We start from the raw sequence: 57,671 nt of genomic DNA, 5'->3' as shown, positions 1-57,671 counted from the left end.
CCTTTTTGGGCATATACCCAAAGCTCATGCGATCTTGATAAATACACATTGGTTTGGTCCAAGGCTACGGATTTTTATGAGAATAATGGATCGAATCAGGTAAACAAGCAACTGACTGCCAATTTCGATTCGAAAAAAATGCAACCAAGGATGGCCGTTGCTCTTGGCTGGCTTCAACGGAAAACACAAGGACTAACAGGGTCTAAAAGCGCAGTATCTTATCAGAATTTTATTCCCGGAAATTCTCACCCTGAGGCACTTTATACCAATGCGTGGTATCATGCTACCGGGAGATTGGGGTATTATTTTTTGAGAACGAGCAGTCATTATTTGGCCTGTGAAGACAATAAACCTATCGAAATCCCAGGTCCTGCCTGGATAGACATCCAGTTTAATTATTTCAATCAATTTGCAAAGCCTGTACAAAACACCGACAAAGAAGGGGTGATTGTTCCCGTGCTGATGGATGAACGAGCTGTCTTTTCGATTCCAGAGAAACATTCATCAAACGGCAGGATCGACTATTATGAGTTTCCGGGAGAAGTTCCTGATTATGTAGTCGATTATTCAAGGTGGTGGTTTTATCATGCCTTTGTAGTTAGAAACAGCGACAAGCCACTTTTCATACCAGTCACCCAGCGTGACTATTTGAATTATTACTTGGTTCAAATGGAGCAGTTTTATCTGGAATTCAAAAAGATACTTGGGCAAAGTTCTCCCGCAAACAATGTTCAGGATATTTTGGCGGAAAAAGATGAAAGAATTGCCGAAATCAAGCGGCTGACTGAGGAGGGAGCTTATGGCTATTCTAAAGAAAATCTGGCTAATCGACTTCAGAAGGCAGAGGAATTTTTTCAAACTAAACTCGAGGAAGAGAAAAGTAAAACTTCCAGCGATAATTCTGAAGCGGATAAGGAATATCAGGAAAGTGTGCGTCTGATTAAAGATTACCTTAATTCAGAACCGGAATCAATTCTATCCAAACCTATCAGTGAAATAGAAACCAATCCAACTCATGAAATCAGTTTAACTGCGTCTGTATTGGAGAAGCTTAAAGCTCCGAAACCAAAACGTGGATGGAGCAAAAACACCCAATTCGCCTTCATCAATCTGGAGTATTTTGACAAACCTTTAGCTCCTGATGTACCGCAGTTTATCATATTGGAGATTACCAATAATGAAAACCGGCACAAGCATCTCAATGAACTAGCATACCGATTGAGAAAGGATTGGGACTTTGCTGAGCTGCTGCAACTTTTTTGAAATCCCAACTCTCAGGCATTTCTGTTCCAACTTGAGTCAAAAGCTAAACCCCAAACGTTGAGTCAATCCTCGAAAAAGGATTTTTACTATAAAAACTCCACTTTTTTTATTCAGGATAAAAACGGAAACAAAACCAAGAAAACCTATTCCGAACTTACTGAAAATGAAAAATCCGAATTACGTGAACCGCCAACAGTTCCCATTAAAGCAAGTCCTTCTGCTGAGACTTTTTTGGGATGGAAGGATTTGAAGAAATTCGCTTTATGGCTAGGCGGATTAAATATTCCAAATACAAAATTGGATGGAATGAAAGCTACCCAAATTGTACATGTATTTTCGAGCAGAGTGCACGACAATGCCCGTTCAGAACGGTTTCCCCAACCCTATCAAGTCCATTTGTATACAGAGGCCGGATTTGAAAAAACTTTTGGACCGGATTCTGATTTCGTGACAAAACCATTGAGTGGGACAATAACTTTGAGATCAAAGGATTGAAAGACATTTTGCGCCTTTTTTCAATTTCATGATCAATTCATCTGAATACAACACTTTTTATTTTTGATTTGGCCAGTTTCATCTACTTAGTTGATTCAACTTTTTTTGTGCCATACCTTAGGATTTAAGCCTCAATCTAAATCATTGAAGAGATTTTTTTTCCAAGGAAAAACTTAAAAACAGGCTTGATTTGTTTCGGTAATAGGTTTTATAATATCATTGATTTTGTCTATAATCAATAGAAAATTGCGATCCTAGACTCGCTTTATTCTGTTGTATCTTTATACAATTAAATGATTCGTCTAAAATATAAATCCCAAATTATATGAGAAAATTAAGCTTGCTATTTTCCATTCTGATCAGTGCAACACTGACAGTAATGGCTCAGGAAACAAAACCTTCGGTCGATGCCTGGTCGGGGGCCACCAAGAAAAGTTCTAGTAACGCGATTGCAACCCAAAATGCGGAATGGTGGCCAAACCAGTTGAACCTAAGCATTCTTCGTCAAAATTCATCTTTGTCCACACCCATGGATCCAGACTTTGACTACATCAAAGCCTTCAATAGCCTGGACTATGAAGCGATCAAAAATGACATCCGTGCCGTTATGACTGAATCTCAGGACTGGTGGCCCGCAGACTATGGTCATTATGGAGGATTATTTATCCGCATGGCTTGGCACAGTGCCGGAACATACCGATCAGGAGATGGTCGGGGTGGTTCACGCTCCGGTCAGCAACGTTTTGCGCCGCTCAACAGTTGGCCAGACAATGGCAACCTTGATAAGGCAAGAAGGTTGATTTGGCCCATCAAACAAAAGTATGGCAACAAGATTTCATGGGCAGATCTGATGGTGCTTACAGGCAATGTAGCTTTGGAATCTATGGGCTTCGAAACTTACGGATTTGCGGGAGGCAGAGAAGATGTCTATGAACCGGAGCTTGATGTCTATTGGGGATCAGAAGGAAAATGGCTGGATGATAAAAATCGTTATTCAGGTGATCGCAAATTGGAAAACCCTTTGGCAGCCGTTCAGATGGGTCTTATCTATGTCAACCCTGAGGGACCAAAAGGCAACCCGGATCCGTTGCTTGCCGCACATGATATCCGCGAGACATTTGGAAGAATGGGAATGAATGATGAAGAGACAGTAGCTTTGATAGCGGGTGGGCATACATTGGGAAAAACCCACGGAGCAGGTCCCGCCGAAAATGTAGGTCCTGAACCTGAGGCAGCACCCATAGAAGATCAGGGATTTGGCTGGAAAAGTTCCTACAAATCCGGAAAAGGAGTTGATGCCATTACTTCGGGTGTGGAGGTAATCTGGACCGCTACGCCTGTGGAGTGGAGTCAGGGATATTTCAAGAGTTTATTTGAAAATGAGTGGGAACTGACCAAAAGCCCTGCAGGTGCATATCAGTGGGTAGCTAAAGATCCTAAGATACTGTTTCCTGATGCTTTTGATCCAAACAAAAAACACAAGCCTACCATGTTGACCACGGACCTTTCGATGAGAATGGATCCGATATATGAGATAATATCCCGAAGGTTTTATGAGAATCCCGACGAGTTTGACAAAGTATTTGCAAAAGCTTGGTTCAAACTGACTCATAGGGATATGGGACCAAACACAACCTATTTGGGACCTGAGGCTCCAAAAGAAGACCTGATCTGGCAAGATCCTATTCCTGCTGTAAACCACAAGTTGATCGGCGCTCAGGATATTGAGATCCTCAAAAAAGAGATTTCGAACTCAGGTTTATCAGTTTCTGAAATGGTTTCTACTGCCTGGGCTTCGGCTTCGACATACAGGGAATCGGATAGAAGGGGAGGCGCAAACGGTGCCAGAATCAGATTGGCTCCGCAGAGAACATGGGAAGTGAACAATCCTAAGCAACTTGATAAAGTATTGTCTGCTTTGGAAAAAATTCAGCAGAATTTCAATTCCAAATCTACAGACAAGAAGGTTTCACTTGCGGACCTTATTGTATTGGCAGGAAATACCGGCGTAGAAAAAGCCGCCGCCAATGCCGGACAAAAAATCAAGATTCCATTCACCCCTGGACGTATGGACGCACCTGCTGAGCAGACTGATATCGAATCTTTTGGGTTGCTAGAACCTATGGCCGATGGCTTCCGAAATTATTTGAAGATCCAATACACCATTTCAACAGAGGAATTATTGATAGACAAAGCGCAACTGTTGACCTTGACGGCCCCAGAGATGACGGTGTTGGTAGGAGGAATGCGTGCGATGAATGTCAACTATGATGGTTCTAAAAACGGGATTTTCACTGAAAAGAAGGACATGCTGACCAATGATTTCTTTGTAAATCTATTGGATATGAGTACTGAGTGGAAAGCTGCGGACGATACCAAAGAGAAGTTTGAAGGCAAGAACAGAAAAACCGGTGAATTAAAATATACAGGTACCCGGGTCGATCTGATTTTCGGTTCCCACTCTGAATTAAGAGCACTTGCAGAAGTGTATGCGCAGCAGGATTCAGAAGAAAAGTTTGTGAAGGACTTTGCGGCAGCATGGAATAAAGTGATGAATCTGGACAGGTTTGATATAGTGTATAAAAAACAATCTGACACTTTAGTTAAAAAGTAATGAAAAAAAAATCAGCCATTAGTGGCTGGTTTTTTTTGTTTTTTTGCCCAAGATTTATTGCTGAAATATAAATTCCCCTTTTGAAACCGATGAGTGAGTAAGCTGTTTTTTGGCCATTTGAATATTTGCTGAAAGCCATCTGTTTCGGTGATAATTTATTTTTGTAGAATCAGTTCGAATCAGAAAGATTTCTGAACAAATGGGAAAGGTCCGCTTAACTTCCCTTATTCAATTTCATAATCAATTCATCTGAATACCCCACTTCCACCTCTTCTATTTTGCCTGACTCATCGATCAGAAAAAAGGTGGGGTATCCGCTCACGCCGTATGCTTCTCCTACCGATTTGGCGTCGATGAGGACAGGAAATGGAACAGTCACTCTTGAAACGTATTTCTCCATTTTTTCCTTTGGATCTACGGGATTGACATACAAGGGCACCATGTCAGTTGCAAACTCAAAATCCGGTTTGCTGAATTCTTCCAATGCGATTTTGCACCAACCGCAATTGATCATTGAGAAGTCAAGCAAAACCTTTTTGCCTCTGAAATCTGAAAGTTTGACCGTATTCCCTTCAAGGTCTTTGAGTTCAAAATCAGGAGCAATTTCACCTTTTGCGAGTATTTTGGGGGATTCTTTGTCGGTTTGTCCGTCGATTTTTGACAGGTAGCCCTTGGGTGGATGGATACTCAAAGAGTCTTTAATTTCGGAGAATTCATATTCCTCAAAAACATTTTCAATCAATTGGCTTCTTTTTCCATCGTGGTATAACCTCCGTGAAACCAAATTCACCGTAAGATTGGCGGGATTGATAAACATGTGGTTTTCAAGGTAAATCTTCTTTTCGCTGATCACGGTATCCATTTGGACCCAATAGAAGTTCAAGTGGTTTTTTCCATTGATGGCCGTGTCCTGTTTATAAATCCATAGTGACTTTTTGAAAAGATTTACGGCAGAAAAATCCAAATACATATTTTCACTTGCCAGATTTATAAATACCATTTTGTTTTCTTCCGATTGAACTGTAACCGTACTGTCCTTGTGGTTGATGGAAGACAATACATCATTCAGATAGGATAATTCTGAATCTTTATTTGTGCCAATGTAATTGTATTCAAAGTATTTATTCGGATGTTTTTGAAGCCTCAGTTGATAAAAAAATGTATCGACTTCTCCTAATGAAGGATTTTCCCACAGCATCACCTGCTTAAAACTGACTTGCTCTGCAGCATAGAATTTTTCTTTGGCCGCCTGAAAAACCTCTTCAGGAGTTTTTTCTTTGGCACATCCAAATATCGCAAGAGCCAAAAATAGAATAAGGTAATTCTTCATTTTACCAAGGGTTTGTTGTTACTAAAATCCAAAGTAATAAAAAAATTAGTTTGAAAAATAAAAATTTCAAATGCAAAGGTTCTTATACTTGAATGTTTGAAAATTGTAATCTTTGCTTTGAAAAAAGTTAAAAATACCTTCTTTGATTTGGTAATATTGTATTTGCTAAGAAAAGCATCCATAATCAGGCTTATGACGGAATATTTCCAAGATATTAGAGAGGAATCATCGCCAAACCAACGGGAAGGGCACTTTTTGATTTTTGACTGCCTCCACAAATTTCACCAAATATCTTTTGGTTGCAAAAAGTCAACTAGGATGATTGGCGTGACCCTTTTTGCATTTTTTTTCTCCATAAGTCCTGGTGTTTTTGCGCAGGATAACTCTGGAAAAGGTCCGAATTACTTCCGAGGCAATATCAGCGTGACCAACAATGGACTTTCGCTAATCCCGGCTTTTTCCTTGGGAAGACCTGCGGCAATATTTGAACTTTCTATGGGCGGTGAAAGGCTGAGTTTCGATCCCGAACTGCGTTTTGCATTGGATGGGAAGCCTTGGTCTTTCATTTTTTGGTGGCGGTATAAAGTCGTCAAATCTGATAAATTCACGCTGCATGTCGGTGCACATCCGGCTTTTATTTTTACGACTACCATGGAGCCCGATGCCAATGGTCAGATGGTGGAAAAAACAGAAGTTCAGCGGTTTTTTGCAGCAGAAATCTCACCCACCTACACCATCAGTCCAAAGACAAAATTGAGTTTCCTCTACCTTGCCGGTAGAAGTTTGGGTAAAGTCCCCTATGCTCTCAACCAATTTGTGGCCTTGGGTCCGTCATTTACAGATATTTCTTTATCGGAGAAAATATTCTTCAATGCCCGGCCAAATGTCTTCTACCTGAAGATGAATGAAAAAGACGGGTATTTTGCAAGTTCCTCTTTGGTCATTGGTAGAAAAGATTTCCCGATTTCTCTTGGAGGCATTGTCAGCAAAACGATTGTGTCAGAAATCGAGGTGGATAACTGGATCTGGAACATCAGTCTGATCTATTCCTTCAACAATGAATTTGTCAAAAGAGCAAATCCGATACTTTAAAAAGATATTAATGGATACTGGATATTAATTGATATTGGTTTAGTAGAAATAAAGTAGAAATACATTTGATATATGGTAGAAATAGTGTCCAGAAATCAAGCCCCAATTCTGACAATCAGGCCTGATGCTTAAAAATTATATCGCCGAAGGCATATATCAAAGTATATCGCGCAGCATATATCTTTTCAATATCGTCGCAGGCATATATCCATTTATATCGCGCAGCTTATATCTTTTCAATATTGAAATAAAGTAGAAATATGGTTGAAATGTTACGGTTTAGATATTAGTGGATATTGGATGCTAATTAAAATTGGATAAGTAGAAATATAGTTGGTATATTGTAGAAATAGGTTGCAGAGATCAAGCCCCAATTATGTCATTTAGGCTTGATGCTTAAAAAATATATCGCCGTAGGCATATATCAAAGTATATCGCGAAGCATATATCCTTTAAATATCGCCGTAGGCATATATCCATTTATATCGCGAAGCATATATCCTTTAAATATCGCGAAGCTTATATCCTTTTAAATATCGCAAAGCTTATATCTTTTCAGTTTAAAAAATCAAATAGAAATAGTCATGGAAACAACGATTGTAAAAGCCTATGGGGCGGCGGCTTCAGATGCAGATTTGAACCAGATGGATATCCAACGTCGAGTAGTGACGGCCAAAGATGTAGAAATTGAAATTCTCTATTGTGGTGTTTGCCATTCAGATCTACACACTGCCAGAAATGACTGGGGTGGGACGGTCTATCCGGCTGTCCCCGGACACGAAATCGTCGGAAAGGTGACTAAAGTAGGTAGCGAAGTAAAGAGATTCAAAGTGGGTGAGTTGGTAGGTGTTGGCTGTTTGGTGGATAGCTGCCGGACATGCGACAGTTGCAAAAAGGACTTGGAGCAATATTGTTTGACTGGATTTACCGGTACGTATAACGGTAAAGAAAAATATTTGGGTACGCAGACTTTTGGGGGATATTCCGAGAAAATCGTAGTAGACGACCACTTTGTACTGAAGGTTCCCGGCAACCTTGACGCAGCAGGAGTTGCGCCTTTGCTCTGTGCAGGGATTACTACTTGGTCTCCTTTGAAACATTGGGGAGTAAAAAAAGGAAGCAAAGTAGCTGTCGTCGGATTGGGTGGTTTGGGCCATATGGCCATCAAATTGGCAAAGGGATTGGGAGCTTCAGTTACATTATTTTCCAGGTCTGAGGGCAAAACCGAGGATGCAAAGAAATTGGGAGCAGATGCAGTTGTGATCTCCACTGATCCCGGACAGATGAAATCAGTCAGGGGCAAATTCGACCTGATCATTGATACTGTACCTTATGTACATGATGTCAATCCTTATGTCGGCACCTTGACCATCAACGGAACATTGGTCTTGGTTGGGTATCTAGGCGAATTGGATCCCATGCTCAATTCTGTGCCCATGATAATGGGGAGAAAATCCGTGTCTGGCTCTCTCATCGGAGGGATTGCCGAAACTCAGGAAATGCTTGACTTCTGTGGAAAACACAACATCGTTTCGGATATTGAAATCATCAAGATGCAGGATATCAACCAAGCTTATGAAAGGATGATCAAAAGCGATGTCAAATACCGATTTGTCATCGATATGGCATCTCTTTGATGTTGATCTACACTGATAGAGAGGAGATTAGATCTTTGAGAGCTTTTTATAAACCCCAAAAGTTCGATTAAGGGCGGGGGAAAATTGCCTAAATGGGAATTGGAAAAGGTTATTTGAATTCTGACTTTGTATTCATCCTTTTGGAGCGTAGGGTCTGCGTTTTTGATTCATAAAAAGCATATCCTTTTTCTGAAAGGAATGATTATATTTATGTAAGTCAATCCAACCCATATGGCCACTTACGACATAGAAATTATCCTCAACCGGCAACTAGCAGATTGTCTCTCCATTCCGGTTTTTATTACAGACACGGAGGGTAACCTGATTTTCTACAATGAGCCTGCTGAAAGCATCCTTGGATCCCGTTTTGGAGAAACAGGCGAAATGCCCGTTGCAGTTTGGGGTACCGTTTTCAAACCCTTGGACGAAAAAGGAAAACCTTTGCCACCTGAGGGATTGCCGTTGGTAAAAACCCTAGGAGACCATCTTCCCCATCATAAGGTGTTTTGGATAGAAAGTCTCAAAGGTAAGATTGAAAAGATTTCTGTTACCTCTTACCCGATCATAGGTAGGATGGGTAAATTTCTTGGTGGCGTCGCAATTTTTTGGGAAAGTAAGGATATATGAAAGTTTCTATCCAAGGAGTAAGGGGCTCCATTCCAACCTCAGGTTCTGAGACCGCATATTTTGGGGGAAATACATCCTGCGTCACAGTCATGGAAGAAGAGTGGATGATCATTCTTGATGCCGGTTCAGGATTGCAGAAGGTAAAACTTCCTGATCCATCAACCAAACGGGTGGATATTTTATTGACACACTTTCACATGGATCATATCCAGGGACTTGGATTTTTCAGCCCCTTATTTGACCCTGACAAGGAAGTTCATATCTGGGCACCTTCCAGCCTTACCCAAGGTCTGCTTTCGAGGCTTAACAAATTTCTTTCTCCGCCACTTTTTCCGGTTTTGATGCGTGACCTTCCATGTAAACTTGTTCTCCATGATATATCCAACAGCAGTTTTGAAATAGGCCCTTTCAGTTTAAATTCTGAATTTGTTATCCATCCCGGGGCGACAGTGGGATTTAGGATCAAAGGGAAAAGCGGTGTTTTTGCATTTATTCCCGACCATGAACCAGCCCTTGGCCTTAAGGGAATGATTCCTGACAAAAAGTGGGTTTCGGGCTATGAACTCATCGAAAAAGCAGATTTATTGGTACACGATGGACAATTTACCATTGATGAATACGTCAAGAAAATAGGGTGGGGACATTCCAGTATGGAGGACACCATCCAATTGGCTGAATTTGCAGGAGTTAAAAAATTATTGATGACCCATCATGATCCTGCACACACTGACAGCAAGCTCCAAGAAATGTTCACTGAACTAAAATCAAAAAATACTGGAAATCTTGATTTTGGATTTGCAGTCGAAGGAATGGAAATTGAAGTGGGCTATTAAATTTAAGTCGCTGCAAGTTCAACTGCTACCTAAAGACTATATACCACCGAAAAGATTTGGATACAGATTTTGTTTTCAATGCCTTCAGTTGAAACCTGAATTCAAAACTGAGTATTGTTTTAATCCTTTTTCTTTAAATCACCCCTTTTGATGGATTGGATAAATTTGGACCAAGCAAAAGGATCCATCAATGTAAACGGTCTAGGTCCATATCGGTCCTGAATTTGCATGATTTGTCCCTGTTGGAAATACCTCATGTTTTCATTTCCTGAAGCCGGCATCGCTTCTGCATATCTCAGAAGGGTTTCAGAGCTTAGGTTACCACTTCTGTCTATGGTCATCGGAGCTTCATAATTCATCGCAAGGACCTGCCTCTTAAATTCATCTTCTGTTGGATAAGGCATGACTTCGATCTCCGCCAAAGCTATCTCATCGACCTGCATGGTGAGAATCAAGCTGATCTTGTCGTCATCCACCTTCTCGGGAACTTTGAAAGACTGCTTTCTCAAACCAATAAAACTAAATATCACACTGTCACCTTCCAATACTGGCATAGAAAAATAGCCGTACCTTCCTGAACTTGTTCCCCGACCTTTTTTTGGAACATAGACATTGACTCCCGGAACGGCATCAGTACTATCAGCATTGAGGATAATACCTGAAAGCTGGATTACTTTTCTTTCTCTATCTTGGGCAAAACTGTCCTTAATCCCTATAATAAAAAGGGTGAAAAAAAGGAAAACAGCTATCGGGTGTACTTTAAATTTCAAGGTAATACGGTTTATCTTATTGATCAGCTGAACCGAATTCAGTCTAATTAGGTTTTCTAATTTCGCTATAATATTAGCCTATTTTGGTTTCATTTGCTTAATTTCAACCGGGTTTTATTCGTTAATTTTACTAAATGCGACTTAAAAATATTAGCTTAAGTTATGGAATGAGGATTTTCAAGGCACTCTCCGAGGAGCCCAGGGTCCGAATTCTACATCTTTTATTGCAAAACAAGGAGCTTTCGATTTCAGATTTAGAGCATATTCTTGACTTTACCCAGACCAAAACCAGCCGGCATCTGATCTACCTCAAAAACTCCGGTTTGTTAGGTAGCAAAAGAGTGGACCAATGGATTTTTTACTATATCTTGGACGAAGCCCAAGAAATCATCCAACAGATTTTTAAGTTTATTCAAAAGGACCCCAATTTCAAAAGGGACCAGGATCTTTACAACATCCTGCTTACCAATCGTGAATTGGCCATTAATAAGATCGAAAATAATCCCTACCGCAAATAGCCTTTCGCAATTGAAAAAGTACCGCCATATTTTCTTTGACTTGGACCATACACTTTGGGATTATGATACCAATGTGCAGGAATCACTTTCTGAGCTGTTTGACATTTATCAATTAATCAACGTCGGCATTCCAGATTTTCAGACTTTCATCGATGCCTTTTATCAGGTCAATTTCAAGCTTTGGGCATTGTATGACTTGGGCAAAATTGACAAACGCAGCCTAAGGGAAACGCGGTTCAAGCTTATCTTTGAAAAAGCAGGTGTTTTGGCTAGGAATGTCCCTAAGGAATTGGAGGATGATTTTATGCAAAGGACTTCTTCCAAACCCCATTTGCTTCCCTATTCCAAAGAGATTTTGGATTATTTGAGTCCAAATTATAAAATGCATATCATCACCAATGGCTTCAATGAAAGTCAGGCCAATAAAATGCATTCTTCGGGTTTGACTCCATATTTTGATCTGGTGGTGACTTCGGAGACAACCGGTCACAAAAAGCCTGACCCAAGGATCTTCCAATATGCGATGGATAAATTGTCGGTGAAGTCAGCCGATTGCATCATGATCGGCGATAATCCCAATTCGGATATCCTTGGGGCCATCCGTTCTAATATTGATCAGATCTATTTTGATCCCCACGAAAAAGGCATCGAGCATCAGCCGACGCATACTATTCGGCATTTGAAGGAATTGGAAGAGCTTTTATAGAAGCGAGAAGCGAGAACCGGAGAAAAAAATCAAGAATCACGTAATATGATGCTTCTCATCAACCTGAGAACTCGGCAACGCGAAGCTGATAACAATTACAACAAATACAACAATTACAACTTTTGAAATTCGGCAGGTTTTCAGGATGGTAGTTCCTATCTTTGCCCCTTCAGAAATTATAAACTCAAATTGATATGCTCAAAGGTTTTTTTAATGTTCCCAAGCCAGTCAACGAACCGGTAAAAAGTTATGCTCCGGGTTCTCCCGAAAGGATCGAACTGCAGCAGACCCTGAAGGAATTCAGGTCGCAGCTTGTAGATGTGCCCATGTATATTGGTGGTGAGGAAGTGAGGACAGGAGTTAAAAAATCCATGTCTCCTCCCCATGACCACAAGCACCTATTGGGATTCTTCCATGAGGGAGATGCATCCCATGTGGAGCAGGCAATCAATGCTGCTTTGGGAGCAAAAGAAGCTTGGGAAAATATGGAATGGGAACAAAGAGCAGCGATTTTTCTCAAAGCCGCCGACCTTTTGGCAGGTCCATACCGTGCCAAAATCAATGCTGCGACCATGCTCGGCCAATCCAAAAATGCCTACCAAGCGGAAATCGATGCGGCCTGCGAATTCATAGATTTCCTGCGGTTCAATGTACAATACATGTCTGAAATCTATGCACAACAGCCTCCTGTTTCAGGTCCCGGTGTTTGGAATAGATTGGAGCAAAGACCGCTTGAGGGTTTCGTTTTTGCTTTGACCCCATTTAATTTTACAGCCATAGCAGGAAATCTTCCTACCGCTCCGGCCATGATGGGAAATACTGTCGTATGGAAACCAGCTTACACGCAGATTTACTCTGCCAATGTTTTGATGCAGGTTTTCAGGGAAGCAGGGGTGCCAGATGGCGTGATCAATTTGGTTTTTGTAGACGGCCCGACAGCCGGTAAAATCATTTTCCAACATCCTGATTTTGCAGGAATCCACTTTACAGGTTCTACCGGAGTTTTCCAACATATCTGGAAAACCGTCGGAGAAAATATAGTTAAGTACAAATCATATCCGAGAATTGTGGGAGAAACAGGTGGAAAAGACTTTGTCTTGGCCCATAAGTCAGCCCATGCCAAAGCTGTTGCAGTCGGACTTTCGAGGGGAGCTTTTGAATATCAGGGCCAAAAATGCTCTGCTGCTTCACGTGCCTACATTCCTTCCAATCTCTGGCCGGATGTAAAAAAATACCTATTGGAGGATTTGGCTACTATGAAAATGGGGCCAACCGAAGACTTTACAAACTTCGTCAATGCAGTGATCGACGAGAAGTCTTTTGACAAAATCTCCAAATACATCGACAATGCCAAAAATGCCGAAGGTGTAGAAATCATCGCCGGAGGGCACCATGACAAATCCAAGGGTTACTTTATCCAGCCGACTGTCATCCTAACTAAAGACCCGATGTACACGACCATGTGCGAAGAGATTTTCGGCCCCGTGTTGACCATCTATGTCTACCATGAGGAGCACTTTGAGGAAGCTTTGGAATTGGTCGATCAGACTTCGCCTTATGCTTTGACAGGAGCGGTATTCTCCCAAGATAGGTATGCGATCGAGTTGGCAACAAAAAAACTGAGAAATGCAGCAGGTAACTTCTATATTAATGACAAGCCGACAGGTGCGGTCGTTGGCCAACAGCCTTTTGGCGGGGCAAGGGCCTCCGGCACCAATGACAAAGCCGGTTCTATGATCAATTTACTCAGATGGGTTTCTCCAAGGACCATCAAGGAAACGTTTGTCTCCCCGGTAGACTATAGGTATCCGTTTTTGGAAAAAGATTGAGAGGAGAAGCGAGAGGCGAGAAGCGAGAAAAAAGAGACGAGACAGGGAAAAGGCCACCGGAGTATTTAAACTTCGGTGGTTTTTTTCGTTTTAAAATTTAAATCGTAAAGTTATTAAAAGGTCATGGCAGGAAACCAGAATGTCCATCTTCCGACTTCCGTCTTCCAACCCGTTTGTAAAAGAATATTGGCCTACCGGCAAATTTGCGGATAACCATATTAATTTTGCTTCAAAGATAAAAATTAAGGTATGGGTAAGTATTTCTTCTTTCTTTTGGCGGTTGTTTTTTCATGTAATTCCAAGGAATCCAAATCTCCCGAATTCATATCCGGAGAGTTGAGCGAATTCATTTCCGATACCCTTTACTTCGAGAAGGATGAGTTTACAAAAAATCTTCCTGCCAAATTCGCTTACCTTGAACAGAATGACAGCATTTTCCTATATGCATGGACTAATAAGAGGCTTTTAAAATACGGTTACCCATCTGGACAATTGCTTTCAAGTACCAATTTTTTTGTAGAGGGTCCTGATGGAATTGGATCTTCTATTTGGGGAAGCCTGATTACTGAAGATGGGTTGTTTTTTATATCAGGTCAGAAAGAGATTGTCCATACTGGTTTTGAAGGAAAAGTGCTCAGCAGGTTTCCATTCCCTTCTGTGCCGGAGGAAAGGTTGGCGGCTAATTTTTCTGCAATGAATGGCAATGACATGACCTATGATGCAGCGACCAAGATCTTGTTTTTGGCTGATGTTCCTTTCGTACTCAAAGAACCCAATATGAATTACCGGGATTGGTTATGGAAATTGGACACCCGTTCGGGAAATTTTGAATCTGTAGGCTTCAACTATCCCGAAAAATACAGGGAACATTATGATGATCCTGAACTTGGGGTTTTTGCCCATTCCTATCTCAATGACCGCGATCTTTTTGTGGTCAATTTTCCAGCAAATGATTCCTTATTGATTTTGGATTCGGATAAAAATTATTGGGTGGATGGCCGAAGTTCCAGAACTTTGACTTTTGAAAAAGGCAAAACCGAACCTAGGGGAGAGTGGACAGTTTTTAATCCTAGCATGAAGACAAGTAGATACAAATTCACCCAATACGATCCTTATCGGAAGAGGTTGTTGAGGTATGTAAATATTCAAACAAAGGAATCAGAAATAGAAACTTACACCAACGAAAGCAGCTTCATTGTATTGGATCAAGAATTCAGGAAAGTTGCGGAATTATTTTTTGACAATAGAAAAATATCGCCATCCGGTTTTGCTACGCCAAATGGGTTTTATCTAAAATTGGCAGATCAGGAAAGTGATGATAGGGAAGGGTATTTGAAGATTGATTTAGACCTTTGAGGTTTTCGATAACCTTGAAGGTTGGGATTGAATGAATAAAACCTTCGAGGTCCCAAAGACCTCAAAGGTTAGGAGTTCTTCTTAAACAGCGAATCCACAAATTCCTTTCTGTTGAAAACCTGCAGGTCAGTCATTTTTTCACCTACTCCAATGTACTTGACAGGGATTTTAAATTGGTCTGAGATTCCGATAACGACGCCTCCTTTGGCTGTTCCGTCGAGTTTGGTGATGGCAAGTGCCGTGATGTCTGTTGCTTTGGTAAATTCCTGCGCTTGGATAAATGCATTCTGACCCGTAGATCCATCCAATACAAGCAACACTTCATGCGGTGCATCGTCAATGAACTTTTGCATGACCCTTTTGATTTTGGTCAGCTCGTTCATCAGGTTGACTTTTGTATGCAATCTTCCGGCGGTATCTATAATCACGACATCTGCATTGGTATCCACTCCCTGTTTTACTGCGTCAAATGCCACGGAAGCAGGATCTGTGTTCATGCCATGGGAAACGATCGGCACATCGGCCCTCTTGGCCCAAAGGATCAATTGATCCACTGCTGCCGCTCTGAAAGTATCTGCGGCACCAAGGACTACGGATTTTCCTGCTTGTTTGAATTGGTAGGCGAGTTTGCCGATAGTGGTTGTTTTTCCCACACCGTTGACGCCGACTACCATGATGACATATGGTTTTTTGTCTGCAGGCAGGTCAAAGTCCGACAGGTCGGTGCTTTGATTTTCTTCGAGCAAACCCATGATTTCTTCCCTCAGGATAACATCTAGTTCTGCCGTATTGAGGTATTTGTCTTTGGAAACCCGTTCTTCGATTCTTCTGATGACCTTGATGGTAGTATCGACACCCACATCTGAGGTGATGAGGATCTCCTCCAACTCATCCAACACTTTCTCATCTACTTTGGATTTGCCAACAACGGCTTTGCTTAACCTTGAAAAAATGTTTTCGCTGGATTTTTGTAAACCTTGGTCAAGGCTTTCTTTTTTTTCCTTCGAAAAGAAACCGAAAATTCCCATAGCTTGTGATTTTTAAAGTCCGAATATAACAAAAAAGTCCCTTCAAAGACTTTGCCTGAAGGGACTTTCGATTGCAAAAAATGCAATGAAATTATTTTTTCAAGGTATCCTGAACCGAAGTTGTCGGTACCATTTCCTCTTTGAAGGTATAAGAGCCGGTTTTTTCAGATTTGATTGCTCTGATTACTTTGGCGTATGTTACTCCACCTTCTTTTTTCAGGGTTGCTACTACTTTCTTAGCCATATTTTTAAGGTTTATATTGTTGCCTCAGCAACCTAGTTCCTAAATTATTTAATTTCTTTGTGAACCGTCATTTTCTTCAAGATAGGATTGAATTTCTTCAATTCAAGTCTCGTAGTCGTATTCTTACGGTTTTTGGTAGTGATGTATCTTGAAGTACCTGGAAGGCCGGTAGCCTTGTGCTCGGTGCACTCCATGATCACTTGTACTCTGTTACCTTTCTTAGCCATCGCTGTATATATTTATATGGTAAACCTGATCTGATTATTTAATGATAACGTATCCTTTTGCTTGGGCTTCTTTCAACACAGGAGTGATTCCTTTTTTGTTGATGGTTCTCAAAGCTTTGGTACAAACCTTCAAAGTGATCCAAGCATCTTCCTCAGGGATGTAGAAGCTTTTCTTGTGCAAATTTGGATAAAATTTACGCTTGGTCTTGTTGTTCGCATGCGATACATTATTACCTACTTGAGGTCTCTTGCCGGTAATGTCACAAACTTTTGCCATGATATATGATCGTAATTGTATTGACGTTTTTTCAATTGAGTTTGCAAATATCGGACTTTTACCTGAATTACCAATACTAGGTTCCAAAAATATTCATTAAAGTTTTGCCTTTATTGAAAGAAGCAAGTGGTCAGTAGGCAGTCGCAGGATTCAGTGGATTGGTGATAGGAATTGATTTTAAAGTTACGAATAAAAATACCAAAATAGATAATCAGACAACCTACCCACTATCAGCAGGTTCGAAATTGACAACAATTAAAACAATTACAGCCACTACAGCCTAACTAACCAATAGTAGGCAGTCTCAGTTTCCAGTGGATTGCTCAAAAGAATTAATCTTAAAGCCAAGTATGAAGATGCTAGACCCTATAATTCGAAAACCTACCCACAATCAGCAAGTCCGAAGATTCCAACAATTAAAACAATTACAACCACTACAACCTAACTAACCAATTAACCAATTAACCAAATAACCCAATCACTTCTCCCCATACGGACAATGCTTGCAGCCACTGCCACAGCAATAGCCTCTTCTCAGGTGGTATTGTGCTGTAAAAACCATCAATCCTTTTTCATTGGTATAATAATCCCCGGGAATCAGCTTCAAGGGTGTTATAGGCTTCTTTTTTGAGTTCATTCTGTAATCCTAAAGGCTTTTGCTATATTTGCCAAACCGTTTTGGACGGTGAAATTTATCCTTGACGGGTAGCAAATCTACAAATATTATGATTGAAACAATAAACTCAAGCAGCCAAGCCATTGCACTTGAAGACAGGCACGGAGCACACAATTACCATCCTTTGCCGGTGGTTTTGTCAAGAGGAGAGGGTGTTTACCTTTGGGATGTTGAAGGCAAAAAATACTATGACTTCCTGTCAGCGTATTCTGCCGTCAATCAGGGTCATTGTCATCCAAGGATCAAAGATGCCTTGATCGAGCAGGCAAGCACATTGACCCTAACTTCAAGGGCATTTCACAATGATATATTGGGGCCATTTGAGAAATATATCACAGAATATTTTGGCTTTGAAAAAGTCCTTCCCATGAATACCGGTGCTGAAGGCGTGGAAACAGCCCTGAAAATTGCCCGAAAATGGGGATATGAAAGAAAAGGCGTGGATGAAAACCAAGCTGTTATTGTTGTGGCTGAAAATAATTTCCATGGCAGGACTTCCACCATCATTTCATTTTCTTCGGATAGCAACGCAAGAAAGAACTTTGGACCATACACCCCGGGTTTTGTCAAGATACCTTATGATGATATTTCTGCCTTGCAAAATGCCCTTGAGGATAAAAATGTTGTAGCCTTTTTAGTGGAGCCGATTCAGGGTGAAGCTGGTGTCTATACTCCGGCAGAAGATTTTATCAGGAAAGCCACTGAAGCCTGCAAAGCCAAAAATGTCCTCTTCATTGCCGATGAAATCCAGACAGGAATCGCACGGACAGGATCGCTTTTGGCAGTCTGTGGCAATTGTACCTGCGAAGGACATTGCGAAAAACAAGAAACGTATACCAGGCCTGACATGCTGATCTTAGGAAAAGCGATCTCAGGTGGGTTCTATCCGGTTTCGGCTGTGTTGGCGGATAATCATATCATGGATGTCATCAAGCCTGGTCAGCATGGATCTACTTTTGGAGGAAATCCTCTTGGAGCGAAAGTCGCCATAGCAGCGCTTGAAGTGATTAGAGATGAAAAATTAGCCCAAAATGCACGGAAACTCGGGAAAATCTTCAGAGAAAGAATGCAGATTTTGGTGGACAAATACAAAATACTTAAACTCGTCAGGGGCAAAGGCCTGCTCAACGCTGTCGTTGTCAATGATTCCACAGACAGCAGCACCGCTTGGGATATGTGTATGTCATTGAAAGAAAACGGTCTTCTCGCCAAGCCTACCCATGGCAATATCATCCGCTTTGCGCCGCCTTTGGTCATGACAGAAGAGCAACTGCACGATTGCTGTGATATTATAGAGAAGGTTGTCAAAGAGTTTGAAAAATAGCATTTCAAGGCGTTTTTGATTCGTCAAAATAGAAACCCTCTGGGAGAATTAAATATCTCGGAGGGTTTTTTCATGTCCTTTCGTTAGCTTTGTTAACTATTCCATAACCTATTAATCCATGAAAAAAGCAGTTATTTTCGATATGGATGGCGTCATTTGCCATACCAACCCATTCCATTCTTTGGCTTTTAAGGAGTTTTTTGCCAAAAGAGACATGTACCCGACTGAGGAAGAATTTCAGCTACATATGTATGGCAAAAGCAACTCTTATATAATGAGTCATTTTTTTGGAAGAAAGATCGTAGGCGATGAACTGTTGGAATTGGAGAATGAGAAAGAAAGCCTCTTCCGGGATATATATAGGGAGAATGTCGATCCAATTGCCGGGTTTCAGGATTTTTTTCAGCAACTCAAAACCAATCAGTTTCTGACTGGAGTGGCTACTTCTGCCCCATTTGCCAACCTTGAAATGATTGCAGGCACATTATCCTTGATTGATAGGATGGAGTCTATTTTGGCGAGTGAAGACGTAACCAAACACAAACCCGACCCTGAAGTCTATCTGAAGTCAGCAGCAAACTTGCAGGTGGAACCTGATTTTTGTGTTGTTTTTGAAGATTCATTTTCAGGTGTTACCGCTGCCAAAAATGCCGGGATGAAAGTGGTTGGCGTTTTGTCCTCCCATTCCCGGTCCGAGTTGCCGGTATGCGACCTTTATATCGATGATTTTAGAGAAATGGATGCGGACACCGTTTTTTCATTGATTGGATAATCGGGGTGGTTTTCATTTCTAAACATTTAACTTTGAGTTGCCAAAATCCAGAATAGTATGCAAATAAGACCGAGAAGAAACAGAAAATCCCAAGGGATCCGCAACATGGTGGAGGAAACACGACTGTCTGTAAAGGACTTTATATTCCCGATGTTTCTCATTGATGGTATCAACCAAAAGATTGAAGTAGCCTCCATGCCAGGGATTTTTAGGTATTCTTTGGACCTGATGTTGGAAGAGATAGAAGCGTGTATGAAGCTTGGGATCATGGCATTTGATATTTTTCCGGCCTATCCTGACATCAAAAAAGACAGGTTCGCTACTGAAAGTTACAATCCTGAGACATTTTATCTTAGAGCAATATTCAAAATCAAGAGCACATTTCCCGAAGCGGTAGTTATGACAGATGTGGCTATGGATCCATATAGTTCGGATGGTCATGATGGTCTCGTGGAGAATGGAAAGATTCTGAATGACGAGACGTTGGAGATCTTGGGCAAAATGTCTTTGGCACAGGCACAGGCCGGTGCGGATATTCTCGGACCATCGGATATGATGGATGGGAGAGTGGGTTATATTAGGTCGGTTTTGGATCAAAACGGCTATACCGACGTCTCCATAATGTCCTACACTGCCAAATATGCTTCCGCTTTTTATGGCCCATTCAGAGATGCATTGGATTCAGCTCCCAAAATGGGTGATAAAAAGACTTACCAAATGGATCCTGCAAATTACAGTGAAGCATTGATAGAAGCAGGTTTGGATACTACCGAAGGGGCGGATTTCTTGATGGTCAAGCCCGCTTTAGCCTATTTGGACATCATCAGATTGCTCAAAGACAATTCTAATCTTCCCATCGCTGCCTACAATGTCAGCGGTGAGTATGCGATGGTCAAGGCTGCCGCCCAAAAAGGTTGGATAGATGGAGAAAGAGCGATGTTGGAATCTTTGTTGAGTATAAAAAGAGCGGGAGCAAATGTAATCCTGAGCTATTTTGCCAAGGAGTATGCTTCTATGGTAAAGAAGTAGCCGGGATATAGAAAATGGGGTAAAAAATCACCCAATACATGAATTTACCTCAAAATTATCCCTTTAGATGATCAATTGTTAAAAATGAAAACTTAGTGCGATCTTTTTTTGCTTTCCATTAACTTAGTTTTACTTTTAACTAAAATATCTCTACAGCTATGAAAGTTTCCGCATTCAGTTTATTGTTGGTTTTGGCATTGATGTCTTCATGTGTGAATTGGGATGACCAACCGGTAACTGGGTCTGTCCTATTTACTTCTCGCAATTTTCCTCCGAATATTGAGTACCGTATTGCTCCTGCAGAGGTTTATGTGCAATTAAGAAACTCTCCCAACATCAATCCCTACATTAGGACCGGTATTTTGGGAACCTCATTTGTGGTTTCGGACCTATTGGAAGGAAACTATGTGATTGTTGCAGGAGGAGTCGCGAAAACTTTTCAGATTATCCCCGGAAGACAAGTGGAAGTATTTGTGGGGTGAAAAATTCACTGATGCAAAATCTTAAAGTTCCTCTTCCCTTTCCAGCATCAGGATAGCATGTTGTGGGACAATGAAGTATTTTTCTCCTTCATAGATCACTTCAAAAGCACCGTTTAATAGGAATATTGCCAAGTCCCCTTCTTTGGCTTGAAGAGGAACATACCTGACTTTTTCTTCTGCATCCATCCAAGGTTCGCGGTCTTCGGCAGGCATGGGGATCGGATATCCCGGTCCCGTTTTGATGATATAGCCTTGCTGTACTTTTTCTTTTTCCTGCACTCCGGGAGGAAGGTAAAGGCCTGTTGCAGTTCTGCCGTCTGCTTTTCTGAGTTTGATCAAAACCCGGTCTCCAACGATGATGAGTTTTTTGAGTTTGTTATCTGGGGTGAGTTGCATAGGAGATATGAGATTTGAGACGTGAGACTGGAGATTTAGGGATTGGAAATAGGATTTTGTCTTAATTGTGGTGAGGGAAATTCTCTCTTCAAAAAAACAACGGCATCTATATTTTCATACAGATGCCGTTACATTCTCTTGTTTGTTTTAAGCTTATTTCTTGTCTTCAGACACTTCTTCGTAATCTACATCTGATACACCGTCTCCGGCATTAGATGCGCCTTCACCTGCATTTGCATCAGGTCCTGGCTGTGCACCTGCTCCTTGGGTAGCATTGTAGATTTCCTGAGAAGCAGCTTCCCAAGCCTTGTTCAACGCTTCCGAAGCCGAATCAATTGAAGTAAGATCCTTAGATGCATGGGCGGATTTCAATCCTTCCAAAGCTGCTGAAATATTGGCCTTGTTTCCATCGGAAAGTTTGTCACCATATTCTTTCAGCTGCTTTTCTGCTTGGAAAATCTGACTGTCAGCTTGGTTCAATTTTTCGATTTTTTCTTTTTCAGCCTTATCAGTTGAAGCATTTGCTTCTGCTTCACGCTTCATTCTTTCGATATCATCCTGAGACAACCCTGAAGAAGCCTCGATTTTGATTTTTTGCTCTTTGCCTGTTCCCTTATCTTTTGCAGATACATTCAGGATACCATTGGCATCAATGTCGAATGTGACTTCGATCTGAGGAATTCCTCTTGGAGAAGGTGGGATATCACTTAATTGGAATCTTCCGATAGACCTGTTGTCTTTGGCCAAAGCCCTTTCACCTTGCAAAACATGGATATCAACAGCCGGCTGATTGTCAGCAGCGGTAGAGAATACTTCTGATTTTTTGGTAGGGATGGTAGTGTTGGATTCGATTAGTTTGGTGAATACACCGCCCATGGTTTCGATACCCAAAGAAAGCGGAGTCACATCAAGCAACAACACGTCTTTCACTTCACCTGTCAATACACCGCCTTGGATCGCAGCACCGATGGCCACGACTTCGTCGGGGTTGACTCCTTTGGAAGGTTTCTTACCAAAGAACTTTTCTACCTCTTCCTGGATTTTCGGAATCCTTGTAGATCCACCAACCAAGATCACTTCATCAATATCTGAAGGGTTCAATCCTGCATCAGCTAATGCTTTTTTGCAAGGCTCCATTGATCTTCTGACCAAGTCAGCAGAAAGCTGCTCAAATTTTGACCTGCTCAAGGTTCTCACCAAGTGCTTAGGACCGGTTTGGGTAGCAGTGATATAAGGGAGGTTGATTTCTGTAGAAGCAGAACTTGACAATTCGATTTTAGCTTTTTCAGAAGCTTCTTTCAATCTCTGAAGTGCCATTGGATCATTTCTCAAGTCAATCTGCTCTTCTGATAGAAATTCTTCAGCAAGCCAGTTGATGATTACCTGATCAAAGTCGTCACCACCCAAGTGAACGTCACCGTTGGTGGATTTTACTTCAAATACGCCATCACCCAATTCAAGAACTGAAATATCGAATGTACCACCGCCAAGGTCATACACTGCAATTTTCATATCCTGGTGTTTTTTGTCCATTCCGTATGCCAATGCAGCAGCGGTAGGTTCGTTGATAATCCTTTTGACTTCAAGACCTGCGATCTGTCCGGCTTCTTTGGTTGCCTGACGCTCAGCATCGTTGAAGTAAGCAGGTACTGTGATGACAGCTTCTGTTACAGTCTGTCCCAAGAAATCTTCAGCAGTGCTCTTCATTTTTTGAAGAATCATGGCTGACAATTCTTGCGGAGTATATGACCTGTCGCCGATTCTCACTACGACAGTATCGTTTGTTCCTTTTTCAACCTTGTAAGAAGCATGTTTTTTCTCTTCAGATACTTCAGAGAATTTTTTGCCCATAAACCTCTTTACAGAAGAAATGGTGTTGGTAGGGTTGGTAATAGCTTGACGTTTTGCAGGATCTCCCACTTTTCGCTCGCCGTTTCCATTGTCGAGGAAGGCCACGATGGATGGAGTGGTCCTTCTACCTTCGCTGTTTTGGATGACCACCGGTTCGTTACCTTCCATTACGGCTACGCAGGAGTTGGTGGTACCCAAGTCTATACCTATAATTTTTCCCATGATATTATTTTTATTTATTGATTACAACTTTGATTCGAAAGCTATTAGACAACTCATGTGCCAATCAGAAATTCAATAATTTATGTGTCAGTTTGACAGACTAAATGACAATAGGTAGTTATTTGATCCTTCAAACCTGAAATTATTTCATTGGATTGGCAGACTTCCTTAATCAGCTCTTTGGTATTTATCGATGGCAGTTCAAAATGTAAGATTAATGAAAGAACAAGGGAACCACTTTCCGGGGAGGGCTTCGAAAAAGAATAAATTCACGTTTAATATTAAGATAGTATGAGGTTTCTTCTATCTAAAAAATTGAATGACATCAATGGGCTAATATTGTCTGGATGATTTTAAATCAATCTTCTAGATTAAAAAAAAAATAAGGCCGGAAGACTAACCGGCCTTATTTCAGGTATTAAAAGCTGAAACCTGTAGTCAGCTTGAAGAATGAATCGTTTCCTTCAACCAAGTCTGTACCGAATGAGAATCTTGCAAACGGACCGCCAGTTGGTTTTGTAAATTGGATGTAGGGACCTAACCATTGATAAACATCAGTGGATGTCTCCACATTTGATCCGCCTGTATTGATCAGGTGTTCATAATGTGCACCCAAAGAGAAAAAGGGAGAAATCTTATATCCATAATTTACCCAATAATGGAGATAGGATAAAGTTGTCCCTGATGCTGGTGCTTCATTTCGCAATGGGGCATATAGACCTGCATAAATCTGTCCTTCAGTTTTGGTTTTATTCAAATTGACAGTCAGGTTTGGAACAATACCGTCTCCCAATCGACCGCTACCTGCTGTACCTGAAGAAAGCAGGTTGCCACCCAAAATACCGATTTGCGGATTTACCGAAACCCCTTCAGCTACCTTAAAATTAAGACCTACTCCAAATTCGGTCCAGTTTCCCCAGCCTCCGCCTGTGCCACCGGACCAAAGGATGCCATAAAATGTAAAGTCAGTTTTTTCACTGATACTGTATCCCCCTTGAAAGACGGGATAAAATCCGAAAAACTGATCGGAATTCAGGGTGACGTTAAAGGTGAAGTCATCGTCTTCTTCTTCTTCTTCCTGTGCCATTACGCTTGTCATAGATAGTACCATTAGCATCATGCCAAGTACTGTTCCTCCTTTAAGAAGGTTTGTAAAATTGTTTTTCATAGGTTTAATAGGTTTTGTGATTATGAGGTTAATTTAATTACCAATAATCTACAAATAGATATAGACTATAGAAATTATGGTCACTAAATTACCCATGATTTTTATAAATGCAATAAAAAAGCATTTTTTATGTTAAAAAAATAACCAACATCTGATTGTTTATCATTTTGATAAAAAGATTGCCTGTTAGTTTGATTATAGGAAAAAGGGCTTTTATTGAATAAAGGAATAGAAAAAAGTACAGACTTGCCCAATTGGAAATAAAACAAAAAACCGTTTATAAGTGAATGAAAGGATTGTTTAGCCATGTTGTCAAACTTTTTGACTGCAACCATTTAAATTAAAAATCCACCACTAAAATGCTGCTATCTATACCCATTGAACACCTTGACCTTCAAAGGATCTTCAGAAGGCTTGATATAAATATGGTTTTCTGAGAGAAAATAAGGAAAAAGTAGGTTTAAAAAACCCGGTGTCAAATTCAGTCTAAACTCAAACTGAGGTATAATTAATTCTATCTAAAAGACTCAATCAAACTTCCACCAGTCAGGGGCATCGTTCGTCCACCTTCTTCCCTGTGCCCTTGAATCACAGCTCCTGCATTCTGATGCATAGGTATCCTCAGGCTTATTGGGGAAATATTGACAGGGGTCGACAAGGTAAAACGGCACATCTGCCCGTGTTGTGTAAATCCTTGTTACTTTGGTTTTAGCTACTTCAAAATACCCCAATACAATTTCATTTTGGTCTTCTATATTGGAGATATTACCAAATACGGGCGCCGGAGGAACATCAAAAAGAGATCCTTGGTTGTTGATGACGATTTTTATTTTTTCCCAATATTCATATGCCTCCCTGTTGATGCTTAGCTGCCTGACACTGACAAAAAGCGGATAGAGGAATGAATTGTCTACCCTTCTTTTGCCTACCACAAAATTTGCCTTGCGGGTGCTAGTTCCTGATCCATTGAATAAATTCAGTCGGTTGGGTTCGATGATATCCGATATAAAACAAGGAGGTGGAACTGGGGGTGGAAATCCTGTTCCAGGAAGGTAAACGAGAGGCCAAAAATATGTCTCTTCAATCATCCACCTTAGGTAAATGGGATCTCGTGTTGCCGGAAGTGTTGTTTCTGAAAAGACGGTAAAAACAGATTCCAGAGATTCTGTTCTAAATGGTTCATTGGCAAACCCAAAGCTAAGTACATCCTCTGCAAGCAATTCAGGGACTTTTTCAAACTTTGACCTGTAGACATTTTCATCTAAGATTACTTCAATGGCGTAGCTTTCTCCTGCTACAGCTTTGACTCCAAAGATTTCATATTCTCCATTCCCTATGGAATAGTACCTGCTTATTCTTTCTCCTCGGGAATTCAATAAAAAAACCTGAGCGTTTGGAACTCCCCTTGGGGACAATCCAAATGCAGCGGTCTGGCTTACATTCACCGCTTGTCTTTCATCACCGTCGGTAAATAGACCATAGATTACCAATTGACCTTCTTGGGTATCGCCTACAAAATCAAGCTTGTCGATACAGGAAATGGGAAGCAATAGGTATAAGAGGAATACCAAAAGGAATCGGAATGATATGTTATGGATTTTGATCATTTTCCAAAAGCAACAGTGTAGGTAAAAGAAGGGAAAGCTGATCCTAATATGGAAATCTGATAAGGTACCAATCTGGGAGTTCTGCCCTCCCGTTGGAAGAAAACCGAATAGGCATTTCTCCTCCCGGTAAGGTTATAGACACTAAAATTGATTTTGTCGTCCCACTTTCTCACAAAGCCATTGGTCAAGTAGGAGAAGTCAATCCTGAAATAATTCGGAATCCTGAATTCATTCCTGTTTCCAAAATTCGGCACAAAGATTCCACCGATCACATAATTGGACGAAAGTCCTGTCACCGGTCTGCCGGATGAAAAATTGACATTGGTATTGAAAGTCCGTCCTCTTCCGATATGGAAATTGGTGACGAGAGAGATGTTATGTGGTTTGTCAAAATTAGTGGCAAACCAGTTTCCCTGGTTCACCTGTATTTCAGGAAATTCAGATGTTGTCCTTATCAGCGACCTGCTGTAGGTATAAGCAAGCCAACCGGTGATGCCGCCGCTGTTTTTTTGGATTAATACTTCTGCACCATAAGCCATGCCTTCTCCCTGAATCAATTCAGTTTCTATGTGTGGATTTACAAACAAGTCCGCAAAATTCCGGTATTCCAGCTGATTGGCAGTGGTCCTGTAAAATCCCTCAAAAGAAGTGGACCATTCATCTTCTTGGAAATTTCGGAAGTAACCCAAAGAAGCATTGTGTGACCGTTGTGGCAGGATATAGGTGGTGCTCAATTGCCACAGATCAATCGGTGTGGGACCCGTAGCGTTGGAGATGGTCTGAAGGTATTGGTTCATGACCGAATAGCCGCCTTTGATAGAACTGGATGCATCAAAGGTCCAACGAAACGAAAGTCTTGGCTCAAAACCATTGTATCTGACGACGTTTCCACTTTCGATAAAATCAACACCTACGATAGTCAGTCTGGAGATCGGAAGACCTTCCTCATAGCGGAAAACAGAATCCGGTCCTTGCTGCACATAATTGGAATAGCGGAGTCCTCCGGAGAGGGAAAAATTTTCAGATGGATTCCAATCTGCGGAGACAAATGGCGCATATTCCATTCCCCTTTCTTTGGAGACAGTTTGGTAAGGAATACCTGACTCGGGAGAAAGAGGACTTTGTTTTTCCGGTCTCATCTGGTATTGGATGGCTTCCGCACCAAAGTTGACATCTACCTTCTCCAACGTCCATAATCCTGTCACTTTACCTTGAAAATAGTACAGTCCATTTTCTATTTTGGATGGGTCAATGGGAGAGGGCTCAAAAAAACCGTTGTTAAATGAGCCATAAGCCACCATTCCCACCAATGACAAATCATCAGTCAAGAGATTTCGACTTGTCAGGGAACCGACAAGGTTGTTCCATTCAAATCCAAATTGATCGGAAAACCTGAAATAATCACCTGTATTGAGCAGATTAAAATCAAGGCTGTTTTTCTCCGAAAACTGGTGGTTGACTCCCAAATAAATATCGTGGAAATTGATCTTGCTGTTTTGCACATCTACTTCATTTGCTTGGTTCAACAGCCAGTTTGCGTTGGATAATCGGGAAGCAAAAATCATGGATGTTTTTTCGGGTACAATCGGACCTTCTATCATCAATTTGCTGACTGCGGTGCCAATCGAACCACTTCCTTTCCATTTTTCTTTATTTCCCTTTCTCATTTCAATATTCAGGGCTGAAGAACTCCTTCCTCCAAAGTAGCTTGGAACAGTGCCTTTATATAAGGTGAAGTTTTGAAGTGCATCCCCATTAAATGACGACAGAAATCCCAACGCATGGCTGTTGCTGAGTACAATTGTCTCGTTCATCATGATCAGGTTTTGATCTGCCTGACCGCCCCGGATATTCATGCCTGCCGAACCTTCACCCACCGAGGTCACACCTGGCATGGATTGGAGCACATTGAACACATCCGGTTCGCCCAAAAATGCCGGGACAAGTTTGATGTCATTGATGTTCATTTTGGTGACACCTGTGATTGGGCTTCGGATATTTCGGTCGCGTTCCTCAGCCTGTACGGTGAATGCTTCCAATTCAAAATCGAGGTTGGCCAGTCCTACATCCAATTGGCCATCACCATACATGAGTGCAATGTAGTGGGAAGGTTTTTTTCCTAGCTGTCGGAAGACGATCCGGTGTCTCCCAGAATCAAGCGAAACGGCATATTGTCCGTTTTTATCGGTATTGTCACCTGCAAAGAATCCGTCAATATGGATAGAGACACCCGACAGGGGTTCACCTGTTTCTAACTGATTCACTTGTCCCGTCAAAAAATACTTTGCCCTTTTTGACTGTGTTTTTTGTTCAAAACTTACTTCTTTAAACTCTGTCTGACCAAGACTCCTGTGTGAGCTTGTAATCCAAAAAAACAAGATCATCAAACCCAAAAGCTTATAGTTGAAAGAATGAATTTTCAGCCGGAGAAGTATTTCCTTTAGGGGTAAATTGTGATTTGTATTGTGGTGAGACACTGAGTCAATTGTGGTTTTGGGTATTTATAACAAATTAAATATTAACATATGGCTGGGGTGTAAAAGACTAGGAATTTCAAAATTATAAATCCGGCATTTTTTATAACCAATGACCCAATATTGGTTTATTGCTAACTCGATCATATTTTGGAAAAACTAAATCCATCCAACGAAAAAGTCAACACGCCGTAAATTAAATAATTCGGATGGAGATAAAAAGGAATTTTTTATCTTACAATTTCTTCTTTTAGGCACCAAAAATTTCAATTACGTGACAAAAAGTTTTCTTTGGTTTTCAGGACTTATAAGGACATACTTGTTTGTGATTTTTTTATGGGTACCTCTCTCAGGTAATTCTCAGGTAATCATCGGCAATATTACAGATGAGAAAACAGGAGAACCCATGCCCTTCGCCAATGTATTTATCAATAATACCACGATTGGCAGTACTACAGATGTCAAAGGGAATTATAAGATCAGTGGTGTTCTACCTGAAAATCTAGAGATTGTCGCCTCCTTTGTGGGGTATGTGACTAAGTATCGGAAGATTTCTTTAGTCGGTAGACTGCAGGTTACTGTCAATTTTGAATTGACGCCAAAGGAAAATCAGCTTGATGAGGTTTCCCTTTCAGCCAAAAGGGACAAAGCATGGGAAAGGAACCTGCGCAAATTTGAACGGGTATTTATTGCCGTTCCAGATGATCCTTTTTTTAAAAGAAATAAAATTATCAACCCTTGGGTGATTGATTTTAATGAAGGGAAAGTAGGTGGATTGGGTAGGTACCTTGCTGCAAGTTCTTCAGAGCCTATTAAAGTGGCAAATACCGCACTTGGATATGAAATTGATTATCATCTTCAAGAATACATTCAAACCAAGATTGGATTCCATTATTATGGCCTTGTCAATTTCAAGGAAATAGAAAAACCTGAAAATGGTGCAGAAACGACATGGATAGAAAGTAGAAATTCAGCTTTTTTTGGGTCAATGAGGCACCTTTTACAATCTTTGATCCGCAATGAAGCCGATAGTCAGGGGTTTGAAGCTTTTATAGTCCAAAATATTGCGTCATCGATGCGGACCAATGATTTTGACCAGGAGAGAGGAAGTTCACTTTTACCACTTCCATTGAGCTATTTGGTAACGGATACATTGCCAAACGGAAATTTCATAGTCGAGTGGCCGGGAAATGTAGAAGTGCATTTCACCAAAAAATACTGGCCTAGCAATTACTACACAAACAGATCTCATCCAATTTCTTGGATTGATGCTCCGAATTGCAAGTTTGAGGTGGATGCAAATGGATTGTTGATGGATCCGAGAGAGTTGGTACTGTCAGGCTATATCGCAAGGGAGCGTGTCGCAAGGTCTTTGCCTCATGATTTCAGACCGGATTTTGAAAATTTGAAGTTGTTCGCTGAGGTGGACAGCAGTCAGATTTACCAAGATAAATGGAACAATCTTAGGGAAAAGCCATTCCTAACCTTTAACAAACCCTATTTTTCTCCGGGTGAGATGGTCTGGTTTTCTTCAACAATGCTTTACCAGAACGCTATTTTTCAGGATTCACTCAGCAGGGTATTGTATGTTGACCTGCTCAATGAAAACAAAGAAGCCGTTATGATGGAGACTTTTCCCATTGCTTTGGGAATGGCAAATGGGCAGCTTCAGCTGCCGGCAGGAATTCGGCCGGGTGATTACACTATCAGGGCCTATACCAATTGGATGAGAAATTTCCCCGAGGAAGAATTCTTTTTCAAACCAATTCCAATTATCAGTGAGAACATGGAAGTGGTGGTAGCAACCGGAATTCAGACCAACGACCAAAGTGAAGAGGAAGTTTCTGTCCTGATGAGTACTGAAATTACCAGAGCGGAGCTGTTCAATAATGCTGCGATCAGTCTTTCTATCCTTGAATCAGACAGTTCAATGTTGGAAGGGAACTTCAGTATTTCCCTTATTGATGCCGATTTGGCTTCATTTTTAGCGGAAGATTTGACCCTTGAGAAGGCATTGAATTGGATCGGATCAGACTTAAATGATTTTGTATTTCCTGAGAATGGATATAAAATAGAATACGGGATTTCAGTGGAAGGATATTTTTTGGATAGGAAAAATAAGTCTTTGGCAGTTCCACTGAATGTGGTTTTGGGTGAGATGGCTGATTTTGGGAGGATCTATTCTGACAGCACCGGTTATTTTTGGGGAACAGGACTTTATTTTACAGATTCATCTGAAGTTGCCATTGCCGCATTGAACAAAAACAGAAAGTCTTTTGGGCAGGTGTCACTTATTGAAAATCGGCGACCTAAGGTTAATGTGGATTTGCCCAAGATTCAATTAGAAATCAGGCCAAAATCAAAAATTGCACAGCTTGATATTTTTGAGGGGGATTATATTGAGTTGGAAGAATTCCTTTTGGAAGGAGAAAAAAAGAAGACGCTGGAGGAACTAAACTATGGCTATGGTGAAGGTGACCGAAGCATTGGGCCTAAATTTTTGGAACAATTCCCGGAAAAAACTGTAGCTGAAATTATCGGCATGCAAATGCCAAGAGGAATAATGGGAATGACTAATTGGGGTCTTAATACCGGGGAGCCATTATTGATCATGGATGGGAGTCCTTATATTTTAGGCAGTTGGGAATCTACTTTTGGTGTGTTAAGTGAAATGCTCGCATCTGAAATAGAATCTATTGAGGTTTTCAATTTCAATGCCTCAAAATTTGGAATGGCGGGATTTGCAGGAGTTATCATGGTAAAAACCAAGAGAGGATCTAGGACAAAACAAGATGAAGGGGTTTTCAACAGTGACCAATTTCAGAAGTTCAAATTGAGAGGATTTACTACTGTCAAAGAATTCCCTGTTCAAAAAGCCGATTCTGAAATCCCCGAGTCCCGCCCTACGATCTATTGGAATCCAATGGCCAAAACGGATGCTGAAAATCCAACATTTACTTTTTCCGTCAATATCCCAAAGACTACCAAAAACATGTTGCTAAAAATTGAAGGATTGAGCAACGAAGGATTTCCTTTTTATAGGGTATTTCAGATTCCGGTCAACTGAGATTGAATTTTAGTATTCGACACAAAAAATCGAAATCAAACCCTTTGTGGGCAGTCATAAACTTTAGCGATTGGAAATCCTAAATTGAATGAAAAATTCCATTCCTACTTCCTACTTGTTACTTCCTTACCTCCTACTTCCGTCCTCTTTCCACTTTTTAATTATCCTTAAATACCTTTACTTATCGTTAATTTTTGTCAACAACCACAATAAAATTGGCTCGTTAGAACATTAAATATTATTTTTCCAACACCATTGACTACCACAACCATGAGCCTTATTATTCGATTTTTCAAACCAATCTTTTTGTGTTTTTGCTTGCTTTTCCTCTTTAACGAGTTAAAGGCCCAAGGAATCAGGGGAAAAGTGACTTCCAAATCCGGAGAACCTTTGCCTTTCGCTTCCATATATGTCCGTAATCTTGGGGACGGCGTTCCGACCAACCAAAACGGGGAATATGAATTCCGACTCAAAAAAGGCGTTTATGATGTCCTGGTTCAATATTTGGGCTTTGCTTCTGAGGTTAAGACAGTCGTCGTTTTGGAAGAATGGGTCGAGCTGAATTTTGAATTGGATGAGCAGGTCTACGCTTTGCAGGAAGTGACAGTCAAAACCAAACAGGAAGATCCGGCACTTACAATCATGCGCAAGGCGATTTCCAAGGCCAAATTCCACAGGCTTCAGGTGCAGGAATACAGCATGATGGTTTACCTCAAAGGTACCGGCCAACTCACAGACGCTCCTTTTTTTATGAAAAAAGAAATGGAAAAAGAAGGTGTCAAACTCAATGAAGCTTATACCACAGAATCTGTTTCCCAGATCACCTTTAAGCAACCGAACACTGTTGAAGAAAAAGTAATCAGCATCCGGACAAACGGGGACAATAACGCGACCTCTCCGGCACCCTATATCGCTACGAGTTTTTACAATGCAAAGATCAATGAAGCAGTCACACCGCTTGCGCCTTCGGCTTTTGCTTACTACCAATTCAAATATGAAGGTTCATTTGTAGAAAACGGCGTCATGGTCAACAGGATCAAAGTGACACCTAGGTCAAGAGGGGAGCGGGTTTTTGATGGATATATCTATATCATTGAGGACCTTTGGGCGATCCACAGCTTGGACTTGACGACATCTTTGCTTGGGTTTTCGATTGGGGTGAAGCAGATTTACCAGCCTGTAGCTGAGAATGTCTGGATGCCCTCGACCCATACTTATACTTTTGGAGGTAAATTTTTTGGCTTTGCAGGAGAATACAAATACCTCGCGTCCACCCGCGACTACAAAGTGACACTAAACCCCGACATGATTGCCGAAACTGTAATTATCGATGAAAAAGTAACTGAAGTGCCTAATGATGTCACTGCATTCAACAAAAGTGTATCCAGTTTGGAGCAAATGTCCCAAGCAGACAAGATGACAAGAAAGGATTTCAGGAAGCTTGTCAATGAATATGAAAAGGAGGCCTTGAAAGAAAGCAAAGAGGCTGAAGTGGTTTCCAATAGGAATTATACGGTCGACTCACTTGCCAAAAAGCGGGACTTGAGCTATTGGGACAGCATCCGTCCGGTAAAGTTGACAGCCCCTGAAATCCGTGGTTATCAAAGGGATGATAGCTTGGCAGTCATCGAAGCTGCCAAAGTCAGTGAAGTGGATTCAGTTGCGAAGAAAGCAAGACGTGGATTCAAACCCGGAGAAATCCTTACAGGAGGATCCTATTCTTTTGGTAAAGGCAAATCGGCAGGTTTCCACACCAACCTGACAAAAATCTCATTCAACACAGTGGAAGGTTTCAAATTTGGTCTTGCCGGATTTTACCGAATCGAAAAGTCCACCAAGATGGCAGATTCGGTAACCATGCACAGGAGATCCTGGAATTTCAGGCCCGAGTTCAGGTATGGATTTTCGAGCAACCAACCTTACGGAACACTTGATATCCGAAGATCAGTCAATAAAGGACGACCGGGATATACGCTTGGGTTGACCGGAGGGAAATACATTTTTCAGTTCAATGGAGACAACCCAATTTCCGAGCAGGTCAACATGTTGTATTCTTTGCTTTTCCGGCAAAATTACATGAAGCTCTATGAGCAATCATTCTTGAAAGGATATTACAACCACCGCATTACCGACGCTTTTACTTACCGGACCAATGTGACTTATGCCTTCAGGAGGGAATTATTCAATAATTCTGATGTCAGTCTTTGGAATCGACCTGAGCGGGACTATACTCCAAACAGACCTGAAAACATTGAAGCTGATCCAGCGGCTTTTGAAAATCATCATGCCCTGATTTGGACCAATAACATCGAATGGAGACCTGGATTGAAGTATTATATCAGGAACGGCCGAAAAAACCCATTGTATGAATCCGCCCCTTTGGTGAATTTCAGATATACCAAAGCTATTCCGGGAGTTTTCAATAATGCCATGGCCTCAAAGTTTGACTTGGTAGAAGCGAGCATTGAGCATTTCTTCAACTTTGGAGTAAGCGGCAAATTGGATTTCAATGTCAGTGCCGGCGCATTTCTGAATAATGACCGGGTGTACTTTATGGACTTCAAGCATTTTGGTGGTAACAGGACCATCTTTGCCAATATGGGTGTGGCGGCCAATTACAGGTTTTTGGATTATTACCAATACAGCACCCAAACCCAATATGTCAGCGGGATAGTGCATTACCAGTTCAGGAAGTTTTTGCTGACCCAATTGCCCATGTTGCGTTTTTCGGGTGTGAGAGAAAATTTATTTTTCAATTACCTCAAGACCCAAAATTCTCCTCATTATTGGGAATTGGGCTATTCCTTGGATAATCTCTTCAGGATCTTCAGGGTAGAAATGGGCGCCGGCTTCGAAAACAGCAATTACCAAAGAGGCGGATTCCGGTTTGGAATCGCAAGCTTTATTAATGTCAATTTTGAGGATTGAGGGCACTTCCAAAAAATTAGATTTTACTATATAAAGCTAGACGGAAGACGGAAGACCGAAGCTGGAAAAAACCGTCGAGGTCAAAAAAAGACCTCAAAGGTTACCGCCACCCAACCTTAAAACTTTTCAACCTTCCAACTTTTAGAACCCATTAAACAATTAACCAATTAACCCATCCCCCCACTAACCAAATTCAAATTTTGATATTACCACAAAGCCTTCTATATTGGGAGTTGTAAGGTTTAATATCAATAAAGATGAATAGCCTTTGGTTATTTCACTTTCATCGGGGCTTCTTAGAAGCCTTTTTTGGTTTATAGACTTTGATTAAGCCATGACAAGTCCTTAATTTAGCCACCCAAATCCCGCACATGTCATTAGAAGTAAACAGGCTGACAAAAACATATGGCACCCAAAAGGCGCTGGATGAGGTTTCTTTTGTGGCCGAAAAGGGAGAGGTTTTGGGTTTTTTGGGTCCAAACGGTGCCGGTAAATCCACGACTATGAAAATTGCCACCGGCTTTATTCTTCCGGATCAGGGTGATGTCATCGTCAATGGAATCTCCGTCCTTCAAAATCCCAAAGAGGTCAGCCGTTTGGTCGGTTACCTCCCCGAACACAATCCACTTTACCACGACATGTACATCCGTGAGTTTTTGGATTTTATCGGAGGACTTTATGGACTAAAGGGAAATTCCCTTAAAAATAGGATAGAAGAACTGATTCCACTTTGCGGATTGGAAGTCGAAGCCCACAAGAAAATCTCCCAACTTTCCAAAGGATACAGACAACGGGTTGGCTTAGCAAAAGCCCTGATCCACGATCCTGAAGTGATCATCCTCGATGAGCCCACCACAGGTCTCGATCCCAACCAATTGGTAGAAATCAGAAAACTGATCAAAAATATAAGTGCCAACAAAACCCTTATCCTCAGCACCCACATCATGCAGGAAGTGGAAGCTATCTGCGATAAAGTGGTCATTATCAATAAGGGGAAAATCGTTGCTTCGGACCTGCTGCAAAACCTTAAAACAGAAAAAGGAAAATCGGTGTTGGTTTTGGAAACGGAGGAGTCACTGGAGTTGGAATGGTTTGCTAAGTTGGGCGAAATTTCTTTTTCCGATTCCCAAAAATCTATTCAGATCAAAGCGACAGATGCCGCTGTTGCAAGAAAAGAATTACTTCAAATCCTTCAGGAAAGGAATCTGACACTTGTCAGCATTCAGCTAAAGGAAAAGAACCTCGAATCTATTTTTCACCAAATCACCCAAAGCTAAGCCGATGCGCGCACTGTATTGGAAGGAAGTCAATGGATTTTTCAGTAACCTGAGTGGTTATCTGATCCTTGGGGTCTTTCTGGTTTCTTTGGGTTTGATCGTTTGGGTATTTCCTGACACATCTGTTTTAGAATATGGTTTTGCGGACTTGGAGCCGCTTTTTGTTTATACTCCCTATGTTTTCACCTTCTTGATTCCGGCTATCACGATGAAAATGATTGCCGAGGAAAGGAAGTCCGGAACATGGGAAATTCTAATGACATCACCGCTTTCCATTCCCAAAATCATTGTAGCTAAATACGCTGCTGCTTTGACTTTGATCGTGGTGGCTTTACTTCCAACTTTGGTTTATTACTACAGTATCGTTCAGTTGGGTGATCCTGTCGGGAATATTGACCATGCAGGTTTCTTTGGTTCATGGATCGGATTGGTGTTTATAGGGGCGGTTTTTGCATCTATCGGGATATTGGGTTCGGCCCTGACTTCCCATCAGATCGTGGCTTTTATTTTGGGAGTTTTTATTTCTTTCCTGCTTTATTTTGGCTTGACCGCTTTGGTTCAGCTTCAGGTGATGAGTCCTTTAGCATTATTTTTGGAAGAAATGAGCCTGAGTTATCACTACCAAAGTATGAGTCGGGGGGTGATTGATGCCCAGAATATTGCTTACTTTCTTTCAGTGATTGTGTTGATGTTGGGTTTGACGGGGATTCTAATCCGTAGAAAATGAAAATATCCGCCAACATATCGCTGATCAAAAACCTTGGAATTATTGCAGGAATTCTTGTGGTGATCTGGGTATTGGGTATCTTGGTTCCTTACCGGATTGACCTGACTGCCGACAAAAGGTATTCCCTGCACCCGGCAACCATTAAAGTATTGGAATCCTTGGAAGAACCTTTGGAGGTGGAAATCTTGCTTACAGGAAATCTTCCCGGCGGGATGCGGAGATTGCAGCTTTCGATCGAGGAGACGATCAGGACTTTCAATGCTTACAGCAGCGAAAAGATTACTTTTTATTATCAAGATCCTTTGGCCTTGCCAAAAGAAGAACAGGAAGACTATATCGTAGGACTTTCGGAATATGGTATCAACCCCACCAACCTTTATGTCAATGAAGACGGTGGGCAAAAATCAAAACTCATCTTTCCCGGGGTAATCATCCGCAATGCTGAATTTGAGACCGGTTCGCTGCTCCTCAGGGGAGAAATGGGCATGGGTCCCGATCAGATTCTCAATCAATCTGTGGAAAATCTTGAATTTGAATTGATCAACGGCATCCGAAAATTGATCAGCAAACAGGCTTTTGAAATTGGACTTGCCATGGGTCAGGGGGAGTTGACCGGAGATGAAGGTTTTGGGATTGTTGAGGCTTTGGCGGATGATTATGAAGTGTACAAAGTCCCTTTGGAGCAAGCCAAAAAGCCTTTGGATCTGGATCCTTTCAAAATCATGATCGTTTCCGGTCCAAAGGAAAAATACACAGATACGGAAATTTATCTCCTCGACCAATACCTCATGCATGGCGGAAACATCATCTTTCTGATTGATGCCTTGGCTTATGACATGGCGCAGGCCGGTGGAGAGGGTACAGTAGCTATGCCCTTTGAAAATGGTTTGGATCAGTTGCTCTTCAAGTATGGCATCCGTGTCAATAAAGATTTGATTCAGGACATGAATTTTGGGCGCTACCCTGTCATGGCGGGTAATTTTGGTGATCAGCAACAGTTGGTGCCTTTGCCTTGGCCATTTTTTGTCCAAGCCGGAAAAATGGCAGCACACCCCATCACCAAAGGTTTGGATCAGGTGATGTTCAAATTTGCATCTTCTTTGGATACTGTAAAGGCAGACGGCGTCAGAAAAATCCCTCTGATTTTCAGTTCGGATTTTACCAAAAAATCCCCGGCCCCGGTAAGGTTGGCTTTTATTGACATGGAAAATGAGCCTGACCTGAATGAATTTGGGCTGAAAAATCTCCCTTTGCTTTACCTGTTGGAAGGGAATTTTACTTCTTTTTTCAAAAACAGGTTTCTTCCTGATGTTGCCGACAAAACCGATTTCAAAGAATCAGGATCGCAGGGAAAAGTCATTGTGGCGGGTACAGGCAGTCTTTTCCTAAGCGATCTCAATCCCACCGATGGAAATCCTTTGCCATTGGGACAAGATCCATTCAGCACGGTGCAGTATGCCAATCGTCAACTTCTTTTGAATTCGATCAGTTATCTGGTAGAACCGGAAGGAATAATTGCCACCAGAACCAAACAGTTTCAGATCCGTCCTCTCAATAAAATCAAAGTGCAAAACGAGAAAACAAAATGGCAAGTCATCAACATTCTTGTACCAGTAATTTTATTCTCCATCTTGGGAATTGTTTGGATCGCTATCAAAAAGAGCGCTTTCTCCAAAAAAGTGTAGTGAATCAAATTTTATTTTGTCGAAAAAACAAATTGCTTCTGTTTATTTTACATGAAAATGTAAGTCAAGGGCAGCTTTTATAATTTTATTTATAAATTTACCCTATTCAAAAAAATACGAAAACAAAGACCTTCCTATATGAAATTTATTGTTTCTTCTAATGCACTCTTAAAGCAGCTTTCTGCAATCAATGGCGTGGTCACAACCAATCCGGTTGTCCCGATTTTGGAAAATTTTCTCTTTGAAATTAAAGGAGGAAAATTGACCATCACCGCCTCCGATTTGCAGACTTCCATGATTACAGAGATAGATGTCGAAGCAAGGGAAGACGGAAATATTGCTGTTCCTGCCAAAATTTTGATCGAAACGCTCAAAAATCTTCCTGAGCAGCCGGTTACTTTCAGTATTGACCAAGATACCTACAGTATCGAAATCAGTTCTGATAATGGACGCTACAAGTTGGCAGGGGAAAACGCAACAGATTTCCCAAAAATCCCTACAGTTACCAATCCTACCACTGTAGACATGTCCACAGAAATCTTGAGCTCTGCGATTTCCAATACTATTTTTGCAACCAGCAACGATGAGTTGAGACCTGCCATGACAGGCGTCTATATCAACCTGAGCAGCACCAACACTACTTTTGTCGCAACTGACGGACACCGTTTGGTAAGATACAGAAGGGTAGATGTAGCTTCTGCTGATGGCGCAAGCATCATCATTCCAAGAAAAGCGCTTAACCTTTTGAAATCAACTTTACCTTCTGACAATGTTCCTGTGGCAGTTGAATTCAACAATTCCAATGCTTACTTCAAGTTCAACAGCATCAAGATGATCTGTAGGTTGATTGACGAGAGATTTCCCGATTATGAAAATGTAATCCCGGTAGACAATCCAAACCACATGACCATCGACAGGTTGGAGTTTTTGGGTTCACTGAGAAGGATCGCCATTTATGCCAATAAAACAACCCATCAAGTCAGGTTGAAATTGACCGGCAGCGAATTGCAGATCTCTGCTGAAGACCTTGATTTCTCCAACGAAGCAAATGAAAGATTGTCATGCGACCATGACGGTGAAGATATCGAGATCGGATTCAACGCCAAGTTTTTGGTGGAAATGCTGAACAACCTTTCTTCCAAAGAAGTGACCTTGAAGTTTTCAGCACCAAACAGGGCAGGATTGATCGTACCATCTGACAAGTCAGACAATGAAGATATCCTGATGCTGGTGATGCCGGTAATGTTGAATAACTACGTTTAAAAAAGACACAAGACGCAAGAATCAAGATACAAGACATAAAAATAAAAGTCCTCAGATTTCTGGGGACTTTTCTTAATTATAGGAATTACTATTCATAAATCCGGAGCATAGGCAGCAAAATGGTCTAATAATCTTTCAATTATAATTTTTAGGGTTTTCATATTTAATGGCTTTAAACCTTCGAGGTCTTAAAGACCTCAAAGGTTGATTTCAAGCACCCAACTTTCCAAAGGCTTCAGATCCACCCTTACTTTTCCTTTTCCATCTTTGACATTCAAAACAGGTTTGACAGCGCCATATAGGTTTTCGGTCATTGAATATTCACCTTCACTCAAACCCCAAGTTTGGATGATTTCGGCGGGAAGTTCAAGGTCAAATCCGTAGGATTCTGATGCATCAAAATTTGAAATAATGACCAACTTTTGGTTTTCACTCCACCTGACAAATGAAAAAACCCGGTCATTGTACCATTCGGTGTTTTGTCGGTTATGGCTGTGGATATCTCCAAATTCCCCTGCTAAGGCTGGACTTGTTTGGGTAAAATTGAGTAGACGGCTGTAAAAGTCTCTCAGGGATTTTTCAGCTTCAGATGATTGTCCGCCATCAAATTTTCCTCCGTTCATCCATCTCTGGTGATGGGGAACTCCTATATAATCAAAGATGGAAGTTCTTGTCGGAGATCCAAATCCTGCTTTTTCGGCACCCTGTTCGCCTACTTCCTGGCCAAAGTAAATCATGGTAGGGGATGAACCGATCATCGCGGATACCACCATGGCCGGTTTCCCTTTTTCTGCATTGCCTGCGAATCCCGGGCTTGCGATGCGCTGCTCGTCGTGGTTTTCTAGAAAATGCAGCATGTGGTGGTCAATATCTGCCAATCCTTTTTGGATCGGGAGGATGTTGTCCGTGGAACCTTTTCCCTGCATGATGTTTTTGAGCGTATCGTAAAGTTCTACCTTGTCGTAGAGGTAATCCATCTTGCCCAATTGGATATAATTTCTGTATTCTTTTGGATTGTAAATTTCTGCCAAAAGGAAAGCATCGGGATTCTTCATCTTGATGGCTGAATTCATATAGCTCCAAAATTCCACGGGAACCATTTCGGCCATGTCATAGCGGAATCCATCCATTCCTTTTTCTATCCAATACAGGGCGATGTCCTTGAACTTAATCCATGAATCAGGAACTTCCTTGCCTTGCCAAAATTCAAAATGTGCTTTGTAATCTTTCTGCGCAAAATCAGCTGGCAATTCAATGAAATCCTTGCTGCCATCCGGTTTGATACCGTAATTGATCTTGACCGTTTCGTACCAATCATGAAAATGTGGCTGAGCTTCACGTGAACCGTTTCCTGTCCATTTGGCAGGAGATTCTTCAAACTTTCCGTCAACCAGAGGATGGGTTTCTCCGCCCAAAGGTTTGTAGTTGTCCAATGGTGCCGGGACTTTAAAATCCTTGCCAGGGATATAATAGAAGTTGTTGTTTGTTTTGTACTCGACAGAAGTGTCGTCATTGGAACCAAAATCCTTAACCCCCTCCGGATTGCTTTTCCCTTCATACCTTCTAGCAACATGGTTGGGGACTATGTCGATAATCACCTTCATGCCTTGATGGTGTGTTCTTGCAATCAAAGCTTCAAATTCTTCTAGCCTAGTTTCCGGATTTTCCGCCAAATCAGGATTGACATTGTAGTAGTCCTTAACGGCATAAGGTGAGCCTGCACGTCCTTTGACTACTTCCGGATCGTCATTGGAGATCCCAAATTGTGTATAATCATTAATCAAAGCGTGATGCGGCACTCCTGTATACCAGATGTGGGTCACTCCCAAAGCTTTTATTTCTGATAGCGCTTTGTCTGTAAAATCATTAAATTTTCCTACGCCATTTTCTTCTAAAGTTCCCCAAGGTTTGTTGGTGGTATTGGTGTTACCAAAAAGTCTGGTAAAGACTTGGTAAACGATCACTTTTTGGGGTATCTCCATTTGGGGATTTGCTTCAGGGTTTTGGTTATCGGGAGAGTTGCAACAAGTCAAGCTAAAGAGCAATGTTGCAAAAAAGGTAATTTGGGTTAGAAGTTTGTTCATGGGGTTAAATATAAAAAGTTGTTCCCACGAAGACACAAAAACACAAATAAAAACAGATTGCAAAAACCAAACATGGCAGGTTTTTGATACCTGCCATGTTTAAAAATTATTTGTCTTTATCATTTTCTGAAGTAAGAGTATCCGGAACGGAAAATGGATCCAATTCTATTATTTTTCCATTCTGTTCTACTATAATTGGGCTGTTCTACTCCCGCTTAAATTTGACCAGGTTTTTGTAGGTTTCACCTAAGCCGAAAAGAATTTTTTCAAATTCCTCCTCTATCTCTTTTTCTTTCTTTGTCATAAATCCAATAACCGATAAACAAACAGAGTACTCCTTTTGATCAAATGGGGGTATTGCTTCATGTTGATGGTTTCGGCAGGGGAGTGGGCACCTGTACCAGATGCGCCAAGCCCATCGATGCAATCCAGGTAATCCGCGACATAGGAAATGTCACCTGCGCCACGCGAACCGGGATCTCCGGCTTTGACTTCACCATAACCCATATCCAAGCTGACTTGACTGAGGATGGTAACCAAACCCATATTACCTTCCGTCGGCGGCATGGAAGGAATCCCATCTTCAAATTCAATACTAGCTGTTGTTCCATTCAGGTTTTGGGATACGATTTGCTTCATCTTTTCCCGAGCAGCCTCTTTTTGTGGTTCGCCGAGAAACCTCAAATCCCCGGTTACAAAAGCCTCTCTTGCCACGATATTGGTTTTGCCAAGAGCAGAACCGGCACCTGTATCACCGTTATAGTTGATATCCGATCCACCGATGATTTGGCCGGGATTGAAAGTCAGGTATTGCTCGCCTGCCAATACTTCCCTGAATTGGTTGAGGATTCTTGCGGCCTCATAGATAGCGCCGTATCCCACTGATTCCCTGAATACACCCGAGGAATGTACCTGTTTACCGGTAGTTTTCAACGTCCAACCACTTGCACCTCTTCTGGCAATGGTGGCCGTATTGAATCCCTGTGCAGTCTCGTAACCTAACGCATAGTCATGTTGCTTGGCCCTTTCCACGAAGTCCAATCTGCTGACCCATGAGGGACTTCCGGCATTTTCCTCGTCACCGGGGAAGTATACTGTGATGGTTCTGTCTTTCAGCAAGCCCAATTCCTCCATTGCCTTCAAAGTCGCAAAGACCATGACATTTCCACCTTTCATGTCATTGACGCCCTGCCCTTTGGCTGTGGAATCATTGACCATGGTAAATGGATAGAAGGGCATGTCTTTTTCAAAAACAGTATCCAAATGACCTATGAAAAACAGCTTTTTACCCTTGGTGCCTTTTCTTGTAGCCACAAAATGCCCGGCTCTTTTGAGCGAATCGGGTAGATTAACCCATTCGGTTTCAAACCCGATTTTTGCAAATTCCCTCTCGAATACCCTTCCCACTTCCCGTACACCCTGCATGTTGAAAGTCCCGGAATTGATATTCACCACTTCCTCCAGCAGCGCCACCGTTTCCTTGTAGTTTTTGTCAATAGTTTCTACCAATTGCTTTTCCGTTTTGGTAAGTTTTTGAGAAAAGGAAGGGATAGAAAAAAGGAGAAATGTAAGAAGGAAGAACAGTGATCGGATTTTCATTTTCTTAGTTCATTTATTTTAAAATAATTTCTGAAAGCTCATTTGGCCATTAGGATTCCCCCATCTTCATTGGCTTTAAAAAACGCATTCAATGTTTCTTGGTATTGGGGATTTCCTTCAATGAAATATATTAATGGAGCTGTATCCAAAAAATAAAGTTTCTGCAAAAATTCCGGTTTTAATCCCACTCTCGTCCTTCTTTAATATAGTTGTCTATCTCAACTCCTTTCCAAATTTCAGAACCTAGATTTTGTAGATCCGATAATTTTATCCCTGTATTACTTGAGGGATGTGGACTTAGCTTTAGGGTCAATTTTTCCAAAATTTCCAGTTGTTCTTTGTCACCAAGTGTATCTATATCATGAAGGATTTCTTCTATTTTTTCGGAAGGTTTCATGTTTATTCTATTTTAATCCACCTAATTTAACTGTAATTTATTCCACCACGATATCTGAAAACCAGATAAACTTAACGCCGGCGTCATTTTTATGTTCGGTAGCAAACTTGATTCCTTTGAATTCCTGCTCATTCTCCCAAGTTATCGGTCGTCCTTCCAAGCCATTTCCTCTTCGGAAAACCCATTCTTTGATCATGTGGTTTTCATCCAAAAACAAGTCATAAGCATCCCCAGGAGTATAGCCATCGACATCATTGTAGACGATCGTCAACTGTGTCGTCGGCAATCCGGAAATGGGTGCTTTGATATCTTCAATTACTGTAAAGGTGTAACCTTGGTCCCAAACCAATTGAAAAGGGAACATCAGCCAATATTTGTCATTGATAAATCCGCCGTCAGCTTCAGGCATTTGGTCCTTTGGAAGGTCAAGGCTATAGGTATAGCTCGTGTCCGCATCGGAAAAGTAGACGCTCCTCTCCTTGATATTCCACTTCCAATTCCGAGTACGAAGGGTTTCAGGATTAGGCTGCACATTCCATTGGTAGGCTATCGAATTTATTTTGTCAAAATTGTCGTAGCCATAGGCTTTGGCTACTTTCATCGGGAGTGAATCTTCTTCTTTTTTGGCACAAGAGAAAAGCAAAGTGAAGGCTAGCAGGAAAATGATTAGGGATCCGGTTTTCATAAGTTTTAGATTTGGTCTTTTGAATGATTACCAATTTATTGTTTTCTTTTGAAAAAACAGATGCCATCCATGTATGATTAGCCACCCTTCATATTTATGTTCCATTTCATGAGTTTTTTTCTTTCTATGAAAAAATAGATTGGTTTGAAGACAGGCAGAATTCTGTTGACATACATGGTTGCCTGAAAAAGCCTGGAAGGATAAATTCTCTTTTTTCCTTTTGATACACCTTGGATGATATGACACACTACGGTTTGGACGGATTGCACTAGGAAGGCTTTTGGGATTTCTTTTCCTGCACTTTTGAAAAAATCGGTACTGGTGGCGGCAGGATATACCATCGTAATCCAATCTCCATCTCCTTCACTCCTGATAGTCTCCACAAACTGATGGAGTGCTGCCTTGGAGGCTGCATAAGCTACATATCCCGGAACAGGCCAATAAGACATCGCAGAGGCAGTTACCACTAACCTGCAGAAATGTTGCGCCTGCATTGGTTTCAAAATTTTGGCCGTCTCAATAGGGGAGAGGACATTGATTTGCTGCATTCTGGTGAAAGTTTCTAGATCAGTATCTTCCCAAGGTCCGAAGTTGGCAAAGCCCGCATTGGCAAAAAAGTAGTCAACCGTTTTCCAGTTGAGTTGGATCCAATCAAAAATATCCAAGACACTACCCGGTATGGTTAAGTCTAGGGTCAGGTTTTGGGAGGATCTATCGGAAAGAATTTCCAAACCTGCTTCATTGATATCAATTGCCAGGATTTTATTACCGCTTCCTGCAAGTTGGAGGACTAGCTCTTTTCCTATACCCGAAGCGGCTCCGGTAATGACAATATTTTTATTGCTGATCGGCATTTTGATGGGGCAAAGGGAACTCCATGTAAAACGGATTGATCTTCACGCAAAGTAACGGTTTGAGTTTGCTGATATCAGGAAAGTAATCTGCATTCACTTTCATAGATTCTATTTTGGCAAACTTTCCCCAACCATGACCTTTTGGGTCGGTTACAAATGTTTTCCCTTCCAATTCCTGAAATAGTTTGATGGGAAGCAGTTTGGTGGTCGCGGGGAAGGGTATTCCACCTGAGCTGATCTTGCAAAAAAGTATGGGATCGTCTTCCGACCCAACACCGATGGTTTCTGTTTTTCCGTTTTTGAGCCAGATTATGGGTACTGTTTCCTTTGGAATCCCCCATTTGTACCGCCCGTTCAGGGTACTGGATTCAGAATCCACGTATATTTTTGTAATGGTCTGTCTATTGTCAGGACTGAACTTTCCGGGAATAAAGAGCAATTCATTGTAAGGGCCTGCAGGGGACTCAGTATACCTGACAAGCATGACATACCCGAGTCCTCCTTTGAATTTCCCTTTTAATTCTTCCTTCAAAAACCCGTTTTGTTCTACCCATTCTTTCTTGAATTTATAAGCAAGGATGACGCCTTCCCCCTTCAGTTTCCAAGGACCTGCAAAGTAGTAATCGGGTTTTTTCGGACCATTCATGGTTATCTTTTGGTTAGTATGTAATCTGTGGGGATCGGTTCGAGTCCGGCATTTCGCACCAGCAACATCACCTGACCTCTATGGTAGCTTGAATGGTTGATGATGTGAAACATGATGTCCTTGATGGTATTTTGATAGGAGAGACCTTGGCTGTTCTTATAAGATATTACTTTATCCAGTTCATTGTTTTCTAGGATTTCCTTGGAAACGTGATAGTTTTCCTCGTTCATTTCTGAAAATACTTCTACAGAGTGAAGTTGCCAGACCTTAAAAAAAGGCTTTTTTCCTAAGATTCTTGCGTTCCAGACATGGTGTGCATTGATCATATGGCTGTAAATCTCGATGGCTTTTGGCGGAAGGCTTGCTTTGTTTTCGACTAATAGGTCAATGGTGGAATTGTTACTATTTTGGATATACTCCAAAAGGTCATGAATGGCAATTTTCATATGTGGGAGTTGGTTTGTTTTCAGGGTTTCCCTGGAATCAGTTGTAGAATAGTTCACAGTCTTTAGTTGGCAATTATTGCGCAATATTAGTTTTAATTTCAAAGCAAGAAATGATTTCCCTGATTAATTGTAAGGAGAAGGACTGATACACGTCCATCCCCCATCTATGATAAGGTTTTGGCCTGTAATATGTCTTGCTTCATCAGAAACCAAATACAAGGCAGTCTGGGCTATGTCTTTGACTGTTGCAGGCCGGCCCATAGGTGTGATTTTGGACCATGTTTTTTCATAATCAGGATCTGAGGCAGTTCTGGAAGTCAATGTAGCGCCGGGTGAGACGGTATTGACATTGATGTTGTACTCTGATAATTCTATCACCAAATTCTTTGCCAACATTTCGATCGCTGCCTTGCTCATGGCATAAGCTGCGAGATTTTTGTGCGCCTGATGGGCAGTTACGGAAGATGTAAACAAAAGAGACCCACCTGATTTTTGTTTTTTCATAATCCCTGCCGCCGCTTGGGCAAGGAAGAAAGTACCACTGGCATTGACACGCATAACTTCAAAAAAATCAGCTGGGGAATATCCAAAGAAATCGCCGTACAGCGTGATCCCGGCATTGGCAATGGCCACGTCCAGTTTGCCAAATTCCCGCTCTGCCAAACTGACCATTTCCTGAATGAAGGCCGGATCTCCGGAATCTCCCGAAATCCCCAAAACCTTGCCTTTGGCCTCTTTCAGAATTCCTGCTATAGCTTCTTCAGTAAGGCTCTCTTCAATGTCATTCAAAATGATATGATATCCTTTTTCAGCCAAAACCCGCGCTATTTCCAAACCGATGCCCTGACCGGCTCCGGTGATCAGGGCAACTTTATCATGGTTTTTCATCATTTTTAGATTAATGTGAATCTCGTTTCACTACAGGCCCTGAAGCTCCTTTGAGAAAATCAAAATCTACGCCTTCATGCGCCTGAGTTACGTTCTGAATAAACATGTTGACATATCCTCTGTCATATCCTAGCTGAAGGGGCTGAAAAGATGCTCTCCTTTTTGCCAGTTCCTCGTCCGAAACTTCCAAATTCAAAGTACGGTTGGGCACGTCGAGTTGGATCCAATCTCCGTTTTGCACCAAGGCGAGGTTGCCGCCAATCGCTGATTCGGGGGAAACGTGAAGCACGACGGTACCGTAACCGGTTCCACTCATCCTGCCATCCGAAATCCTCACCATGTCTTTGACTCCCTGTTGGATGATTTTCATGGGCAGTTGCATATTGCCTACTTCCGGCATACCGGGATAACCTCTTGGCCCTACATTTTTCAACACCATCACAGAATCAGGAGTGACATCCAAGTCAGGATCATCCAGTCTTTTCTTATAATCATCAATATCTTCGAATACTACTGCCTGACCTCGGTGTTGGAGTAGGGAAGGAGTGGCTGCGGAAGGTTTCAAAACGGCACCTTCAGGGCAGAGATTGCCTTTCAGTACCGCAATGCCTGATTCAGGTTTGAAGGGTTTTTCCAAGGTTCCGATCAGGTTTCTGTCCCAACATTCAGCATTTAGGACGTTTTCGCCGAGTTTCTTTCCGTTGGCGGTGACGGTATCGAGGTGCAAGAGTGATGAAATCTCTTTCATCACTGCCGGAAGACCACCTGCGTAGAAAAGGTCCTCAACAAAGTTTTCCCCTGATGGCTGCACATTGGCAATCAAAGGGATATGGGTAGAATGTTTGTCAAAATCATCAATGGAAAGTTCTATGCCCATCCTTCCTGCGATCGCCAACAAATGGAGGATGAAATTGGTGGAACCACCCAAAGCAGCATTGACCATAATGGCATTTTCAATAGATTTCCGGGTGAGGATATCACTCATTTTCAGGTCTTCTTTGACCATCTCCACGATCCTGATACCTGACATGTGGGCCAGAACTTTCCTTCTCGAATCGGCTGCAGGTATAGTGGCATTGTCAGGCAAGCTTAATCCCAATGACTCAACCATGGCCGCCATCGTGGAGGCTGTTCCCATCGGGGCGCAGTGTCCCTGCGACCTCGCCATGGCAGCTTCTGCCGCGGTGAAATCTTCTTGTGACAGTTCTCCTTTTTTGAATTCCTCGGCAAATCTCCAAAGGTCGGAAGTTCCTATTTTTCTTCCTTTGAATCTTCCCGCGAGCATCGGTCCACCTGAGACAACGATGGTAGGCAAGTTGACACTGGCCGCGCCCATGACTAGAGATGGTGTCGTTTTGTCACAACCGCACATCAGGACTACACCGTCCATGGGATTGGCACGGATGCTTTCCTCCACGTCCATGCTGGCGAGATTTCGGAATAGCATGGCGGTCGGCTTGATGGAGCATTCACCCAAAGACATTACAGGAAATTCCAATGGAAATCCACCGGCTTCCCAGATTCCCCGCTTGAGGGCTTCGGCAAGTTCGCGGAAATGGGCATTACAGGGGGTGAGTTCGGAGTAGGTATTGCAGATGCCGATGACCGGCCTGCCTTCGAAAAGGTGGTGGGGAAATCCCTGGTTTTTCATCCATGCGCGATAGATAAAGCCGTCTTTTCCTTTGCGGCCAAACCACTCTTGGCTGCGCAATTTCTTTTCTTCCATAACAATGGGTTTATTGGTTTGAATTGGTGGAGAATTTAGGAAATGTTTTGGAGGAAAAGGAAAAGATAGGTAAAAATGTTACCTGCGGAAACAAATGGATATTTAGCATGCGCTTCATATTTTCTAATGTTGAGGATTCACTTTTCATTTTTCAAAATGAATTGATGAACAGAAAAACTACATAATTGGACAAAAAATTAGCTTTTCTAAATTTTTGAACCTTGAAAATACCCAGTAATAGTTATTTATATCCTTAGTAATATTCCTTAGTTTTAAGCGTTTGAAGATTAAACCCAAAACTGAGAGACTCATTATGAAAAGTGCAACTCGTTTTCCGATTCTTTTGATCTTCATTTGCATTGTTTGTTTTTTTTCCTGTAGCACATTTGAAACTCCAAGAGAAGAAGTACCTGTGTTTTGGAAACAGTCACTAAGTTTCCAAGAAGGACTTACACATGCCAAAGAAATCAACGGAAAGCTATATGCTGCGTCGAAGACCAGAATATACAGTGAGGCGACCCTTTTTGGAATAAACAAATATTACGATCTCAGTCCTTTTTTACCTAACAATTTCTCCTACAGACTTCCAATCTCAGACCAAATCATGGCGACCATCAACTCCGATGAGCTGATCCTCATGCCCCTTGGAAAGCCTTTTGAAGAAGATGCTCTTATAATTAAGATGAAATATCTTGACCCATTATTTATTGGTTTCACCCAAATCTATTTTAGGTACGGTGACCAGATAGGTATTGATCCAAATGGCCATGTGCTGGTACCTTACGACTCACCAAAAAGTCCTGGAGTATCAAAATACACTCCTAATTTCCTTTGGCTCAAGACAGCCGTCATTAACGGCAAAGTTGAAATTTTGGAACAGAAACTGATCAAAGAGGAATTTTTCAATGATTGGGCAATTATTTGGGGTTTCAAGGTATTTGAAAACTTCATGCGGGTCACAATTAGCAATAAGACTTTTGATTTCGATCAAAACGGAAATATGGAACTGCGTTTTGAATCTTATACCAAATCCCTACAGGTGGGAAATGACATCATCACTTTTGCAAGTGCGGGATTTGAAACATTTCCCTTGATGGTTTATAAATCCGACCTGTTAGGAAAAAAACCTGAGTTGATCGGTACTTATAACTCCGACCAAGTCTCCAAAGAAGACCGAAGACGTATTGGGTATTACTTTGATAACATATCAAGTATAAACGACACCATTGTCCTCATCGAAGAGGAATCGATTTTTCGTCTGTCCATGAATGACCAAGCTATAAAATTGTTCCCGCTCGACAATGTAGGTCTTATAGGTACCTACTTAACATCTATCAGTCTACTTGACAATTCAACAGTCTTCGTTACCACAGGCTGCGAGGCTCTTGGGAATAACTGTAGTGGAGGATTCTACAAACCTCTTGATAAGTTTTTTACTCCAAAATAATCTGTCCCATGAAGTATAAAAGTTTAGCTCTGATAACAATGATTCTTTTTTTGGTAGCTGGATGCTTTCCAAAAATCAAATACAAGACCGGAAAATTCCCTGAGGAAGTTACTTCGTTTGATATATTGAACACCCAATATGATGAGATGAACAGTGATCTACATGTCATTGGAGGGAATTTCATAATGGTTTATTCTTCAAACTATTCAAGCTTCGGAAACCATTTTGACCTGATGGGTAAGATTATGGGATTTTCTTTTGATCAAGAAAATGGTCATTTAGGTTTTGGAGAAAAATACGACCCTGTAATCGATTATTCCAAAAAACTCCGGGAGCAACTTTATCAGATAAATGATCCATGCAACCAACGTGGCCCTTATTCTTTCCAGGAAAGCAACGGTAATTATGTCTTTCTGTACTCCACCGACTGCGATGGACTGAGTAAAATAGCTATGAATACCCAAGGCGTTACTTCTGTAAATTCCCGAAAAACCAATGAAAAATTGAGGTTTATGGAAGAAGACAGCAATGAAATGTACCCAAGCCTTTATGGGAAGAATTTTAGGAAGACAATTGATCATGCGGAGGAAATGAATGGGAAACCCGAGAAATTGATTTTTACTTCGGACGCAGATGGTAAATTCGATATTTATGAGGTTGATATTCCTGAGGGAGTTGTTGTTTCCGATTTTATGCAGGACAAACAAAATTTTCAACCAAGAAAATTAACTATAAACAGTTCCTTCAATGACCATGCACCTGCTGTTTTTGGGGATATTTTGGTTTTTGCTTCCGACAGACCGGGGGGATTCGGAGGATATGACCTGTATTACTCCCAATTCAAAAATGGAGCGTGGACTTCTCCAGTAAACTTTGGGGAAAGAATAAATTCTGCAAGCGATGAATTCAGACCGGTGGTTTATTTTGATCATGGAAGCTTTGAAAATCTACTGATGATTTTCTCCTCCGACCGTCTGGGAGGAAAAGGTGGATTTGATCTGTACTATGTGGGAATTCCTAAGAATTGAGATCTCATTTTACGAGTAATCTGAAAGTACATGAAATGCTTGATTCAGGATTTGTTTTACAATACAATTCCTTCTGACACGGTATACTTTGGTGGATAATTGTCCCGATGCTCTTTCAATTGTTCTCTCAAATTGGTTTCAATGGTTACACTCAGTGAAGACATCGGTGTGTCTTCCAGCCTGTTTTCAAATGGATCCTCTGTCCTTTCTCCGATAAGATCCAATGATAGAAATACAAATGATACAGCTAGTGCTATTGGAATCGTCTTCCAACCTAATTCGCTTATAAAGACCATGGGCAAAAGGGTACAGTGGATAAGGACAAAAACCCTAGAAAAAAAAGTGTACTGACGTGGTAAAGGCGTATTTTTGATTCTTTCACTTTTTCCCTGGATATCATTGAAGTCCACTAAAGTTTCTTCCATTTTGACAAATCGGTAATCGCTGATCCAACCGCTTTTAAAAGCAAACTGAAGATCTTCCCCTTGCATTTGAATCAGGAAATTGGGTGGATTATCCTGCTTTCTGAATTCCTGGTATTCCTCATCACTGAGAAATGGTATCGCATCGGAATAATTATTTTCTTCAGCAAAAAGCTCTTTTTGGCTTGTTTCGTTATAAAGGTGCTTTCTCCTCAAAAATACCCTCAATGCATTGACAAATGCAATGTGCCGATAAACCAATTTCTTTTGAAATGCATTAATGCTTTCCTTTTCTTCCTCCTTTTCGGTGAAAATCAATGTTGTCACCTGTCTTGCCCAGGCTCTGCTGTAATTGACCATCAGTCCCCATATTTTGCGGGCTTCCCACCATCTGCCGTAGGCGTGGTCGTTTTTGAAACCCAGAAATATGGCTAGGGCTGTTCCCAATGCAGCAATTGTATAGCTCGGGATATTGAATATTACTATTTCAAAATAATCATGAAGTACATAAACCGTCGTGGAAATAAACAGGTAGTATAGTAATTTCTTCCAGGTATAATAAAAAATTAATTTAAAGGTGAGGTTTCTGCTGACAATCATTGGATAAGATAATGAGATTCCATCAACTTGAACAAAAATACTGCCATAGAACCCAACTCCTATAAATGAAAAAACCTGAGTGATGAGCTCAGGTTTTTTTATCTGTTTCATTTAATGGTCTTCTAACAGAAAACCTTTCAACCTTCCAACTTTCCTAACTTTCTAACTTTAAAATTTTCCAATCTTCCAATTTTCCAATTCCTTAGTCTACCCTTTCAATCTCCGCACCAAGTGCATTCAATCTCTTGTCGATATATTGGTAGCCTCGGTCAATCTGCTCGATATTGTCAATGATGGAAGTGCCTTCTGCAGACAGGGCTGCAATCAACAACGAAACCCCGGCCCTGATGTCAGGAGAAGTCATACGGATACCTCGGAGAGGGTATTTCCTGTCTAGACCGATGACAGTTGCCCGGTGAGGATCACATAGGATAATCTGTGCACCCATGTCGATCAGCTTATCGACAAAGAAGAGACGGCTTTCGAACATCTTCTGATGCACCAAAACTGTTCCCTTGGCCTGTGTGGCCGTGACCAAAATAATACTGAGCAAATCAGGCGTGAATCCTGGCCAAATCGCATCGGCGACAGTCAAGATTGAACCGTCTATGAAGGTTTCAATTTCATAATGTTTCTGTGCAGGGATAAAGATATCATCCCCACGGAATTCCAATTTGATTCCCATTCTTTTGAAAGTATCGGGAATGATACCCAACCGGTGGATTTGGGCATCTTTGATGGTGATTTCGGATTGGGTCATGGCAGCAAGGCCGATAAATGATCCGATCTCAATCATATCAGGAAGCATGGTATGTTCTGTTCCTTTGAGGGATTTGACTCCATCGATATGCAAAAGGTTGGAACCCACGCCGGTGATTTTTGCACCCATACGGTTGAGCATGTCGCAAAGCTGCTGTAGGTAAGGTTCGCAGGCAGCGTTATAAATGGTGGTTTTTCCTTCAGCCATGACAGCTGCCATTACGATATTGGCTGTTCCGGTGACGGAAGCCTCATCCAAAAGCATGTAGGCACCTTTCAGGTTTTTGCCATCGATATGAAAAATCTCTCTTTTACTGTCGTAGTGGAATTCGGCTCCGAGTTTTTGGAAACCGTAAAAATGCGTATCCATTCTCCTACGTCCGATTTTGTCGCCTCCAGGCTTCGATAGTCTTCCATGTCCAAACCTTCCCAAAAGCGGTCCGAGGATCATGACAGAACCTCTGAGTGCAGATGCTTTTTTGAGAAAGTCATCTGTATCGAGGTACTTCAGGTCAACATTGTCAGCTTGAAAAGTATAGGATTCAGCTCCGATCCTTTCCACCTTTACTCCCATGTCAGACAAAAGCTCAATGAGCTTATTGACATCCCGGATATCTGGGATTTTGTGGATGGTGATTTTGTCGGAAGAAAGCAGCACCGCGCAAAGGATTTGGAGTGCTTCGTTTTTTGCGCCTTGGGGAACGATCTCCCCCTTCAGTTTGAGGCCGCCTTTTACTTTGAATGAAGACATTTATCTACGCTTTTTGGAATGGCCGCCGCTGTTATTGTTTCTTCTTCTGTCATTGCCTCCACCTGAGGTAAACTTTCTTCTGTTGGTATTGGTACTGGCTTCAGGCTCGGAAGGCAATTTGAAATCTCTTCGTGTGTTGGTTTCAAAAAGTCCCATCTCACGGACTTTCTCCAAGTCGATGTGCAATTTCCCTTTAGACAGAGTTTTGATATCATCCAAAATAATTCCATCATCAAAATTTTCTCTATTCCAGGTAGAGTGAAAACTCCTCATCAGCTGCCCGATATAAATGATCGCAGCTTCCTGCTCTTCATCATCTTCGATTTCAATTGCTTTTTCGATCAGTTTTTCAATGTTTCTGCCGTAATGTTTGAATTTGATTTCTCCTTTTGGATATCCAATTGGAGCTGGCTTTTTGTTAAGCAATTCCCTTTGAGGGCTTGGATAAGGTCCGTCTACATCGAGTGCGAAATCTGACATGATATGCAGGTCGTCCCAAATCTTCTGGTCGTTTTCCGCTTTCATGGAAGGGTTGAGCTGCTTGACCATCTCGACTAGAAGGTAGGCACTTTGGGTGCGTTTTTCCCTGTCTTCCATTTCGGATATATAGATGGAAAGGCGCTGGATGTTTTTTCCGTATTCTTTCAAAATAACTGAATGCTGATCTGTAATTTCCTGATTGCTCATAATGTCTCCCTGTGGTAATATTGTTAAAGTAAAAAAACTTTTAAGAGGGGATTGGTCTATTCGATGATTCGAAGCTTCGCAAAGCTAAGTAATAATGTCTTCTCTCCAAAATTATCGAATTGAATGCTTGCTTTTCTGTTGATTCCTTCGGTTTCGATTTTGCTCACAAGTCCAAAACCGAATTTTGGATGCTCCACTTTGGCTCCTTCTTTGAGGTTGTTGGTGTTGGAGGGTTTGAAATCAGGGCTCGGGGTATGGATTTTTGCGGTAGTCATCGGTCTTTGGCTTTGGTTTTTGATTCCGACAAAACCAGCTCTTCCTTCGCTTGACTCATTCCTCAATGCCCCTGCAAGTGCACTTGTCATCCTTTTATTGACTTTGAGGCACATCGGATCGACTTCCTCGAGAAAGCGGCTCGGTTCACAATTCAGCAACCGACCAAAACGATAACGTGTCAATGCATAAGTGAGGTACAATTTGTCCATCGCCCTAGTTGAAGCCACATAAAAAAGCCTTCTTTCTTCTTCCAGATCTTCCCTGCTCTGCATCATCATCTGCGAAGGGAAAAGGTCCTCTTCCATTCCTACGACAAAAACCTGTTTGAATTCCAATCCTTTGGAGGAGTGGATGGTCATCAAAGTGACAGCATCCGTGGTGTCTTTATTCCGATCGTTGTCAGTCAGCAAGGCGATTTCCTGAAGGAAAGCACCGAGACTTTTTTCCGGGTTTTCGGGATTGTCCACGTATTCTTTGATCGCATTGAGCAATTCTTGGACGTTTTCATAGCGGTTCAGCCCTTCGATGGTTTTGTCTTCATAGAGATCCTTCAGCAATCCTGATTGCTTGGCTATGCTCGATGAAGCTTCGAAAGCGTCTTTTCTTTCCACCTCGATCCCAAAACTTTTGATCATTGTGCAGAAATCATCCACAGAATTGGCAGCCCGCCCACCCAAGAAACTGGCTGCGTTTTGGATCACATCCCAAAGCGGGATATCGTGCTCATAGGCCGCGACCAGCATTTTTTCGACTGTCGTATCTCCGATTCCTCTTTTGGGATAATTGATGATCCGCTTGAATGCTTCCTCGTCTTCATGGTTGACCACAAAGCGGAGATAAGCCAAAAGGTCTTTGATTTCCTTCCTTTGGTAAAATGACAATCCGCCAACGATTTTGTAGGTGATGTTCATTTTTCTCAAAGCCTCTTCAATGGACCTAGATTGGGAGTTGGTGCGGTAGAGTACAGCAAAGTCGCTGTTGTTGAGTTTTTTGTTGTTTTTCTCTTCGAAAATTGTGGTGGCGACCATCCTCCCTTCTTCATTGTCGGAGCTGGCTTTGATCAGTTCGATCAGGTCTCCTTCGGTATTTTGAGTCCAGATGTCTTTCTTCAGCTGGGCTTTATTTTTGGCAATGATGCTGTTGGCAGCCTGTACTATATTTTTGGTAGAGCGGTAGTTTTGCTCGAGTTTGACGACAAATAGATCCGGATAGTCTTTCTCAAAATTCAGGATATTCTGAATGTCCGCACCGCGAAAGGCATAGATACTCTGTGCATCGTCACCAACAACGCAGATGTTTTGGTGGACAGCAGCTAGTTTTTTGGTGATGAGGTATTGGGAGACATTGGTATCCTGAAACTCATCCACCATCACAAATTTGAAGCGCTGCTGGTATTTGTTGAGCACATCGAGGTGATCTCTGAAAAGGATATTGGTATTGAAAAGCAAATCGTCAAAATCCATCGCTCCCGAGCGGAAAAGCCGTTTTTGGTAGTTTTTGTAGATTTCACCCATCCTTGGCTTCATCGCTGCATCATCGTCTGATTTGATGTAAGGATCATTCAGGTAAGTTTCCCAAGCGATCAACCTGTTTTTAGCACCGGAAATCCTTGATAAGACTGTGCTTGGTTTGTACACTTTGTCATCCAGTTTCATTTCCTTGACAATGGTCCTGATCAATGACTTGCTGTCGTCGGTATCATAGATGGTGAAGTTGGAGGGATAACCGATTTTGTCAGCCTCTACCCGAAGGATTTTGGCAAAAGTGGAGTGAAAAGTGCCCATCCAGGTATTGCGGGCATCGAGTCCAATGAGTTTTTCGATGCGGAGTTTCATTTCCGCAGCGGCTTTATTGGTAAAAGTCAGGGAGAGGATATTGAAGGGATCGACTCCTTTGGCATGGATCAGGTGGGCAATGCGGTAAGTGAGTACCCTTGTCTTTCCTGAACCGGCACCTGCGATGATCATCACCGGTCCATCTGTGTGTTCTACTGCGTCTCTTTGGGGGGGATTGAGTCCGTTTAAATAATCCATGCGTCAATTTAATCCAACAAGTCTCAAAGTTAAGGATTTTGGATGGGCAAAGGAAATTAAGTTTACTTCCACCTGTTGTGGCTCCAGAGATAAATTTCAGGCTGCTCTCGGATTCCTTTTTCGGTAAGCCGGATAAATTCATCTGTCACACTGTGGGCAGGAGTGTCGGCATAAGGGGGTTCACATACCAATTGGTAAGTGATGGTGTACTTCCCTCTTTTTGGCCTTTTCAAATTGACAAAGAAGACTGCATAGCCATATCTTTTGGCGAGTTTTTCGGGGCCTTCAAAAAAAGCCGTTTCCCTGTTCATAAAAGAGGCGCTGTACCGGATTTCGGCATTTCCGGGTCTTTGGTCGGCAGCTAGGCCAATAATCCTTGGTACATTCCTTTTCTCTAGGAAATTTCTGCTGAAGTTTGATTTTTCTACCAAAGTTCCCCCAAATCGGCTCCTGATGGCTATCATCAGGCTATCGAAAGTATCATTGCTAAGCTTGGAATATATGGTTTCCAATCTCGGGTCCACCAAGGCATTGAATCCCAACACAAAC

50 protein-coding genes (2 of these 50 running past the window's edge) are annotated in these 57,671 nt (G+C 41.7%); 23 read left to right on the top strand and 27 right to left on the bottom strand.

The window, feature by feature from the left end; genetic code table 11:
* The 3 genes from M3O96_RS02390 to katG all read left to right on the top strand — a co-directional run.
* Positions 1 to 1,263: the 3' portion of a TMF family protein gene (locus tag M3O96_RS02390; RefSeq protein WP_249718425.1), read on the top strand. Its footprint begins 39 nt before the window's first position; the window shows 1,263 of its 1,302 coding nt (coding positions 40–1,302); its start codon lies off the left edge, out of view; the stop codon is at positions 1,261 to 1,263.
* Between the two features lie 57 nt (positions 1,264 to 1,320).
* Positions 1,321 to 1,758 (top strand): hypothetical protein, encoded by a 438-nt coding sequence (locus M3O96_RS02385; protein WP_249718423.1) that lies wholly within the window; start codon positions 1,321 to 1,323, stop codon positions 1,756 to 1,758.
* A gap of 379 nt (positions 1,759 to 2,137) precedes the next feature.
* Positions 2,138 to 4,372: a catalase/peroxidase HPI gene (katG, locus tag M3O96_RS02380; RefSeq protein ID WP_502798895.1), complete on the top strand. Its 2,235-nt coding sequence runs from the start codon at positions 2,138 to 2,140 to the stop codon at positions 4,370 to 4,372.
* A gap of 214 nt (positions 4,373 to 4,586) precedes the next feature.
* Here katG and M3O96_RS02375 read toward each other — a convergent pair whose 3' ends face one another.
* A complete protein-coding gene (locus M3O96_RS02375; protein ID WP_249718419.1) occupies positions 4,587 to 5,702 on the bottom strand; it encodes a peroxiredoxin family protein in 1,116 nt (371 codons plus the stop codon).
* Positions 5,703 to 6,020: 318 nt separating this feature from the next.
* Here M3O96_RS02375 and M3O96_RS02370 point away from each other — a divergent pair, with 318 nt between their 5' ends.
* The 4 genes from M3O96_RS02370 to M3O96_RS02355 all read left to right on the top strand — a co-directional run bounded on the left by M3O96_RS02370 (position 6,021) and on the right by M3O96_RS02355 (position 9,891).
* On the top strand, positions 6,021 to 6,794 hold the full coding sequence (locus tag M3O96_RS02370; protein ID WP_249718417.1) for a hypothetical protein: 774 nt from the start codon (positions 6,021 to 6,023) through the stop codon (positions 6,792 to 6,794).
* Positions 6,795 to 7,378: 584 nt separating this feature from the next.
* Positions 7,379 to 8,431 carry an NAD(P)-dependent alcohol dehydrogenase gene (locus tag M3O96_RS02365; protein WP_249718415.1) on the top strand — a complete coding sequence of 351 codons (1,053 nt, stop codon included), beginning with the start codon at positions 7,379 to 7,381 and terminating at the stop codon, positions 8,429 to 8,431.
* Between the two features lie 231 nt (positions 8,432 to 8,662).
* The gene (locus M3O96_RS02360; protein ID WP_249718413.1) at positions 8,663 to 9,058 is read left to right on the top strand and encodes a PAS domain-containing protein; all 396 of its coding nucleotides are present in this window, start codon (positions 8,663 to 8,665) and stop codon (positions 9,056 to 9,058) included.
* Positions 9,055 to 9,891 carry an MBL fold metallo-hydrolase gene (locus tag M3O96_RS02355; protein WP_249718411.1) on the top strand — a complete coding sequence of 279 codons (837 nt, stop codon included), beginning with the start codon at positions 9,055 to 9,057 and terminating at the stop codon, positions 9,889 to 9,891. Before M3O96_RS02360 ends, M3O96_RS02355 begins: the two co-directional genes overlap by 4 nt.
* A gap of 119 nt (positions 9,892 to 10,010) precedes the next feature.
* On the opposite strand, the gene M3O96_RS02350 is transcribed toward M3O96_RS02355, so the two are convergent.
* A complete protein-coding gene (locus M3O96_RS02350; protein WP_502798894.1) occupies positions 10,011 to 10,610 on the bottom strand; it encodes a carboxypeptidase-like regulatory domain-containing protein in 600 nt (199 codons plus the stop codon).
* A gap of 185 nt (positions 10,611 to 10,795) precedes the next feature.
* On the opposite strand from M3O96_RS02350, the gene M3O96_RS02345 reads away from it, so the two are divergent.
* The 4 genes from M3O96_RS02345 (at position 10,796) to M3O96_RS02330 (ending at position 15,070) form a co-directional block, all read left to right on the top strand.
* Positions 10,796 to 11,179 carry an ArsR/SmtB family transcription factor gene (locus tag M3O96_RS02345; RefSeq protein WP_249718409.1) on the top strand — a complete coding sequence of 128 codons (384 nt, stop codon included), beginning with the start codon at positions 10,796 to 10,798 and terminating at the stop codon, positions 11,177 to 11,179.
* Positions 11,180 to 11,189: 10 nt separating this feature from the next.
* Positions 11,190 to 11,885 (top strand): YjjG family noncanonical pyrimidine nucleotidase, encoded by a 696-nt coding sequence (locus tag M3O96_RS02340; RefSeq protein WP_249718407.1) that lies wholly within the window; start codon positions 11,190 to 11,192, stop codon positions 11,883 to 11,885.
* 194 nt (positions 11,886 to 12,079) lie between these two features.
* Positions 12,080 to 13,714, top strand: a complete 1,635-nt coding sequence (gene pruA / locus M3O96_RS02335) for an L-glutamate gamma-semialdehyde dehydrogenase (RefSeq protein ID WP_249718405.1) — start codon at positions 12,080 to 12,082, stop codon at positions 13,712 to 13,714.
* Positions 13,715 to 13,963: 249 nt separating this feature from the next.
* Entirely contained in the window at positions 13,964 to 15,070 is a 1,107-nt protein-coding gene (locus M3O96_RS02330; protein ID WP_249718403.1) for a DUF4221 family protein, read from the top strand.
* 68 nt (positions 15,071 to 15,138) lie between these two features.
* Here M3O96_RS02330 and ftsY read toward each other — a convergent pair whose 3' ends face one another.
* The 5 genes from ftsY to M3O96_RS02305 all read right to left on the bottom strand — a co-directional run bounded on the left by ftsY (position 15,139) and on the right by M3O96_RS02305 (position 17,483).
* The gene (gene ftsY / locus M3O96_RS02325; protein WP_249718401.1) at positions 15,139 to 16,098 is read right to left on the bottom strand and encodes a signal recognition particle-docking protein FtsY; all 960 of its coding nucleotides are present in this window, start codon (positions 16,096 to 16,098) and stop codon (positions 15,139 to 15,141) included.
* Between the two features lie 91 nt (positions 16,099 to 16,189).
* Positions 16,190 to 16,342 carry a DUF4295 domain-containing protein gene (locus tag M3O96_RS02320; protein WP_249718399.1) on the bottom strand — a complete coding sequence of 51 codons (153 nt, stop codon included), beginning with the start codon at positions 16,340 to 16,342 and terminating at the stop codon, positions 16,190 to 16,192.
* Between the two features lie 44 nt (positions 16,343 to 16,386).
* A complete protein-coding gene (gene rpmG, locus M3O96_RS02315) occupies positions 16,387 to 16,569 on the bottom strand; it encodes a 50S ribosomal protein L33 (protein WP_113925165.1) in 183 nt (60 codons plus the stop codon).
* A gap of 34 nt (positions 16,570 to 16,603) precedes the next feature.
* The gene (rpmB, locus tag M3O96_RS02310) at positions 16,604 to 16,846 is read right to left on the bottom strand and encodes a 50S ribosomal protein L28 (RefSeq protein ID WP_249718397.1); all 243 of its coding nucleotides are present in this window, start codon (positions 16,844 to 16,846) and stop codon (positions 16,604 to 16,606) included.
* Between the two features lie 478 nt (positions 16,847 to 17,324).
* Positions 17,325 to 17,483 carry a C1orf53 family protein gene (locus M3O96_RS02305; RefSeq protein ID WP_249718394.1) on the bottom strand — a complete coding sequence of 53 codons (159 nt, stop codon included), beginning with the start codon at positions 17,481 to 17,483 and terminating at the stop codon, positions 17,325 to 17,327.
* Between the two features lie 88 nt (positions 17,484 to 17,571).
* Between M3O96_RS02305 and rocD the strand changes: the two genes are divergently transcribed.
* From rocD to M3O96_RS02285, 4 genes are all read left to right on the top strand, one after another.
* A complete protein-coding gene (rocD, locus tag M3O96_RS02300) occupies positions 17,572 to 18,846 on the top strand; it encodes an ornithine--oxo-acid transaminase (protein ID WP_249718393.1) in 1,275 nt (424 codons plus the stop codon).
* A gap of 118 nt (positions 18,847 to 18,964) precedes the next feature.
* Entirely contained in the window at positions 18,965 to 19,618 is a 654-nt protein-coding gene (locus tag M3O96_RS02295) for an HAD family hydrolase (protein ID WP_249718390.1), read from the top strand.
* A gap of 57 nt (positions 19,619 to 19,675) precedes the next feature.
* Positions 19,676 to 20,647, top strand: coding sequence for a porphobilinogen synthase (hemB, locus tag M3O96_RS02290; protein WP_249718389.1), 972 nt, complete (start codon positions 19,676 to 19,678; stop codon positions 20,645 to 20,647).
* 158 nt (positions 20,648 to 20,805) lie between these two features.
* Entirely contained in the window at positions 20,806 to 21,129 is a 324-nt protein-coding gene (locus M3O96_RS02285) for a hypothetical protein (RefSeq protein ID WP_249718387.1), read from the top strand.
* A gap of 21 nt (positions 21,130 to 21,150) precedes the next feature.
* Here M3O96_RS02285 and M3O96_RS02280 read toward each other — a convergent pair whose 3' ends face one another.
* From M3O96_RS02280 to M3O96_RS02260, 5 genes are all read right to left on the bottom strand, one after another.
* Positions 21,151 to 21,525 carry a co-chaperone GroES gene (locus tag M3O96_RS02280; RefSeq protein ID WP_249718385.1) on the bottom strand — a complete coding sequence of 125 codons (375 nt, stop codon included), beginning with the start codon at positions 21,523 to 21,525 and terminating at the stop codon, positions 21,151 to 21,153.
* 153 nt (positions 21,526 to 21,678) lie between these two features.
* On the bottom strand, positions 21,679 to 23,598 hold the full coding sequence (gene dnaK, locus M3O96_RS02275; protein WP_249718383.1) for a molecular chaperone DnaK: 1,920 nt from the start codon (positions 23,596 to 23,598) through the stop codon (positions 21,679 to 21,681).
* 418 nt (positions 23,599 to 24,016) lie between these two features.
* Positions 24,017 to 24,766: a DUF6733 family protein gene (locus M3O96_RS02270; protein ID WP_249718380.1), complete on the bottom strand. Its 750-nt coding sequence runs from the start codon at positions 24,764 to 24,766 to the stop codon at positions 24,017 to 24,019.
* A 527-nt stretch (positions 24,767 to 25,293) separates the two neighbouring features.
* The gene (locus M3O96_RS02265) at positions 25,294 to 26,373 is read right to left on the bottom strand and encodes a DUF4249 family protein (RefSeq protein WP_249718378.1); all 1,080 of its coding nucleotides are present in this window, start codon (positions 26,371 to 26,373) and stop codon (positions 25,294 to 25,296) included.
* A complete protein-coding gene (locus tag M3O96_RS02260; RefSeq protein WP_249718376.1) occupies positions 26,370 to 28,757 on the bottom strand; it encodes a TonB-dependent receptor in 2,388 nt (795 codons plus the stop codon). Before M3O96_RS02260 ends, M3O96_RS02265 begins: the two co-directional genes overlap by 4 nt.
* 364 nt (positions 28,758 to 29,121) lie before the next feature.
* Between M3O96_RS02260 and M3O96_RS02255 the strand changes: the two genes are divergently transcribed.
* The 6 genes from M3O96_RS02255 to dnaN all read left to right on the top strand — a co-directional run bounded on the left by M3O96_RS02255 (position 29,122) and on the right by dnaN (position 39,794).
* Entirely contained in the window at positions 29,122 to 31,914 is a 2,793-nt protein-coding gene (locus M3O96_RS02255) for a carboxypeptidase-like regulatory domain-containing protein (protein WP_249718374.1), read from the top strand.
* 270 nt (positions 31,915 to 32,184) lie between these two features.
* Positions 32,185 to 34,842, top strand: a complete 2,658-nt coding sequence (locus M3O96_RS02250) for a DUF5686 and carboxypeptidase regulatory-like domain-containing protein (RefSeq protein ID WP_249718372.1) — start codon at positions 32,185 to 32,187, stop codon at positions 34,840 to 34,842.
* 371 nt (positions 34,843 to 35,213) lie between these two features.
* Complete coding sequence (gene gldA / locus M3O96_RS02245; protein ID WP_249718370.1) at positions 35,214 to 36,119, top strand: gliding motility-associated ABC transporter ATP-binding subunit GldA; 906 nt, start codon at positions 35,214 to 35,216, stop codon at positions 36,117 to 36,119.
* Positions 36,120 to 36,123: 4 nt separating this feature from the next.
* Complete coding sequence (gene gldF, locus M3O96_RS02240; RefSeq protein WP_249718368.1) at positions 36,124 to 36,846, top strand: gliding motility-associated ABC transporter permease subunit GldF; 723 nt, start codon at positions 36,124 to 36,126, stop codon at positions 36,844 to 36,846.
* Complete coding sequence (gldG, locus tag M3O96_RS02235; protein WP_249718366.1) at positions 36,843 to 38,531, top strand: gliding motility-associated ABC transporter substrate-binding protein GldG; 1,689 nt, start codon at positions 36,843 to 36,845, stop codon at positions 38,529 to 38,531. Before gldF ends, gldG begins: the two co-directional genes overlap by 4 nt.
* Before the next feature lie 138 nt (positions 38,532 to 38,669).
* A complete protein-coding gene (dnaN, locus tag M3O96_RS02230) occupies positions 38,670 to 39,794 on the top strand; it encodes a DNA polymerase III subunit beta (RefSeq protein ID WP_249718364.1) in 1,125 nt (374 codons plus the stop codon).
* A 197-nt stretch (positions 39,795 to 39,991) separates the two neighbouring features.
* Here dnaN and M3O96_RS02225 read toward each other — a convergent pair whose 3' ends face one another.
* From M3O96_RS02225 to M3O96_RS02185, 10 genes are all read right to left on the bottom strand, one after another.
* Positions 39,992 to 41,878, bottom strand: a complete 1,887-nt coding sequence (locus M3O96_RS02225; protein ID WP_349630828.1) for an alpha-amylase family protein — start codon at positions 41,876 to 41,878, stop codon at positions 39,992 to 39,994.
* A gap of 300 nt (positions 41,879 to 42,178) precedes the next feature.
* The gene (locus tag M3O96_RS02220; RefSeq protein ID WP_249718362.1) at positions 42,179 to 43,477 is read right to left on the bottom strand and encodes a M20/M25/M40 family metallo-hydrolase; all 1,299 of its coding nucleotides are present in this window, start codon (positions 43,475 to 43,477) and stop codon (positions 42,179 to 42,181) included.
* 38 nt (positions 43,478 to 43,515) lie between these two features.
* Entirely contained in the window at positions 43,516 to 43,644 is a 129-nt protein-coding gene (locus tag M3O96_RS22005; RefSeq protein ID WP_283773935.1) for a hypothetical protein, read from the bottom strand.
* A gap of 11 nt (positions 43,645 to 43,655) precedes the next feature.
* Positions 43,656 to 43,874: a hypothetical protein gene (locus M3O96_RS02215; RefSeq protein ID WP_249718361.1), complete on the bottom strand. Its 219-nt coding sequence runs from the start codon at positions 43,872 to 43,874 to the stop codon at positions 43,656 to 43,658.
* A 37-nt stretch (positions 43,875 to 43,911) separates the two neighbouring features.
* Positions 43,912 to 44,559, bottom strand: coding sequence for a hypothetical protein (locus M3O96_RS02210; protein WP_249718359.1), 648 nt, complete (start codon positions 44,557 to 44,559; stop codon positions 43,912 to 43,914).
* 77 nt (positions 44,560 to 44,636) lie between these two features.
* Positions 44,637 to 45,413: an SDR family NAD(P)-dependent oxidoreductase gene (locus M3O96_RS02205; protein ID WP_249718357.1), complete on the bottom strand. Its 777-nt coding sequence runs from the start codon at positions 45,411 to 45,413 to the stop codon at positions 44,637 to 44,639.
* Positions 45,397 to 46,059, bottom strand: coding sequence for an acetoacetate decarboxylase family protein (locus M3O96_RS02200; protein ID WP_249718356.1), 663 nt, complete (start codon positions 46,057 to 46,059; stop codon positions 45,397 to 45,399). Before M3O96_RS02200 ends, M3O96_RS02205 begins: the two co-directional genes overlap by 17 nt.
* A gap of 2 nt (positions 46,060 to 46,061) precedes the next feature.
* The gene (locus M3O96_RS02195; protein WP_249718354.1) at positions 46,062 to 46,505 is read right to left on the bottom strand and encodes a DinB family protein; all 444 of its coding nucleotides are present in this window, start codon (positions 46,503 to 46,505) and stop codon (positions 46,062 to 46,064) included.
* A gap of 123 nt (positions 46,506 to 46,628) precedes the next feature.
* On the bottom strand, positions 46,629 to 47,393 hold the full coding sequence (locus M3O96_RS02190) for an SDR family NAD(P)-dependent oxidoreductase (RefSeq protein ID WP_249718596.1): 765 nt from the start codon (positions 47,391 to 47,393) through the stop codon (positions 46,629 to 46,631).
* Between the two features lie 10 nt (positions 47,394 to 47,403).
* Positions 47,404 to 49,119 (bottom strand): IlvD/Edd family dehydratase, encoded by a 1,716-nt coding sequence (locus M3O96_RS02185; RefSeq protein WP_249718352.1) that lies wholly within the window; start codon positions 49,117 to 49,119, stop codon positions 47,404 to 47,406.
* 313 nt (positions 49,120 to 49,432) lie between these two features.
* On the opposite strand from M3O96_RS02185, the gene M3O96_RS02180 reads away from it, so the two are divergent.
* Positions 49,433 to 50,566, top strand: a complete 1,134-nt coding sequence (locus M3O96_RS02180) for a hypothetical protein (RefSeq protein ID WP_249718350.1) — start codon at positions 49,433 to 49,435, stop codon at positions 50,564 to 50,566.
* A gap of 8 nt (positions 50,567 to 50,574) precedes the next feature.
* A complete protein-coding gene (locus M3O96_RS02175; protein ID WP_249718348.1) occupies positions 50,575 to 51,594 on the top strand; it encodes a TolB family protein in 1,020 nt (339 codons plus the stop codon).
* A 56-nt stretch (positions 51,595 to 51,650) separates the two neighbouring features.
* Here the strand turns inward: M3O96_RS02175 and M3O96_RS02170 are convergent, their stop codons facing one another.
* The 5 genes from M3O96_RS02170 to M3O96_RS02150 all read right to left on the bottom strand — a co-directional run.
* Positions 51,651 to 52,727, bottom strand: coding sequence for a bestrophin family protein (locus M3O96_RS02170; protein ID WP_249718346.1), 1,077 nt, complete (start codon positions 52,725 to 52,727; stop codon positions 51,651 to 51,653).
* A gap of 91 nt (positions 52,728 to 52,818) precedes the next feature.
* Positions 52,819 to 54,126, bottom strand: coding sequence for a UDP-N-acetylglucosamine 1-carboxyvinyltransferase (gene murA, locus M3O96_RS02165; RefSeq protein WP_249718343.1), 1,308 nt, complete (start codon positions 54,124 to 54,126; stop codon positions 52,819 to 52,821).
* Complete coding sequence (locus M3O96_RS02160) at positions 54,127 to 54,813, bottom strand: DUF4290 domain-containing protein (RefSeq protein WP_249718342.1); 687 nt, start codon at positions 54,811 to 54,813, stop codon at positions 54,127 to 54,129.
* Positions 54,814 to 54,869: 56 nt separating this feature from the next.
* Positions 54,870 to 57,122, bottom strand: a complete 2,253-nt coding sequence (locus M3O96_RS02155) for an ATP-dependent helicase (protein ID WP_249718340.1) — start codon at positions 57,120 to 57,122, stop codon at positions 54,870 to 54,872.
* Between the two features lie 62 nt (positions 57,123 to 57,184).
* Positions 57,185 to 57,671: the 3' portion of a lysophospholipid acyltransferase family protein gene (locus M3O96_RS02150; protein WP_249718338.1), read on the bottom strand. It continues 347 nt past the right edge of the window; only the last 487 of its 834 coding nucleotides appear in the window; its start codon lies off the right edge, out of view; its stop codon occupies positions 57,185 to 57,187.

Source organism: Aquiflexum sp. TKW24L (assembly GCF_023502205.1).
GTDB lineage: Bacteria > Bacteroidota > Bacteroidia > Cytophagales > Cyclobacteriaceae > Cognataquiflexum.
Note: the sequence above shows the minus strand (reverse complement) of the source record. Positions and strands in the feature narration are given on the sequence as shown.

Excerpts from the sequence above, each read along its gene's own strand:
- katG (WP_502798895.1), top strand. The coding sequence starts at position 2,138 with ATGGCTCAGGAAACAAAACCTTCGGTCGATGCCTGGTCGGGGGCCACC.
- M3O96_RS02375 (WP_249718419.1), bottom strand. The coding sequence starts at position 5,702 with ATGAAGAATTACCTTATTCTATTTTTGGCTCTTGCGATATTTGGATGT.
- M3O96_RS02370 (WP_249718417.1), top strand. The coding sequence starts at position 6,021 with ATGATTGGCGTGACCCTTTTTGCATTTTTTTTCTCCATAAGTCCTGGT.
- M3O96_RS02365 (WP_249718415.1), top strand. The coding sequence starts at position 7,379 with ATGGAAACAACGATTGTAAAAGCCTATGGGGCGGCGGCTTCAGATGCA.
- M3O96_RS02360 (WP_249718413.1), top strand. The coding sequence starts at position 8,663 with ATGGCCACTTACGACATAGAAATTATCCTCAACCGGCAACTAGCAGAT.
- M3O96_RS02355 (WP_249718411.1), top strand. The coding sequence starts at position 9,055 with ATGAAAGTTTCTATCCAAGGAGTAAGGGGCTCCATTCCAACCTCAGGT.
- M3O96_RS02345 (WP_249718409.1), top strand. The coding sequence starts at position 10,796 with ATGCGACTTAAAAATATTAGCTTAAGTTATGGAATGAGGATTTTCAAG.
- pruA (WP_249718405.1), top strand. The coding sequence starts at position 12,080 with ATGCTCAAAGGTTTTTTTAATGTTCCCAAGCCAGTCAACGAACCGGTA.
- M3O96_RS02330 (WP_249718403.1), top strand. The coding sequence starts at position 13,964 with ATGGGTAAGTATTTCTTCTTTCTTTTGGCGGTTGTTTTTTCATGTAAT.
- ftsY (WP_249718401.1), bottom strand. The coding sequence starts at position 16,098 with ATGGGAATTTTCGGTTTCTTTTCGAAGGAAAAAAAAGAAAGCCTTGAC.
- M3O96_RS02320 (WP_249718399.1), bottom strand. The coding sequence starts at position 16,342 with ATGGCTAAGAAAGTAGTAGCAACCCTGAAAAAAGAAGGTGGAGTAACA.
- rpmG (WP_113925165.1), bottom strand. The coding sequence starts at position 16,569 with ATGGCTAAGAAAGGTAACAGAGTACAAGTGATCATGGAGTGCACCGAG.
- rpmB (WP_249718397.1), bottom strand. The coding sequence starts at position 16,846 with ATGGCAAAAGTTTGTGACATTACCGGCAAGAGACCTCAAGTAGGTAAT.
- M3O96_RS02305 (WP_249718394.1), bottom strand. The coding sequence starts at position 17,483 with ATGAACTCAAAAAAGAAGCCTATAACACCCTTGAAGCTGATTCCCGGG.
- rocD (WP_249718393.1), top strand. The coding sequence starts at position 17,572 with ATGATTGAAACAATAAACTCAAGCAGCCAAGCCATTGCACTTGAAGAC.
- M3O96_RS02295 (WP_249718390.1), top strand. The coding sequence starts at position 18,965 with ATGAAAAAAGCAGTTATTTTCGATATGGATGGCGTCATTTGCCATACC.
- hemB (WP_249718389.1), top strand. The coding sequence starts at position 19,676 with ATGCAAATAAGACCGAGAAGAAACAGAAAATCCCAAGGGATCCGCAAC.
- M3O96_RS02285 (WP_249718387.1), top strand. The coding sequence starts at position 20,806 with ATGAAAGTTTCCGCATTCAGTTTATTGTTGGTTTTGGCATTGATGTCT.
- M3O96_RS02280 (WP_249718385.1), bottom strand. The coding sequence starts at position 21,525 with ATGCAACTCACCCCAGATAACAAACTCAAAAAACTCATCATCGTTGGA.
- dnaK (WP_249718383.1), bottom strand. The coding sequence starts at position 23,598 with ATGGGAAAAATTATAGGTATAGACTTGGGTACCACCAACTCCTGCGTA.
- M3O96_RS02270 (WP_249718380.1), bottom strand. The coding sequence starts at position 24,766 with ATGAAAAACAATTTTACAAACCTTCTTAAAGGAGGAACAGTACTTGGC.
- M3O96_RS02265 (WP_249718378.1), bottom strand. The coding sequence starts at position 26,373 with ATGATCAAAATCCATAACATATCATTCCGATTCCTTTTGGTATTCCTC.
- M3O96_RS02260 (WP_249718376.1), bottom strand. The coding sequence starts at position 28,757 with ATGATCTTGTTTTTTTGGATTACAAGCTCACACAGGAGTCTTGGTCAG.
- M3O96_RS02250 (WP_249718372.1), top strand. The coding sequence starts at position 32,185 with ATGAGCCTTATTATTCGATTTTTCAAACCAATCTTTTTGTGTTTTTGC.
- gldA (WP_249718370.1), top strand. The coding sequence starts at position 35,214 with ATGTCATTAGAAGTAAACAGGCTGACAAAAACATATGGCACCCAAAAG.
- gldF (WP_249718368.1), top strand. The coding sequence starts at position 36,124 with ATGCGCGCACTGTATTGGAAGGAAGTCAATGGATTTTTCAGTAACCTG.
- gldG (WP_249718366.1), top strand. The coding sequence starts at position 36,843 with ATGAAAATATCCGCCAACATATCGCTGATCAAAAACCTTGGAATTATT.
- dnaN (WP_249718364.1), top strand. The coding sequence starts at position 38,670 with ATGAAATTTATTGTTTCTTCTAATGCACTCTTAAAGCAGCTTTCTGCA.
- M3O96_RS02225 (WP_349630828.1), bottom strand. The coding sequence starts at position 41,878 with ATGAACAAACTTCTAACCCAAATTACCTTTTTTGCAACATTGCTCTTT.
- M3O96_RS02220 (WP_249718362.1), bottom strand. The coding sequence starts at position 43,477 with ATGAAAATCCGATCACTGTTCTTCCTTCTTACATTTCTCCTTTTTTCT.
- M3O96_RS02215 (WP_249718361.1), bottom strand. The coding sequence starts at position 43,874 with ATGAAACCTTCCGAAAAAATAGAAGAAATCCTTCATGATATAGATACA.
- M3O96_RS02210 (WP_249718359.1), bottom strand. The coding sequence starts at position 44,559 with ATGAAAACCGGATCCCTAATCATTTTCCTGCTAGCCTTCACTTTGCTT.
- M3O96_RS02205 (WP_249718357.1), bottom strand. The coding sequence starts at position 45,413 with ATGCCGATCAGCAATAAAAATATTGTCATTACCGGAGCCGCTTCGGGT.
- M3O96_RS02200 (WP_249718356.1), bottom strand. The coding sequence starts at position 46,059 with ATGAATGGTCCGAAAAAACCCGATTACTACTTTGCAGGTCCTTGGAAA.
- M3O96_RS02195 (WP_249718354.1), bottom strand. The coding sequence starts at position 46,505 with ATGAAAATTGCCATTCATGACCTTTTGGAGTATATCCAAAATAGTAAC.
- M3O96_RS02190 (WP_249718596.1), bottom strand. The coding sequence starts at position 47,393 with ATGAAAAACCATGATAAAGTTGCCCTGATCACCGGAGCCGGTCAGGGC.
- M3O96_RS02185 (WP_249718352.1), bottom strand. The coding sequence starts at position 49,119 with ATGGAAGAAAAGAAATTGCGCAGCCAAGAGTGGTTTGGCCGCAAAGGA.
- M3O96_RS02180 (WP_249718350.1), top strand. The coding sequence starts at position 49,433 with ATGAAAAGTGCAACTCGTTTTCCGATTCTTTTGATCTTCATTTGCATT.
- M3O96_RS02175 (WP_249718348.1), top strand. The coding sequence starts at position 50,575 with ATGAAGTATAAAAGTTTAGCTCTGATAACAATGATTCTTTTTTTGGTA.
- M3O96_RS02170 (WP_249718346.1), bottom strand. The coding sequence starts at position 52,727 with ATGAAACAGATAAAAAAACCTGAGCTCATCACTCAGGTTTTTTCATTT.
- murA (WP_249718343.1), bottom strand. The coding sequence starts at position 54,126 with ATGTCTTCATTCAAAGTAAAAGGCGGCCTCAAACTGAAGGGGGAGATC.
- M3O96_RS02160 (WP_249718342.1), bottom strand. The coding sequence starts at position 54,813 with ATGAGCAATCAGGAAATTACAGATCAGCATTCAGTTATTTTGAAAGAA.
- M3O96_RS02155 (WP_249718340.1), bottom strand. The coding sequence starts at position 57,122 with ATGGATTATTTAAACGGACTCAATCCCCCCCAAAGAGACGCAGTAGAA.